Annotated in this window: 55 protein-coding genes and 1 pseudogene (1 of these 56 running past the window's edge); 31 read left to right on the plus strand and 25 right to left on the minus strand. The window is 42.0% G+C overall.

Features of this window, described 5'->3' with window-relative positions; translation table 11 throughout:
- Positions 1 to 23: 23 nt before the first annotated feature.
- The 8 genes and pseudogenes from JI65_RS03660 to JI65_RS03700 all read left to right on the plus strand — a co-directional run bounded on the left by JI65_RS03660 (position 24) and on the right by JI65_RS03700 (position 7,740).
- The gene (locus JI65_RS03660) at positions 24 to 884 is read left to right on the plus strand and encodes a hypothetical protein (RefSeq protein WP_191014026.1); all 861 of its coding nucleotides are present in this window, start codon (positions 24 to 26) and stop codon (positions 882 to 884) included.
- A 332-nt stretch (positions 885 to 1,216) separates the two neighbouring features.
- A pseudogene (locus JI65_RS03670) lies at positions 1,217 to 2,265 on the plus strand (AAA family ATPase).
- Positions 2,266 to 2,415: 150 nt separating this feature from the next.
- Positions 2,416 to 2,952 carry an RloB family protein gene (locus JI65_RS03675; protein WP_191014029.1) on the plus strand — a complete coding sequence of 179 codons (537 nt, stop codon included), beginning with the start codon at positions 2,416 to 2,418 and terminating at the stop codon, positions 2,950 to 2,952.
- Between the two features lie 452 nt (positions 2,953 to 3,404).
- Positions 3,405 to 4,616, plus strand: coding sequence for an ATP-binding protein (locus JI65_RS03680; RefSeq protein ID WP_191014030.1), 1,212 nt, complete (start codon positions 3,405 to 3,407; stop codon positions 4,614 to 4,616).
- Positions 4,617 to 4,715: 99 nt separating this feature from the next.
- Entirely contained in the window at positions 4,716 to 5,645 is a 930-nt protein-coding gene (locus tag JI65_RS03685) for a nucleotidyltransferase family protein (protein ID WP_191014031.1), read from the plus strand.
- A gap of 109 nt (positions 5,646 to 5,754) precedes the next feature.
- Complete coding sequence (glf, locus tag JI65_RS03690) at positions 5,755 to 6,882, plus strand: UDP-galactopyranose mutase (RefSeq protein ID WP_191014032.1); 1,128 nt, start codon at positions 5,755 to 5,757, stop codon at positions 6,880 to 6,882.
- Positions 6,883 to 6,923: 41 nt separating this feature from the next.
- Complete coding sequence (locus tag JI65_RS03695) at positions 6,924 to 7,100, plus strand: hypothetical protein (RefSeq protein WP_191014033.1); 177 nt, start codon at positions 6,924 to 6,926, stop codon at positions 7,098 to 7,100.
- Positions 7,093 to 7,740, plus strand: coding sequence for a Fic/DOC family protein (locus tag JI65_RS03700; protein ID WP_191014034.1), 648 nt, complete (start codon positions 7,093 to 7,095; stop codon positions 7,738 to 7,740). Before JI65_RS03695 ends, JI65_RS03700 begins: the two co-directional genes overlap by 8 nt.
- A 419-nt stretch (positions 7,741 to 8,159) precedes the next feature.
- Here JI65_RS03700 and ychF read toward each other — a convergent pair whose 3' ends face one another.
- Positions 8,160 to 9,296, minus strand: coding sequence for a redox-regulated ATPase YchF (gene ychF / locus JI65_RS03705; protein ID WP_191014035.1), 1,137 nt, complete (start codon positions 9,294 to 9,296; stop codon positions 8,160 to 8,162).
- Positions 9,297 to 9,442: 146 nt separating this feature from the next.
- Between ychF and JI65_RS03710 the strand changes: the two genes are divergently transcribed.
- Entirely contained in the window at positions 9,443 to 9,601 is a 159-nt protein-coding gene (locus tag JI65_RS03710) for a hypothetical protein (RefSeq protein WP_191014036.1), read from the plus strand.
- Positions 9,602 to 9,771: 170 nt separating this feature from the next.
- Positions 9,772 to 10,878, plus strand: coding sequence for an aminotransferase class IV (locus JI65_RS03715; RefSeq protein ID WP_191014037.1), 1,107 nt, complete (start codon positions 9,772 to 9,774; stop codon positions 10,876 to 10,878).
- A gap of 343 nt (positions 10,879 to 11,221) precedes the next feature.
- Here JI65_RS03715 and JI65_RS03720 read toward each other — a convergent pair whose 3' ends face one another.
- Positions 11,222 to 12,142, minus strand: a complete 921-nt coding sequence (locus JI65_RS03720) for a patatin-like phospholipase family protein (protein ID WP_191014038.1) — start codon at positions 12,140 to 12,142, stop codon at positions 11,222 to 11,224.
- Positions 12,139 to 12,813 (minus strand): hypothetical protein, encoded by a 675-nt coding sequence (locus JI65_RS03725; RefSeq protein WP_191014039.1) that lies wholly within the window; start codon positions 12,811 to 12,813, stop codon positions 12,139 to 12,141. Before JI65_RS03725 ends, JI65_RS03720 begins: the two co-directional genes overlap by 4 nt.
- Before the next feature lie 351 nt (positions 12,814 to 13,164).
- On the opposite strand from JI65_RS03725, the gene JI65_RS03730 reads away from it, so the two are divergent.
- Positions 13,165 to 14,640, plus strand: a complete 1,476-nt coding sequence (locus JI65_RS03730; protein ID WP_191014040.1) for a putative bifunctional diguanylate cyclase/phosphodiesterase — start codon at positions 13,165 to 13,167, stop codon at positions 14,638 to 14,640.
- 3 nt (positions 14,641 to 14,643) lie between these two features.
- On the opposite strand, the gene JI65_RS03735 is transcribed toward JI65_RS03730, so the two are convergent.
- The 7 genes from JI65_RS03735 to JI65_RS03765 form a co-directional block, all read right to left on the minus strand.
- On the minus strand, positions 14,644 to 14,979 hold the full coding sequence (locus JI65_RS03735) for a Holliday junction resolvase-like protein (RefSeq protein ID WP_242457155.1): 336 nt from the start codon (positions 14,977 to 14,979) through the stop codon (positions 14,644 to 14,646).
- Positions 14,980 to 15,140: 161 nt separating this feature from the next.
- Positions 15,141 to 15,431, minus strand: a complete 291-nt coding sequence (locus tag JI65_RS03740) for a type II toxin-antitoxin system YafQ family toxin (protein ID WP_191014042.1) — start codon at positions 15,429 to 15,431, stop codon at positions 15,141 to 15,143.
- A complete protein-coding gene (locus JI65_RS03745) occupies positions 15,421 to 15,645 on the minus strand; it encodes a hypothetical protein (RefSeq protein WP_191014043.1) in 225 nt (74 codons plus the stop codon). Before JI65_RS03745 ends, JI65_RS03740 begins: the two co-directional genes overlap by 11 nt.
- Complete coding sequence (locus JI65_RS03750; protein WP_191014044.1) at positions 15,620 to 15,841, minus strand: hypothetical protein; 222 nt, start codon at positions 15,839 to 15,841, stop codon at positions 15,620 to 15,622. Before JI65_RS03750 ends, JI65_RS03745 begins: the two co-directional genes overlap by 26 nt.
- Before the next feature lie 141 nt (positions 15,842 to 15,982).
- Positions 15,983 to 16,300 (minus strand): hypothetical protein, encoded by a 318-nt coding sequence (locus JI65_RS03755; RefSeq protein ID WP_191014045.1) that lies wholly within the window; start codon positions 16,298 to 16,300, stop codon positions 15,983 to 15,985.
- 60 nt (positions 16,301 to 16,360) lie between these two features.
- Positions 16,361 to 18,451 carry a hypothetical protein gene (locus JI65_RS03760; RefSeq protein WP_191014046.1) on the minus strand — a complete coding sequence of 697 codons (2,091 nt, stop codon included), beginning with the start codon at positions 18,449 to 18,451 and terminating at the stop codon, positions 16,361 to 16,363.
- Positions 18,452 to 18,589: 138 nt separating this feature from the next.
- Positions 18,590 to 19,312 carry a DNA-binding domain-containing protein gene (locus JI65_RS03765; RefSeq protein WP_191014047.1) on the minus strand — a complete coding sequence of 241 codons (723 nt, stop codon included), beginning with the start codon at positions 19,310 to 19,312 and terminating at the stop codon, positions 18,590 to 18,592.
- Positions 19,313 to 19,977: 665 nt separating this feature from the next.
- Here JI65_RS03765 and JI65_RS03770 point away from each other — a divergent pair.
- From JI65_RS03770 to JI65_RS03780, 3 genes are all read left to right on the plus strand, one after another.
- Positions 19,978 to 21,639 (plus strand): diphosphate--fructose-6-phosphate 1-phosphotransferase, encoded by a 1,662-nt coding sequence (locus JI65_RS03770; protein ID WP_191014048.1) that lies wholly within the window; start codon positions 19,978 to 19,980, stop codon positions 21,637 to 21,639.
- 154 nt (positions 21,640 to 21,793) lie between these two features.
- Positions 21,794 to 23,086 carry a S1C family serine protease gene (locus JI65_RS03775; RefSeq protein ID WP_191014049.1) on the plus strand — a complete coding sequence of 431 codons (1,293 nt, stop codon included), beginning with the start codon at positions 21,794 to 21,796 and terminating at the stop codon, positions 23,084 to 23,086.
- 380 nt (positions 23,087 to 23,466) lie between these two features.
- On the plus strand, positions 23,467 to 24,459 hold the full coding sequence (locus tag JI65_RS03780) for an endonuclease/exonuclease/phosphatase family protein (RefSeq protein ID WP_191014050.1): 993 nt from the start codon (positions 23,467 to 23,469) through the stop codon (positions 24,457 to 24,459).
- A 183-nt stretch (positions 24,460 to 24,642) separates the two neighbouring features.
- Here the strand turns inward: JI65_RS03780 and JI65_RS03785 are convergent, their stop codons facing one another.
- Genes JI65_RS03785 through JI65_RS03800 form a run of 4 tightly spaced genes read right to left on the minus strand, consistent with a single transcriptional unit; the run spans position 24,643 to position 27,549 of the window.
- Entirely contained in the window at positions 24,643 to 25,596 is a 954-nt protein-coding gene (locus tag JI65_RS03785) for a DNA-methyltransferase (RefSeq protein WP_191014051.1), read from the minus strand.
- 38 nt (positions 25,597 to 25,634) lie between these two features.
- Positions 25,635 to 26,327 (minus strand): type II toxin-antitoxin system RelB/DinJ family antitoxin, encoded by a 693-nt coding sequence (locus JI65_RS03790; RefSeq protein ID WP_191014052.1) that lies wholly within the window; start codon positions 26,325 to 26,327, stop codon positions 25,635 to 25,637.
- Positions 26,328 to 26,382: 55 nt separating this feature from the next.
- Positions 26,383 to 26,838 (minus strand): PEGA domain-containing protein, encoded by a 456-nt coding sequence (locus JI65_RS03795; protein ID WP_191014053.1) that lies wholly within the window; start codon positions 26,836 to 26,838, stop codon positions 26,383 to 26,385.
- A gap of 33 nt (positions 26,839 to 26,871) precedes the next feature.
- Complete coding sequence (locus JI65_RS03800; RefSeq protein WP_191014054.1) at positions 26,872 to 27,549, minus strand: JAB domain-containing protein; 678 nt, start codon at positions 27,547 to 27,549, stop codon at positions 26,872 to 26,874.
- 115 nt (positions 27,550 to 27,664) lie between these two features.
- Here JI65_RS03800 and JI65_RS03805 point away from each other — a divergent pair, with 115 nt between their 5' ends.
- Positions 27,665 to 28,246, plus strand: coding sequence for a glucosaminidase domain-containing protein (locus JI65_RS03805; RefSeq protein ID WP_191014055.1), 582 nt, complete (start codon positions 27,665 to 27,667; stop codon positions 28,244 to 28,246).
- 81 nt (positions 28,247 to 28,327) lie between these two features.
- On the opposite strand, the gene pyrH is transcribed toward JI65_RS03805, so the two are convergent.
- From pyrH to cysS, 5 genes are read right to left on the minus strand one after another with little or no spacing between them, the layout of a single operon-like run.
- Positions 28,328 to 29,023 carry a UMP kinase gene (gene pyrH / locus JI65_RS03810; RefSeq protein WP_191014056.1) on the minus strand — a complete coding sequence of 232 codons (696 nt, stop codon included), beginning with the start codon at positions 29,021 to 29,023 and terminating at the stop codon, positions 28,328 to 28,330.
- 38 nt (positions 29,024 to 29,061) lie between these two features.
- On the minus strand, positions 29,062 to 30,729 hold the full coding sequence (locus JI65_RS03815; RefSeq protein WP_191014057.1) for a transglutaminase domain-containing protein: 1,668 nt from the start codon (positions 30,727 to 30,729) through the stop codon (positions 29,062 to 29,064).
- A gap of 16 nt (positions 30,730 to 30,745) precedes the next feature.
- Complete coding sequence (locus JI65_RS03820; protein WP_191014058.1) at positions 30,746 to 31,555, minus strand: hypothetical protein; 810 nt, start codon at positions 31,553 to 31,555, stop codon at positions 30,746 to 30,748.
- Entirely contained in the window at positions 31,536 to 32,099 is a 564-nt protein-coding gene (locus tag JI65_RS03825) for an RNA polymerase sigma factor (protein WP_191014059.1), read from the minus strand. Before JI65_RS03825 ends, JI65_RS03820 begins: the two co-directional genes overlap by 20 nt.
- Before the next feature lie 36 nt (positions 32,100 to 32,135).
- On the minus strand, positions 32,136 to 33,665 hold the full coding sequence (gene cysS / locus JI65_RS03830; RefSeq protein ID WP_191014060.1) for a cysteine--tRNA ligase: 1,530 nt from the start codon (positions 33,663 to 33,665) through the stop codon (positions 32,136 to 32,138).
- A gap of 127 nt (positions 33,666 to 33,792) precedes the next feature.
- Here cysS and murB point away from each other — a divergent pair, with 127 nt between their 5' ends.
- The 4 genes from murB (at position 33,793) to JI65_RS03850 (ending at position 37,161) form a co-directional block, all read left to right on the plus strand.
- Complete coding sequence (murB, locus tag JI65_RS03835; RefSeq protein WP_191014061.1) at positions 33,793 to 34,863, plus strand: UDP-N-acetylmuramate dehydrogenase; 1,071 nt, start codon at positions 33,793 to 33,795, stop codon at positions 34,861 to 34,863.
- An 87-nt stretch (positions 34,864 to 34,950) separates the two neighbouring features.
- On the plus strand, positions 34,951 to 36,144 hold the full coding sequence (locus tag JI65_RS03840; RefSeq protein WP_191014062.1) for a Crp/Fnr family transcriptional regulator: 1,194 nt from the start codon (positions 34,951 to 34,953) through the stop codon (positions 36,142 to 36,144).
- A gap of 12 nt (positions 36,145 to 36,156) precedes the next feature.
- Entirely contained in the window at positions 36,157 to 36,690 is a 534-nt protein-coding gene (locus JI65_RS03845) for a hypothetical protein (protein WP_191014063.1), read from the plus strand.
- Between the two features lie 90 nt (positions 36,691 to 36,780).
- Entirely contained in the window at positions 36,781 to 37,161 is a 381-nt protein-coding gene (locus tag JI65_RS03850; RefSeq protein WP_340138428.1) for a DUF192 domain-containing protein, read from the plus strand.
- Positions 37,162 to 37,170: 9 nt separating this feature from the next.
- Here JI65_RS03850 and JI65_RS03855 read toward each other — a convergent pair whose 3' ends face one another.
- The 3 genes from JI65_RS03855 to JI65_RS03865 all read right to left on the minus strand — a co-directional run bounded on the left by JI65_RS03855 (position 37,171) and on the right by JI65_RS03865 (position 40,604).
- Positions 37,171 to 38,316, minus strand: a complete 1,146-nt coding sequence (locus JI65_RS03855) for a tetratricopeptide repeat protein (RefSeq protein WP_191014064.1) — start codon at positions 38,314 to 38,316, stop codon at positions 37,171 to 37,173.
- Between the two features lie 198 nt (positions 38,317 to 38,514).
- The gene (locus JI65_RS03860) at positions 38,515 to 39,417 is read right to left on the minus strand and encodes a PilZ domain-containing protein (protein WP_191014065.1); all 903 of its coding nucleotides are present in this window, start codon (positions 39,415 to 39,417) and stop codon (positions 38,515 to 38,517) included.
- A 107-nt stretch (positions 39,418 to 39,524) separates the two neighbouring features.
- Positions 39,525 to 40,604 carry a hypothetical protein gene (locus JI65_RS03865; RefSeq protein ID WP_191014066.1) on the minus strand — a complete coding sequence of 360 codons (1,080 nt, stop codon included), beginning with the start codon at positions 40,602 to 40,604 and terminating at the stop codon, positions 39,525 to 39,527.
- A 77-nt stretch (positions 40,605 to 40,681) separates the two neighbouring features.
- On the opposite strand from JI65_RS03865, the gene JI65_RS03870 reads away from it, so the two are divergent.
- Positions 40,682 to 41,884: a vWA domain-containing protein gene (locus JI65_RS03870; RefSeq protein ID WP_191014067.1), complete on the plus strand. Its 1,203-nt coding sequence runs from the start codon at positions 40,682 to 40,684 to the stop codon at positions 41,882 to 41,884.
- A 142-nt stretch (positions 41,885 to 42,026) separates the two neighbouring features.
- Here the strand turns inward: JI65_RS03870 and JI65_RS03875 are convergent, their stop codons facing one another.
- A complete protein-coding gene (locus tag JI65_RS03875; protein ID WP_191014068.1) occupies positions 42,027 to 42,320 on the minus strand; it encodes a tetratricopeptide repeat protein in 294 nt (97 codons plus the stop codon).
- 300 nt (positions 42,321 to 42,620) lie between these two features.
- On the opposite strand from JI65_RS03875, the gene argC reads away from it, so the two are divergent.
- Entirely contained in the window at positions 42,621 to 43,568 is a 948-nt protein-coding gene (gene argC / locus JI65_RS03880; RefSeq protein WP_191014069.1) for an N-acetyl-gamma-glutamyl-phosphate reductase, read from the plus strand.
- A gap of 418 nt (positions 43,569 to 43,986) precedes the next feature.
- Here argC and JI65_RS03885 read toward each other — a convergent pair whose 3' ends face one another.
- A complete protein-coding gene (locus tag JI65_RS03885) occupies positions 43,987 to 45,486 on the minus strand; it encodes a glycine hydroxymethyltransferase (protein ID WP_191014070.1) in 1,500 nt (499 codons plus the stop codon).
- A 289-nt stretch (positions 45,487 to 45,775) separates the two neighbouring features.
- On the opposite strand from JI65_RS03885, the gene JI65_RS03890 reads away from it, so the two are divergent.
- The 8 genes from JI65_RS03890 (at position 45,776) to JI65_RS03925 (ending at position 51,677) form a co-directional block, all read left to right on the plus strand.
- The gene (locus JI65_RS03890; RefSeq protein ID WP_191014071.1) at positions 45,776 to 46,450 is read left to right on the plus strand and encodes an HAD family hydrolase; all 675 of its coding nucleotides are present in this window, start codon (positions 45,776 to 45,778) and stop codon (positions 46,448 to 46,450) included.
- A gap of 35 nt (positions 46,451 to 46,485) precedes the next feature.
- The gene (locus tag JI65_RS03895; RefSeq protein ID WP_191014072.1) at positions 46,486 to 47,286 is read left to right on the plus strand and encodes a hypothetical protein; all 801 of its coding nucleotides are present in this window, start codon (positions 46,486 to 46,488) and stop codon (positions 47,284 to 47,286) included.
- A 20-nt stretch (positions 47,287 to 47,306) separates the two neighbouring features.
- Positions 47,307 to 47,621, plus strand: coding sequence for a DUF3969 family protein (locus tag JI65_RS03900; RefSeq protein ID WP_191014073.1), 315 nt, complete (start codon positions 47,307 to 47,309; stop codon positions 47,619 to 47,621).
- Between the two features lie 127 nt (positions 47,622 to 47,748).
- Entirely contained in the window at positions 47,749 to 48,093 is a 345-nt protein-coding gene (locus JI65_RS03905) for a hypothetical protein (RefSeq protein ID WP_191014074.1), read from the plus strand.
- A gap of 3 nt (positions 48,094 to 48,096) precedes the next feature.
- Positions 48,097 to 48,369 carry an HAD family hydrolase gene (locus JI65_RS03910; protein WP_191014075.1) on the plus strand — a complete coding sequence of 91 codons (273 nt, stop codon included), beginning with the start codon at positions 48,097 to 48,099 and terminating at the stop codon, positions 48,367 to 48,369.
- A gap of 441 nt (positions 48,370 to 48,810) precedes the next feature.
- Positions 48,811 to 49,791 (plus strand): ankyrin repeat domain-containing protein, encoded by a 981-nt coding sequence (locus JI65_RS03915; protein ID WP_191014076.1) that lies wholly within the window; start codon positions 48,811 to 48,813, stop codon positions 49,789 to 49,791.
- Positions 49,792 to 50,344: 553 nt separating this feature from the next.
- A complete protein-coding gene (locus JI65_RS03920; protein WP_191014077.1) occupies positions 50,345 to 50,758 on the plus strand; it encodes a hypothetical protein in 414 nt (137 codons plus the stop codon).
- Positions 50,759 to 51,092: 334 nt separating this feature from the next.
- A complete protein-coding gene (locus tag JI65_RS03925) occupies positions 51,093 to 51,677 on the plus strand; it encodes a type III toxin-antitoxin system ToxN/AbiQ family toxin (RefSeq protein WP_191014078.1) in 585 nt (194 codons plus the stop codon).
- 197 nt (positions 51,678 to 51,874) lie between these two features.
- On the opposite strand, the gene JI65_RS03930 is transcribed toward JI65_RS03925, so the two are convergent.
- Positions 51,875 to 52,720: a DUF368 domain-containing protein gene (locus JI65_RS03930; protein ID WP_242457156.1), complete on the minus strand. Its 846-nt coding sequence runs from the start codon at positions 52,718 to 52,720 to the stop codon at positions 51,875 to 51,877.
- A gap of 393 nt (positions 52,721 to 53,113) precedes the next feature.
- Between JI65_RS03930 and JI65_RS03935 the strand changes: the two genes are divergently transcribed.
- Both JI65_RS03935 and JI65_RS03940 read left to right on the plus strand, forming a co-directional pair.
- On the plus strand, positions 53,114 to 53,434 hold the full coding sequence (locus JI65_RS03935) for a hypothetical protein (RefSeq protein WP_191014080.1): 321 nt from the start codon (positions 53,114 to 53,116) through the stop codon (positions 53,432 to 53,434).
- A gap of 187 nt (positions 53,435 to 53,621) precedes the next feature.
- Positions 53,622 to 57,671 carry the 5' portion of a FlgD immunoglobulin-like domain containing protein gene (locus tag JI65_RS03940; protein ID WP_191014081.1) on the plus strand. The gene runs 3,297 nt beyond the window's last position, so the window shows 4,050 of its 7,347 coding nt (coding positions 1–4,050); the start codon lies at positions 53,622 to 53,624; its stop codon lies beyond the right edge, outside the window.

Here is a 57,671-nt window from a genome sequence, read left to right on the forward strand (position 1 = left end):
ATATACGAGGGAGATTAAATAATATGAGTGTAAAACAAAGAATCAAAAATCTGCTGAAAAAGTATTTACCTCTACCAGCAAGAAAACAGCGGGAGATTGAAAATCGGCTACTCACCGAATTGCAGCAGATTCACTCCGAGAATTCAAACTTGCGTAACGAAATTTCAAGTCTGAAAGAAACCCTTTCAGGAATTCAGACTATCATACTGAATACAAATTCAGTCGCTTATGAGAATGTCTACGCGAATGTATTCCACGACACGACAATCGAAAGTGATTGGCTAAAAGACAAGGTTTTCTGGCCTGGGCGAAGTGCACTTGGCTATCCGGCAATGTATGTTACTTACCGTATTTTGAATGAAATAAAGCCTGAACGAATTCTTGAACTTGGACTTGGACAAAGCACGAAACTTATAAGCCAGTATGCAGCTTCAAAACCGGCTATCGAGCATACCGTTGTCGAAAGCAATCAGGATTGGATTAATTTCTTTTCTAACTCTTATAACTTGCCGGAAAATACCAAAATTGAAAAACTGGACTATAAAATCATTCCGTACAAAAACAGCGATGTTAGAATTTTCGATGGCTTCGAGGAAAACTTTACCAGCAAAAAATTTGATTTTATTCTGATTGACGCACCATTGGGTGTTGATATGAAAGTATACTCAAGAATCGATGTCCTTAATATTTTGCCAGAATGTCTTGATGATAATTTTATTATCCTTGTAGACGATACAGAAAGGCTTGGGGAAACAAATACACTCGCAGAAATTCGTAAAGTGCTAGAAGCTAATTCTATTTCCTTTGCAGAAGGTTCATACGGCGGAATGAAAAAAAGCACTTTGATTTGTTCTGCGAATTTGAGTTTTCTGACGACACTGTGATTTCGTTTTCTACAGTCTCGGAAACGGCAACAATATTGACGCATTCCGAGATTGCAATTATTTGAAAAATATTGTTTTAATATTTCGCTAAAAATTGACGGATTTATAAAATAATTTTGCAAAAATGCGGAATTTTTTATTACATGTTGATTCAGTTTTCTGTTCGTAATTTTAAATCCTTTAAGGATTCATTTACTCTTGATTTGTTCACAAACAAATATGATACAGTTTGCCCTGTTTATGAGCAAGGTGGCAATAAAATCTATCCGTCTGCAGTTTTTTACGGTGCGAATGGTAGTGGCAAGTCAAATGTCTTGAAAGCATTTACCATGATGCGACGTCTTGTGCTTAATGAGGATAAAATCATTCAGTCTACAGACGAGCTCCCCATAAATAGATTCCGGCTTTCTTCTGAGACAGAAGATGACACGACTGCATTTGACATCATTTTTTTACCAATGGCAAAAAATACAAATACGGCTTTGAATATGATGAGAAATGTGTTTACTCTGAGTATCTTTATGTTTATGAAACAAATCGCCCTACAATCGTGTTTGAATATGATGTTGGTGAGAATAACGGCGAAATAAAAATCACAAAATATGATGACTTAAAACTTGTTAAGCATTTGAAAAATTCTCTTTTCATTGTGGAAGCTGACAGAAATGATAATGAAGAGGCGAAAACAGTTCTGAATTGGTTCAAGTCAGCTCACTATGTCGAATATGCTACACGACATTCTCTTACCCCTTCGTATTGGGACAATCTAAGTAAACCTGCCGTAAAAAAGATATTTCAAAAGTTCATTTCAGATGCTGATATTGGAATAAAAGATATTTTTCAAGATTCACATAGGGTAAAAGCTTCTGACAGAATGCAAGTGGTACCCAAGGAGGTAATTCTTGAAGAAGTCTCTGTTAAAACATTGCACCAAAAATTTAATTCTGAAAATGAATATTTGGAAGATGAAGAATTTAATCTTTTTGAGGATGAATCTTTAGGGACTCAAAAATATTTTTATGTAATTGGTCCTGTAATAGATACACTGCAAAAAGGTTCAGTTCTTTTTCTTGATGAGCTTGACGTAAGTTTGCACCCAATCCTAACTCAAAAGCTTCTTTCTTTGTTCAATAATAAAGTCTCAAATCCTAAGGGAGCACAGCTTATTTTTACTTCTCAGGATACAAATCTTTTAAATCAAGACTTATTCGATAAAGAACAAATTTGGTTTGTAGAAAAAGACAGATACGGCTCTTCTCACATAGCAAGTCTCAGTGAGTATAAGAATGTCCGTAAGGAACACAAGATAGAGCGAAATTATATCATGGGAAAATACGGTGCTATTCCTTATCTTGGCGATTTTAATTTTGAGGCACTGTAATGGCAAGAAAAAAGCACGCTTCATTTAAAACAACAGTTCCAGAAACTCGTAAAAACGAAAGTCTTGCTCAGAAAAAGGCATTTTTAATTGCCTACGAAGGAGAGTGTACCGAACTGAATTATATAAAAAACTTGGTGAGAATTGAAAAAATTGAACAAGAACATTGCAGAAGGTACAACCGTAAAAATTGCGCCTCATCAACATTCTGATCCTTGTGGTGTTCTTACGGATTTACTATCTACATCTAATAAAGAAGATTTTGACGAATGTTGGATTGTAATAGACAGAGATGCCGTGGAGTTTAAAGGTAAAGGCTTTGGTGGGCATACGGAAGAAAATTTTAATCAAGCAATAAGCGAAGCCGAGAAAAAGAATGTTAAAGTCGCTTTTTCTAATCCTTGTTTTGAATTATGGATTGTTCTTCATTTTGAATACAGAGATACGGAAAGTTCAAGAGATGATATTCAAAATAAGGCATTGGAAAAGATAAATTCTTTGCTTCCGCAAAAAGATAAATTGAAAAATGTTGATGAATTAAAGAATTTTGAAGAATTGTATTCGGTTCTGAAAGACAAAACTTCTTTAGCGATAAAGTTCGCAAAAAAACTGTCTGAAAATGAAGTAAAAAAGAAAAAACCTTCCACAACTGTGCATAAGCTTGTAAGTGCTCTTACTGAAAACACATAGTAAAATATCCCCATACGAAAATAATCGACAAGCGCACCGCTGTGGACATTGACGACGGACTTGATTTGGCGGTTGCACGTGCTTGGCTCGACATGGACGAGAGCGTGAGTCAGATTGTGCCGTACTCGGTGGATGAGGAGTATTGAGATATAATAGCAAATCGGCTCTAATTCACCTTTGCTTATTTTTTATTATAAATTTTTCTGCCAACCGGCAGTTTTTTTAAGGAGTTTTGCAACATGCAACCAACACTTTTTGTCCTTGCCGCTGGCATGGGAAGCCGAGTATAAATAACAATTTCGTTGCAGTGAACAATTTCCCTCAATGAAAATATATGCTTGCCGAACGGCGGGCAACCGTTCTTTGACATTTCTATTTTTTTACTTGTCGCCTTATTATTTTTTATGATAAAGTGGATTTACACTCCATTTTATCATAAAAAGGTCTGAAGTATGAAATACATCAAAAGGCACTCTGCAGGCACATTGAAAGAAATGCTCTCTCAATTTAAGGTTGTACTTGTAACTGGTCCAAGACAAGTTGGCAAAAGTACTTTGCTGAAAAATGAGCTTCCAGATTACGAATATGTTACACTTGATGACATTAGCGAGCTTGAGGTGGCGAAAGAATCTCCGGCTCTTTTTTTTAAAAATCATAGTCTGCCTCTCATAATCGATGAAGTTCAATATGCTCCGGAACTATTCCGTCATATAAAATTCATTCTTGACAAGTCTGATGCGCGCGGGCAAATTTGTCTTACAGGTTCACAAACTTACGAGCTGATGCAAAATGTGAGCGAGTCGCTCGCAGGACGAATCGGAATCCTTGAACTGGAAGGTTTTTCCCTACGAGAAATTTTAGGCACGGATTTTATGCCGCCGTTCTTGCCGGATACCTCTTATATTGCGGAGCGAAAGAGTTCTTTGACTACTTTTGATGACATTTGGCAGCATATCTTCAATGGGTCAATGCCAGAGATGCAGAATAAGGAATCGAACTGGGAATTTTTTTATCGCTCTTATATAAAGTCCTACATTGAGCGTGATGTGAGAAATCTTATGAACATAAAGGATGAAACCCTGTTCTACAAGTTTGTTGTTGCACTTGCGGCTCGTACAGGAGGACTTTTTAATGCTGCCGATATCGCGAACACCATCGGCGTAACGCTAAAGACCGTGCAAAGCTGGACATCAATTCTTGAAGCTTCAGGAATAATCTTTTTCCTACGGCCTTACGAGAACAATTTGCTCAAAAGAGTCGTAAAGACCCCTAAAATTTATTTTTATGATACAGGCCTCGTCTGTAATCTTGTGGGCTGGGACAATCCCAAAGTTGCCCAGAACGGTGCAATGTCGGGCGAGCTTTTTGAGACTTTCGTAATAAGTGAAATTATGAAGAGTTACCAGAATGCTGGAATAAGTACGAAAAGTCTCTATTTTTATAGGGACGGAAATCAAAAAGAAATCGACTTGCTTATACAAAAAGCTGGACTCTTGTATCCAGTTGAGATAAAAAAATCCGTGCAGCCGACAGTGTCAATGGCAAAAAACTTTCCGGTCCTAAAGCAACTTGATTCAATGCAATGCGGTACGATTCTATGCCAGTGCGAGAAACATCTTTATCTCAGCGACAATGTGCAATGTCTTCCATTGGAATATTTGTAGTATAAAAAAATAGAAATGCCATCGACCAAAACTTGATTTTTAATATTATGCCGATATGTGCATTTGCTCACAGGCAGTTTTTTTAAGGAGTTTTGCAACATGCAACCAACACTTTTGGTCCTGGCAGCTGGCATGGGAAGCCGCTACGGCGGAGTCAAGCAGATTGACTCGGTTGGAAAAAACGGAGAGTGCCTTCTGGACTTCTCCGCGTTCGACGCGAAACGGAGCGGGTTCGGAAAAGTCGTCTTCATAATAAGGAAAGATATTGAGAAGGACTTCCGCGAGCGGCTGTTTGACAGAGTGGCGCGCAACATGAACGCCGAATATGTCTTCCAGACGCCGGATGCGCTTCTCACGGCGGAAGAGCAGAAAATTGCGCAGGAAGCGAACCGCGCAAAGCCGTGGGGAACGGTCCATGCGGTTTTATGCGCGAAGGACAGAATCAACGAGCCTTTCGCGGTCATCAACGCGGACGACTACTACGGCAGGAGCGCGTTCGAGACGCTCGGAAGCTATCTTTCTTCTATTAATAATGACTCTGCCGAGCACGCCATGGTCGGCTATATTCTCGGAAACACGATGAGCAGGAACGGTTCGGTGAGCCGCGGAGTGTGCGAGGTTTCAGGAGGTTGTCTTAAATCAATCACTGAGAACACGAAAATCTACTACACTGGGGAGAATTTCAGCGGCAACGAAATCGAGTCAAATCTTGACGGAAAAATCATCAAGATGACGGGAAAAGAGACCGTGAGCATGAACCTGTTCGGATTCTCGCCAAAAGCTTTCGGGAGCTTCGAGGAATACTGGGCGAATTTCAAAAAAACTTCGCTCTCACTTCCGAAAGCCGAGGCACTTCTTCCAATAGCCGCAAGCGAAATGATTGAGAAGGGGGAAGGCAGAATCAAAATGTTCACTTCGGCGGAAAGCTGGTTCGGAATGACTTACCCGGAGGACAAGCAACTCGTGAAGGACGAGATTGCCAAGAAAATCGAATCGGGATATTATCCAGAAAAATTGTGGGAGAAATAATATTTAGAATGCAGATTCTGAAACAAGTTCAGAATGACTGTTATGTCGAAATACGTTCAGAATGACTGTCATGCCGAACTTGTTTCGGCATCTTTGAAGGAGACAAATTATGAAAAAATATGATTATCTTATCGTTGGCTCAGGGCTTTTCGGAGCCACTTTCGCATATCTTGCAAACAAGGCTGGAAAAAAATGTCTCGTAATCGACAAGCGCTCTCACCTGGGCGGAAACGTGTACTGCGAGGATGACGAGGGAATCCACGTGCACAAGTACGGGGCGCACATCTTCCACACTTCGAACAAGGAAGTCTGGGATTTTGTGAACTCCTTCGTGCCGTTCAACCGCTACACGAATTCGCCGGTCGCAAATTACAAGGGAAAACTCTACAACCTTCCGTTCAACATGAACACTTTCTACGAGATGTGGGGCGTTACCAGCCCGAAAGAGGCTGAGGCAAAAATCGCGGAACAGAAGGCTGAAGCCGTCAAGGCATTGGGCGGTCGCGAGCCGCAGAATCTTGAGGAGCAGGCTCTTTCTCTCGTGGGACGTGATATTTACGAAAAACTTATCAAGGGCTACACCGAAAAGCAGTGGGGGCGAAAATGCACCGAGCTTCCGGCCTTCATCATCAAGCGGCTTCCGGTCCGGCTCACTTTTGACAACAATTACTTCAACGACTCGTACCAGGGAATCCCGATTGGCGGCTACAACAGGCTCGTCGAGGGGCTGCTTGAAGGAATCGAGACGAAAACTGACGCGGATTTCTTTGCCGACCGCGAGTCCTACGAGAATCTTGCCGAAAAAATCGTGTTCACGGGAAAAATCGACGAGTTCTACGGATTCAAATTCGGAAAGCTTGAATACCGCACTGTTCGCTTTGAGACTGAAAAAATCAACGTGCAGAACTTTCAGGGAAACGCGGTAATCAACTACACCGAGGCGGAAGTTCCGTACACGAGAATCATCGAGCACAAGCACTTTGAGCCAGAGAATCCTGCCTGGAACAAGGACGTTACGGTAATCTCGCGTGAATACTCAACCGAGTGGAAAGACGGCATGGAGAGTTTTTATCCTGTGAACGACGAGAAGAATTCCGAACTTTACAAGAAATACAAGGCACTTGCCGACTGCGAAGAAAATGTGATTTTTGGCGGAAGGCTCGCGGAGTACAAGTATTACGACATGGACGACGTGATTGCCGAGGTGCTAAAAAAATCGCACGAATTCTTTTGTTAAAGGATTCATACTCGATGCGCTTTGTGCTATAATATCGTGATATGCGGTCAGAACAAATTGAATTTTTAATAAAAAATGTTAACTCAACAATGGCAATGGAAGACATGCCTCTCACACAAGAAGATAAGAATCGTATAAGCGACTGCCTTAAAGGAAAGTCGTCGTTTAATCAGGCTGTGAACGAGCTTGTACGAAAATATCAGAGATTGTATGCGTAATTCTGATTCAAAAGGCGTACCCGCAAAAAAATATAATTTTGGCGAGTATGCCTATGAATATGAATTCGACACTTTTTACTGCTATCCAGAGTCATCTGTACTTAGGAATAAGTTGAACATTACCAATGCGGAGGTTTTTTTTAAGGCCGAACGCGAAATCACTTCGCTCCGCACTGCTCAGGCTTTGTCTGAGTCGATTATTGGTAATTTTGATTTTGCGCACCTTCAAAAAATCCACAAATTCCTTTTTGGCGATATTTACGACTGGGCTGGAAAAATCCGCACTGTGAATATTTCAAAAGGAAATCTTTTTTGTCAGACTGAATTTATAATGCAGGAACTTGACAGAATCTTCGTTGAATTAAAAAAAGAAAAATATTTAAAAGGTATTGCTGAATTGCCAAAAATGGCTGAAAGGCTTTCTTACTATCTTGGCGAGTTGAATGCGGTGCATCCTTTTAGGGAAGGAAACGGGCGCACTCAGCGGCTGTTCGTCACTTTTCTTGCTCAAAAAAATGGTTTTTCGCTGGATTTTTCGCTCGTCACAAAAGACGAAATGATTTCCGCAAGCGATGAGTCGTTCTGCGGTCACTACGAAAAAATGAATGCGCTAATTTTAAAATCACTCCGCAAGAATTAGCGAAACGTTTCCGTCAACTTGTAGCGTTCCCCAACTTCGCATCCTAAAAGTGCGAGCCGATGTGGCGAGCACAAAACAGACCGTCACAAAAGGCGGCATTTCTTGTCGCCGCGTTTTTCGAACACCTGTAAGCTCGCCCACCAAAGCGTTAGTTTTTCGTAAGAAAAAGTAACTGGAAACGCAAAAGTGAATTTAAAGTTGGAAAGTTAGCTTGTAGCGTTCCCCAACTTCGCATCCTAAAAGTAGCGAGCCGATGTGGCGAGCACAAAACAAGCCATCACAAAAGGCGGCATTTCTTGTCGCTACGTTTTTCGAACACCTGTAAGCCCGCCCACCAAAGCGTTAGTTTTTCGTAAGAAAAAGTAACGGGAAACGCACAAGTGAATTTAAAATTTCAAAATAGACTTGTAGCGTTTCCTTTACTTTGTTACGTTGAACTTAAAGAACATGCAGTCACCGTCCTGAACCACGTATTCTTTTCCTTCCTGTCGGTATTTTCCTGCGGCTTTGATTTCGGCTTCGGAACCGTATTTTCTCAAATCTTCGATTGAATAAACTTCGGCTTTAATAAATCCCTTTTCAAAGTCCGTGTGGATAACGCCTGCGGCCTGAGGAGCTTTGTCTCCGTTTCGGATTGTCCATGCGCGGCACTCGTCAGCTCCGCCCGTAAAGAATGTGCGGAGTCCCATCAAATGATAAGCGGCGCGTGCTAGAACTGTAAGTCCTGATTCTTTGAGTCCTACGCTCTCCATAAAATCCTTGCGGTCGTTCTCGTCGGTAATGTCCGCCAAGTCTGCCTCGAATTTTCCGCAGATTACGACGACTTCTGAGTTTTCCTCGTTCGCGATTTTTCTTACGGCCTCAACGTATTTGTTCGTTCCGCTGGAAATTGTGTCTTCGTCAATGTTGCAAACGAAAAGCTGCGGTTTAATCGTAAGAAGGTGCAAGTCGTAGATTCCTGCCTTTTCCTCGTCGGTAAGCTCAGCCTGTCGGGCACATTTTCCTTCCTGAAGGAGCGGAAGAATCTTGTTTACGGCACTTCTGTAGCCAGCGAATTTTTTCTCTTCTTCTTTTCCCAAAGCGCGAATCTGTCGGGTAACTTTGTCCTCTCGCTTTGTGATTGTGTCAATGTCGGCCTGGCAAAGCTCGTAATTGATTGTAAGAATATCGCTTTCCGGGTCAATCGGCGCGTCTGTCTTTGCGTCTTCGCGAACGTGCTGAATGTCTGGATTGTCAAAGCAGCGTACAACGTGCGCGATTACGGAAGTTTCACGGATGTTCGCAAGGAACTGGTTTCCGAGACCTTCTCCTTTGCTCGCGCCTTTGATGAGTCCCGCAATGTCTACAAAGTCAACGGTAGCCGCAATTTTCTTTTTTGGCTGGAAAACGCTTGCCAAAAAATCGAGTCTTTCGTCTGGCAATTCAACTACGCCAACGTTCGGGTCAATCGTACAGAACGGATAATTTTCTGCAGGGGCAGGGGATTTTGTTAAAGCTGAAAAAATAGTGGACTTTCCAACGTTCGGGAGTCCGACAATACCACAATTCAATTTCATTAAAGTAACTCCATATATTAGGTCATCTCAAAGACTGAAGCTCTTAGAGTCTTCTATTATATAGAAAGAACTTTACTCCTATTTTGATTTTTAATCTAGGGAGAGGATTGAAGTATGAAGTATGAAGTATGAAGTATGAAGTATGAATGATGAATAATGAACAGGGATTTCGCATTATGGGCAAACTGACTAAAAAATTGTCGGAACGAGAGCGAAAAAATGGCTTTTATGAACGTTTGCAAAGTGAAGCTCAAGTTTTCATTGAAAACTTGAGGGAAACGTATAAGCCAAGCTTTTTGTTTTAGTTTGACATGTACGTTTCCTTTTGCATCTGTAAGTTTATAATGTGGAATCCATAGGAATAACAGTTTTGCCTAATGACAAGGTTTGACGAAAGTTATAATATTTTTATGTTTATTTTTGGAAAGCTTAAAATTGGATTTTAGGGTTTCCTGTAAAAAAAGGAGAATAAAAAATGGCATTTGCGTTGAATTTGTATCCTGTTACTTATATCGCCCGCTACAATCCAGAGACGACAAAGTGGGACGAGGAATGGTTTCAGTCTGACAGCGTGACTTATGATGAACTTATGAAAATGAGCGAATCTGACCGAAAAGAGATTTTGGACAAGCGCAACCAGATGGGAATTCCTACAGTTTCTTATACTTCTCAGTATGCTTACGGTGTCTTTGAGGGAATGAAGGGCTTCCCTACAAAAGATGGCGGAGTCGCTATTTTTAGACCGGAAGAAAACGGAAAACGATTCAACAACTCAATGAAGGGGCTTTATTGTCCGGCTTTCCCTGTTGAGCAGTTCGTGGCTGCTTCTGTGGAATTCGTAAAGAGAAATGCCGCCCTCGGATATGTTCCAAAGTACAATCCTGATTGGGAAAAAACAGGCTATGCAGATGCAGACTCAATTTATATGCGTCCGTTTATGAACTCTGAAGGCGCGATTGGTGTTGGATGCGCAAAACAGCCTTATGTTGTTATTTGTGCTACGACTGTTTCTGCATACTTCAAGAAGGGCTTGGACGGTGCTGTGATTACAGACCGAATCCGTGCAACTCCACGCGGAACCGGATATATCAAATGTGCTTCAAACTATGTAATTTCGGCAATCGCAAAACACGAAGCGGAGATGAAGGGATTCGTAGAGTGTGTTTATCTCGATGCCGTTGAGCATAAATATTTCCAGGAAGGTTCAAGCTGCAACATCTTCTTTGTTTTGAAAGACGGAACTCTTGTAACTCCAGAACTTGGCGACACGATTCTTCCGGGAATCACACGCAAGTCTGTTATTGCTTTGGCTCAGGAATCTGGAATCAAAGTTGAAGAACGAAAGATTTCTTTGAAGGAAGTTCAGAAGGATGCTGTGGAGATGTTCGTTACAGGAACTGCCGCTGGTATTAGCCCGATGTCTTCTTTGACAGACCTTGAAGGCAAAAAGACTGAATTCAAGGACGGAACTCAGGAAGGCACTGTTGCTTACAAACTTCAGCGTCTTCTTAAAGGCCGCCAGTACGGTCTTCTCGAAGATCCGAACAACTGGAATACGGTTGTAATCCAAGGAAACGCGTAGAGTTGGCTTTTAGAGTCTAGATTTAGCTTGTGCGTTTCCCGTTAGTTTTTCTTACGAAAAACTAACGCTTCATCGTGCACTTTGCAGGTGTTTCAGACTCGCCGCGACAAGCACGGCGGCGAGTCTGATGTTGAGTTTTGTGCTCGCCGCATCGGCTCGTACTAAAGGAAACGAATGCTGTGAAAAGGTAAGTTGACAAAAAAATTGTCGGAACGAGAGTAAAAAAACGTTTTTTTACGGTAGTGCAGACAATTTTTTATGCCTACAAGTTTATAGTGTGTAAGTTTTGTATTTGCGAACAATCTGTGCCAATCTGTATTTATCTGCGTTAGAAATCTGAAACCTACTCCTCATACCAAAAATCGTTGAATTTGCTTTTCTTTAGTCCTGATTTTTCTAGAATCCTGATTGTGTCGTTGTAGCCCAAATCTATGAGCGAAGTGATTTTTTCTTTTGAAAAATTAAGCGTGCCGTTAAAAATGCCGCCCAAATCTTCGCTGGGAATGATTTCCAGAATCTTTTTGCGGTCAAAACTTTTTGCGACTTTTGCGCGGTTCGAAACTTTTTTTGGATGGTTGTCCAAATACACGGTGATTATAAAATCTACTTTCGGCTTGTATTTGTCCAGAATCGGGGTGATTGGCGTGTTGTCGCCGCCGCGGTATTCGTCGCCGCCGTCAACGTAAAATTCTCCGTCGCTCAAAAGTACTTTTTTTGTGGCAATCGGAAAGGCTGATGTGGCGAGAAGTTTTTGCTTTATTTCGTTCACGGATTTTTCTTCGTTCAGCAAAAAACTCCGGGCGTTTACGCCCGGCTCAAAAATCCAGCTCGTCGCAATTTTTGCAATCACATTTTTTGCGGGTACGCTCGTAATAAAGACTTTCGGAAAAAAATGCGCTGATTGAAGCGTTTCAAGCGTAACCTGATTCAAAACCCGCATCAAGCCGCTCTGGCTTATCAATTCTTCTTCGTTCTGCAATTCTTCCGGAACCATGCTCTTCCAAAGTTCTTCTGCTTGCTCTGTGCTCACGCAGGAAAAAAGTGCCGCGTTCAAACCGCCTACGCTGGAGCCAGAAATCACGGTGATTTTTTTTGAAAGACCGTATTCTTCAAGTGCTTTCCAGACGCCAACCTCGTAAGCGCCTTTTCCGCCGCCGCCCGCGAGAACCATTCCGTATTCCTGGGCGAAAATTTTAGGCAAAAAAGAAAGAAAAAAAATGAAAAAAATCAGAAAAAACTTTATCCTTTTTTGAATCTTGCTCATAACTTTTTATCCGCCTTTTTAAAAATCCTGTCGTCAAAATATCCGTCTTCGTTCAGACTGATTACCGAAAAGACTTCTGAATTCAAATAGAGCGTTCCAGAAACACGCAAAGAACCGAGGGAGGAAAGTTCAAAAAAAGAAAGCGAGGACTTTACGAGCGATTCCGGAATCAGAAAATTTCTGGAGCACTCGATTTCTTTTTTGCGTGACAGGCGAAGCCCGAATTCAACTCCGTTTTCTGCGATGATTGGCGAGGAAATTTTGTAAATGTTTTTTATGTAGGAAAAACGCTTTGACCATAAATCTTCAAAACTCATTTTGTTCATTGCGGCATAGGCCGCCCAAAGCTGGCTGTCGGTGGTCACTTCAAAAGTGACTCTCAAAAAACGCTCGCCGCCGGATTCGAGGACTGTTCCGTTGGAAAGTTTTGCCGGAAATTCAAAAACGTCTTTTTCTTCGCTCTGCCAGAGGCCCAAAAGTTGTTCTACCGAAGAAATTGCCGCCCAAGTTTCGGTCTGTTCTTCTTCAGTCTGTTTTTTTGGGGATTCAGTTTCCTCTTCTTCAATGACTTTTGTGGTTTTGCAGGAAACAAGGACGCTTGCGCAAAGCAAAATAAAAAAGGTGGTGCGCAAGAGATTTTTCATCATAAAAACGGATTTTGAGAGATTCATGCTGAAATTGTACGATATATTACAAAAAGATTATGTAGTTTTTTTAAGAAAAACCGTATAAAATGAAAAAAGCGTTTTAAAATCTCCAAAAACTCTTCTTTTGGGCTTTGAAAATGCTGAATTCGAAAGCAGGTTTTAAGTAATGACAAAACAAAATTTTGAGCAGATTTTGAATAAAATTTCTACGCCGATTTTTATGGCAAAAAAAAATTGAGAATGGCTTGGATTTTGAGTTTATTTTTCAAAATGACGCATTTTTAGAAAAATTCGGTAACAAAAAATCAACGTCGCTTCTTTCGGAAATAAAACTTTATCAGGCTCCTGCTTTTCAAAATGTCGTTCAGAAAACTTTTGAAACCAAAAAAACGACAAAACGAAATTTTTTATTCTGAAGAATTCAAATGCTGGCTAAAACTGATTTTTGATGTTGTGGAAGATTCAAAAAATCATGACGAATTCTTGATGGGAAATATTGTTGATGTGTCGAGGGAAGTTGAGCGGGACAAGCAGATTGAATTTTTTGCGTTCCACGATGCTCTGACCGGGCTTTCTTCTCGAAGCAAGTTTGAGGATGATTTTGAGATTTGGGCAAAAAATTCAAAAGATACTGACAACAAATTCGGAATTCTTTTTATTGACATTGACAACATGAAATACGTGAACGACGCGCACGGGCACTCGAAGGGCGATGAGCTGATTTGCCGCGTGGCCGAGATTTTAAAAAGGTTTGAGCGCGACACGATTCACGTGTACCGTTTTGGAGGCGACGAGTTTATCGTTATGGTGAATCACGTTGACTCGCACAACACTGTCGTGAATATTGGCGACATGCTCCGTGAGCTTTGCAATGCGGAAGGCGTTGAGTTTTCGGGCGGAATCTCGATGTACCCGGAGGATTCCGAAAACCTTGAGGAACTTTTGAAGTACGCAGACATGGCAATGTACGATGTTAAGCGCACCACCAAAAATAATGTGGGATATTTTCAGGCGGTGATGCGCGACCGCTTTATGAATAAAATCATAATCAAAAATAAGTTGACGGCAGCCTTTTCAAAAGGGGAGGGGGAAGCTCACCGCGATTTTGAGCTTCACTATCAGCCTCAGTTTGACGTTTCGAGCAACATGCTGCGCGGTTTTGAGGCGTTGCTCCGCTGGCACGACGACGATTTGGGCTGGATTTCGCCTGAAAAATTCATTCCGATTGCGGAGGAAAGCAAACTCGTGATTCCGATTGGCGACTGGGTTTTGCGTGAGGCCGTGGAGACGCTTGCAAAGTGGCAGAAAGAATTTGATTTTAAGGGAATTATGAGCGTGAACGTTTCGCCGGTTCAACTCAAAAAAGATAACTTTTTGTTCAATTTGGAATCAATCGTCCGTGAATTTAAGATTCCGCCGGAAAGTCTTGAAATAGAAATTACGGAAGGCGTTTTTATTGAGAATAAAGAGGAGATTCTTGGGATTCTGAATTGCGTCCGTCAGCTCGGAATCGGAATTTCGCTCGATGATTTTGGAACTGGCTATTCTTCTTTGAGTTATTTGCAGCTTCTTCCGATTACGACGCTAAAAATCGACAAATCGTTCATTGCGAATATTACCGAAAAAACTGGTGTTGAGGCGAACATTACGGACTCAATCGTGAATATGGTCACAAAAATGGGCTTGGACACGATTGCGGAGGGCGTTGAGAATTCGGCTCAGCTCGACGTTCTGAAAAACATAAAATGCAAGACTGTTCAAGGTTTCTTAAAAGGCAAGCCGATGAACAAAAGCCGCTGCGAGCAAATCCTGAACGGCGACTACGATTTGGCTGACAGGATTCTTGAATAGCTTTTATTCCGCGCGGTAGACGACGTAACGGACGCGACCTGATTCCACGGCGGCTTTTATTTGCTTTTCGCGTTCCGAGAGTTTTGAAGTGCCGGTTTTGACTTCAATAAAAAGCACTTCTTGAATGCTGTCGCTCTGTGCCGCCCCAGGAAAAGCCACAAAATCAATCGGCTTACCAACAAAACGCACGTCTGCCGGGTTGCACGGAAAGTTCGGCAAAAAAGGCGCGACTTGCTCCGTCATCTGTCCGCCTAAAACGGCCCTCGAACGGTTCACGGCATCTTTTCGCTCGCTCCTGATTTTTTCTCTTTGAGAAATCCGCTCAAAAATCTTTCCCAAAAAAAACGCCGTTGCGGCAAGCAAAAAAAAGAACAGCAATATTGCGGAAAGAAGAATCCAAAGATAAACTCTGTCGCTTGCAGAGAGACCTGAAAAAAACGCGGAAAGTTCAGTAAAAAAATTGTGCATGAGATTATTGTCGGCAGAAGGGGCGGGAGAGGTTACAATCCTAGTTCGCTGTGAGAATTTACTCGGTACGCAGTTATGATTAAAATTGTTTCTTTTTTTTCTTCGTTTATCTCTTTTGTATAAATAAGCACAAGGTCTGGCTTTACATGACAATCTCTAAAATCTTTTAGATTTCCTTTTAAGGAATGGTCACGGTATTTTGGTGGAAGGGCTTTTCCTGCTAGGAGCATTTCGACAACAAAATCAACAAGTTTTTTGTCATCATTACTAAGGCTTGCGTATTCTTTTTTGAATTTATTTGTTGTGGCAAAGTTAGAGCGCATTGATTCTTCGGAATTCCTCCATGCTAGAATATGTTTGAAGGGTGCCTGTCTTGATTTGTTCTCGAATCTCTTCGCGGTCTTCCAAAAGACTTTTTTCTAAAGGTGAAAGTTCATCCATAGAAAATGAAACTTTTGGAAAATGAGTTAGAATAAAGTCTTTTATAGATTCTATAATGCTGGAATCTGCATTATTCAATGTCATATTTATAGTCATTTTTAGTTCCTCCGAGTTTTATTATAACACATGCCTGATAAAAAACTCTATGCATTACCCAAGTTTGTTCACGAAAAAATCCATGCACTCCCAGACGGTTGTTCGTCTCGTCGATGAGAAGAGTTTTGTCTACGTAAATGCCGGTGTTCAAGGCGTCAATAAAATTGTCGTTGCCCGGATTAGGATAGATTCCCATAGGCTCGATTATAGCACATTTTGTGCATTTTGTGCGGGGAGTTTGCGGAAAGAGAAAAGCCGTACCAATTGCTGATACGGCTTTGAAGAATACGGCAGCTGTTCCTTGTGGGAATGACTGCCGGTATCATGTATTTGAAAGTTATTCAAAAAAGTGTAGGAACCAATTTAAAAATGGCTCCGAATTCTCATCGAACCAGTGATTGCAAAGGTAGAGGTTGTTTTCAAAAAATGTCTCCTGTGCATAGTAGCGAGAATGTGATTCGTCAGTACGGAATGCTGCAAAATCGCTTGAAAGCAATGGATAATGCAAATTAAAAGTTTGTCTGCAATAGTCACTGTCTTGCAGGTGAGTCATTTCATCTGCTGAAATGGCATTTGCCCGCATAAGTAATTTCATTGCGTGTATAACAAAGTTCTGCAACTGATGTTGTTGCCCATTTATTGTAATCTGAGCCATAAAATATCTCCTAAAAATTTCCCGCACCGCATTTCGCTACGGCACGGAGAAAATGAAAACTTACTTTTTCTTTGCTACACGGAAAGAACAGTTAGCCATCTTTTTAAAGAGAAAATTATAATCATGTCTGTCCCAATAATCATAGAGCCCCGCAAGACCAAAATCATCTAATTTTGTAATTTTATAACATTCACTTGAACCATCGTCATGCTTACAAATACTGTATCCGTCTGCCTTTTTGTTTTTCTTATATTTTTCCCACTTTTTGTCTTTTTCAGTCGGAATAGCACCCCAGTCATCGGGATTTGCTGATTTATTTATGATGTACACAGGAGTAAGACCTGCGGCAATACTAAGACGGTTGCAGAACACCATTATTTCATAAAAATTTATGTTATTAACAGGCAGCAAAGGATTTTTGATAGTACTTGGATTATAGCCCACAAGTTTTTCAAACAAATACTGCGTTACTTCGTAGTTGCCGATTTTATAATCCAAGTAATACGGGGATTCACTATCAACCAGTATGGAAGCGTAGTCCTTTGGCTCTGGGCTGATTTTTGCAAGCATATCAGAAATTTTCTTTGCCTCAGCGTCAGCCTTTGCTTTTGCCTCTGCTGCCTGTTTTTCTGCAAGGGCTTTTTTTTCGGCTTCTGTCGCAGGACGGTAGAATCGTTTACCAATAGAAAATTTCCAGTCTTCTCGGGTTCTGGAAAATTCTCCGATTGAGAATGTGCCACATCCCAAGCTATTCAGTATTGATAAAGCATATTTATCATCAACTCCTGAATTTTGCTGATTTGAATAGAAATACCATTTGTCATTGCTTCTTTCAAAAGGCAAAACAAAAATATATTCTTCACTTTCATTTAACCATAAAGAATCATCGTTGGATTTTGTTATTTTACCATTTGAGATAGCTTCTTTTATTTTATATGCTATTTGTGAATCAGCAATCACATCAATATTTGCGAAACCTGCGTTGCCTTTAAGGTAGTCAATTGTAGGACTTACAGTCTTGTATTTTACATTGGTAAGCTTAGTACCTTGATTGAAACCTCCACCTGAGTTTTCAGCCTTTGCTGTAGCTTCACGTGGAGTCAGAACAAATGAATCTATGCTGTATGTCCATTTTCCGCTGTCCAAAACTTTTATATCAGAGGCAGAAATTCCGGAGATTGTAAAAGCAGAAGAAAATTTTCCCCTTCGATAATCATTTTTACCACCAACATGTGGAAAAGTTCCAAAAGGGGCAGGCTTTCCCATTGAAGCAATTGTTCGTCCGTTCTCATCTTTTATGGAAACTTTTATCGACATATTTTTGTAAGGAACACTGACATCATCTTCCCAAAGCCCCAGTTTATCAGACGGCTCAATCGCTATAAAATTATTCCATGCCGCAACATAGGCTTCCGTTGTTTTTCCGTCATTAAAGCTGAGGCTATTACCATATACCAGCCCCTCACAATAAGATTTTGCTATCGTATACGGATCCAAATCTAAATAACTTTCTTTGTTACTTGTAGTATGAAATTCGCATGGGGCACTAATGAATTTCACTACAGGAATAGTCTTTGAATCTTTAAAAATCGACACCGCAGGCCATTGTTTTGGAATATCAGGCCAGTCAGAACCGTATTTTTTATAAGCCTGTCTGAAAACATAGCAAATCTTAGTACCCATGCGCAAGAATTTTTCACTGTAGACTGCAACCAGTGTAAAATTATAAGAAGCCGTACGGCTTTTCATATCTAAATCGCCTTTCGTGCATTCTAAATTTGTTGTGAAGATTTCTCCAGGGTGTTCGTTCCAATAAATCTCAAAATCTTTGCAAAGTTCAATCCAGCCGTCATAGCGGGAAAAATCATCGTATTCGCCAGGACCTGGATTTGGAATATCATGACCAACATATCCATACTCTCCAAAAATATTATAAATTCTGTCAAATCTTTCCTGTGCTTCTTTTGCATCTCCAAGATTTGTTCCAATTGCATCCCAGTAAGCACCCATTGCGTGTACCCACTGACCTTTTTCCTCATAGGCTTTGCCTTCTGCAAGAAGCTTGTCATACTGAGCCTCGTCCGCAAATGCGAGCGAGGTTCCCAGAACCAGCACAGCAAGAGCCGCAGCTGCCTTCAAAATTCGCTTCATATTTTCCTCCAATGAAAATCTTTTCCTTTCTATTCCATACACTACCGTGTATGACCGTCATACAGCGTAGTGCATTGATGTCATACACGGTAGTGTATGGGTGGCATACAGCATAGTGTATTGCTCCCATACAGGCACTTATGCGCCTACTGCGGTAAGAGTCTTGTTGTAGCCGCCTTTTTTGAGCGTTTTTCCGCTTGTTCCGCGCGTTCCGGTGAGTTTTGTGCGCACTTCCACGGTGAACTCGCCTGCCGTAATGCTGGCTGGGAGAAGCACGAGAAGGCGTGCCGGCTTGTTCTCGATGACGGTGGCACAGTGGATTTCGCCCGAAGAAGTGAGCGCGAAAACTCCCTGCTCCTCGTCCGCCGCGTTGAATTTGAGACGGCTTCCTGTCAACTCCATCACGCTTCCTGCCTTGATTGCACTGCTGTCGCCCGTAACCTTGTCGGTAACGCTCGTGATGTACGGGTCGGTCGAGCTGGTCTCAACCTTCTGCGTGGTCGCCTTGCTTGCCGCTTCGCGCAACGCCGTTCCCGCATTCACGTTCAGCTTGATTGCGTGTCGGGCTTTGTCAAAGCTGTCGGTCTGGTTGGTGAACACGCCTGTGATTGAAAAACTTGTGCTGATGATTGGAGTTGAGATGTTTCCGCCGTTTTCGATTATGTCCGCATAGACTTCGGCTTCGAGCTTCTGGTATGCAGCAATGTCAGCTGCGGTGAGGGAAGAGCCTCGCTTTATCATCTCGTTCGCGATGTCCTCCTGCGAATAGGTTCGTGCGTCCACAACCTGCGCCAGGCAGTCGTCCGGGGCTGCGGTGAGAAGATTCTCGCGTAGAGCGTACTTGATTGAGTTTGTTGCCATCGATTTTGTTCTCCTTGTGATTTTTATATATTGGGCACCTCGAAACCCCTGTTGGTTTTCTGCGGTGCCCGTCGTCTAGCCTACGCTAGACGAGATTTTAAAGGTGAGAACTTCAAAAAACTGAAGTTTTTCGAAGTTCCCATATAAAAAGCACTGCGGGCGCTGCGGGCAAAAACGCACGCCGGCAATGGCATTTTTGAGGAATTGGAAAATTATAACATTTTTTTTCCTGATTGGCATATAACAAAGTGGAACGGCAATACCAACTTTTCTCTTCTCAACATTTGGTTTCGCCGTTCCTCTCAATTTTTGCAGTGCAAAAATTGAATAGTTGGTTTGGGGCAATTTTCCCCGATTGCGGTTGTTGAGCGAAGTCGAAACACAACCACCGCGAGAATATCCGTGTCCGTGGAACGGCAATACCAACTTTTCTCTTCTCAACATTTGGTTTCGCCGTTCCTCTCAATTTTTGCAGTGCAAAAATTGAATAGTTGGTTTTGGGCAATTTTCCCCAACAGTGCGAGCCGCCGCGTTTTGTGAAGCCCCTGCAAGCGCACCCACCAGAGCGACAGTTTTGCTCCGCAAAACTGTCGGGAAACGCACAAGTGAACTCAAATTCTCAAAGACAACTTGTAGCGTTTTCGTAAATTTCGCATAATTTAGCTATGAAAAACATATCTCCGCTACAAAAAGCACGCTATGCTTACAAACCGGTCATACCGCAATTGTTGATGAAAAATCCCTCGCTGATTGAATTAAAAAAAGAAGAACTTTTAAAAAACGAAGTTGATGAGCGGATTAAAAATGAATTTGCTTTTACGCACACAACCCAGGCAGTCACTTTTAAGGACGGAAAAAATCCACAGGCCTTAAAACCGAGGAACGTCGGCGTTCTGCTCTCAGGCGGGCAGGCTCCCGGCGGTCACAACGTCGTGGCAGGACTTTTCGACGCGATTTGTGAGTCCAACCCTGAGTCAAAGCTGATTGGCTTTCATTTGGGGCCGTCAGGTCTTGTGAACGGCGACTACGAAATCCTTACAAAAGAAATCGTGGATTCTGTTCGGAATACCGGCGGATTCGACATTATTGGCTGCGGACGGACAAAAATCGAAACGGACGAGCAGATAGAAAAGGCTGTGAGCGTCATAAAATCGCTCAATCTCGATTCACTCGTAATAATCGGGGGCGACGACTCAAACACGAACGCTGCGATTCTTGCCGAAGTCTTTAAGAAAAAAGAAGTTCCCTGCCAGGTCATCGGAATCCCAAAGACCATTGACGGGGACCTAAAAAACGAATACATCGAGGCGTCGTTTGGATTCGACACGGCCACAAAGTTTTATTCGAGCGTAATCGGAAGCCTTGCCCGCGACACGATGTCTTCAAAAAAATACTGGAATTTCGTAAAACTCATGGGCCGCTCCGCAAGTCACATTGCTCTTGAATGTGCTTTGCAGATTCAGCCGAACGTGTGCCTGATTGGAGAGGAGATTAAACAAAAAGGCGCGAGCCTTGCCCAAGTAATTGACCACATTTGCGACGTGATTTCAAAGCGCGCTTTGAACGGCGAAAATTACGGCTTGGTTCTGATTCCTGAAGGAATCGTGGAATTTATTCCTGAGACCGCGAATTTGATTCTTGAGCTGAACATAAACTGGCAGGAATTTGAAAAAGTTTATGAATCGCTAAAAAATCTTACCGAAAAAAAAGCTTGGCTCAAAGACAGACTCACTTTGAATGCGTTTGCAACTCTCTGCGAACTTCCTGACGAGATTGCGGAGCAGTTTTTGGCTTTGCGTGACCCTCACGGAAATATCATCGTTTCAAAAATTGAGACCGAAAAGCTTTTTATCGGAATGATTCAGTCGCGGCTTTTAAAAATGCGCGCAAACGGTGAGTACAGCGGGCATTTTTCGCCGATGGCGTTCTTTTACGGCTACGAGGGACGCTGCGTAATGCCTTCGAATTTTGACTCGAATTACTGCTACGCGCTTGGCCGCACGGCATTCTTGCTGATTGCGAACGGGCTTACGGGCTACATCGCCACGGTGCGTAACTTGGAGCAGAATGCGGAGAACTGGATTTGTGGCGGAATCCCGCTCACGATGATGATGAACGTGGAAATCCGAAAAGGAGTGCCGAAGCCTGTCATTGAAAAATCTCTCGTCGATTTGAACGGAAAACCGTTCCTGGAATTCGCTCAGAAGCGCGATGAATGGGCGTTCAACACGGAATATGTTTTTACGGGGCCGATTCAGTATTTTGGTCCTTCCGAATGTTGCGACCGCATAACGCGCACTTTGCAACTAGAAAAAGCGCGGGGATAAAAGTAGAATATTTATAGATTAATTTATGGTTTAGGCTTAATGTCGAGTTTTGAAAGTAGACACTGACTTATACCCGACATTCGGCCTGTCATTCCGAACTTGATTCGGAATCTATAAATATTATTTGCAACACTAGTATTTTTACGGAGTTAAAATGAAGCTTTATTCAAAATTTCAAATGATTCGGAACGTTTCGTTTGGCGTGATTGCAGGAGTTTTTATTGCTGCCGCCGGATATATGATTTTGCAGGGAAAATCTGATGACTCAGAGCGCACCAACGTTGGGGAAAACTCCGAAGTTTCCCTAAAAAAAACTGCTGACGGCGAGTCGGGGGAGGCGGAATCTACTGCCAATGCCGAAAAAACGCTTGCGGAAGTTCGGGGCGAGTCCACGAACGGCGTTGAGCAGATTCAGGGAACTACGGTGGCAAGCACGAAGACTGAATACACTCAGGACGAGCTGCAGAATATTTCTGTTTACGAAAAGTGCAACGAGGCTGTCGTGAACATCACCACGCAGGAAATGGCATACAACTGGTTCTTTGAGCCTGTCTTGCAGGACGGAGGAACTGGTTCCGGCTCGATAATCGACAAGCGCGGTTACGTCGTTACGAATGTTCACGTAATCAGCAATGCAACAAAAATCAGCATCTCGCTTGCCGACGGCTCAACTTACGAGGGCGTTGTGGTCGGCAAGGACGTTGAGAGCGATATTGCCGTTTTAAAGTTTGACCCGCCTGCCGGAAAAGAACTTAAAACAATCGGGTTCGGTGACAGCGAGAGCCTAAAAGTCGGTCAGAAAGTGATTGCAATCGGTAATCCGTTTGCCCTTGAGCGCACGATGACCACCGGAATCATCTCCGGTCTTGGCCGCCCGATTCAGGAAAGCACGAACGTTATCATCCGAAATATGATTCAGACTGATGCTGCAATCAATCCGGGCAATTCCGGCGGTCCGCTTTTGGACACTCAGGGCCGAATGATTGGAATCAATACGATGATTATTTCAAATTCTGGAAGTTCTGCCGGAATCGGATTTGCAGTGCCTGTTTCTACGGCAAGACGTGTCGTAAATGATTTGATTCAGTACGGCAAAGTGAACCGCGGTAAACTTGCCATCGCTCCGGTGCAAATGACTTCAAGAATCGCTCAGTATCTCGGAATAAAAATCGGTTACGGAATCCTTGTAAGCGAAGTTCAGTCTGGCTCGAACACGGCTCAGGCTGGCATTAAGGGCGGAACGCGCGCCGTTCAGTACGGAAGCCGATTCAATCCAAAAACTTTCTATGTTGACGGTGATATAATCACAAAAATCGACAGCGTTGACATTCAGACTTACGCGGATTACACGAGCGCGCTGGAGGCAAAGCGACCTGGCGACGTCGTTACCGTGACTGTTTTCCGCGACGGAAAGTTCGTTGTCCTAAAAGTAAAACTCGACAGCTAGTTGAGCGAATGTCAGTGTGCTTCCATTTATAGGCTTGCAGGTGTAAAAAATTGTCTGCACTACCGCGAAAAAATGTTTTTGTTCACGCGGTGCAAGGTGTAAGGAAAATTATTAACGCCGCAAAGCGGCTCACCTTGCAAACGTTCACAAAAGCCATTTTTTCGCTCTCGTTCCGACAATTTTTTTAGTCACTTTGCCCATAATGTGGAGACCCTGATACAGAATCTCTGAAGTCTGCCATTCCCGTGCTGGTTGCTGAGCGTCGTCGAAGCATGTCACGGGAATCTTGCAGTGAGATAAATAACTGTTATTTTAGATTTTTTTCCAAAATTTTTAGGAATTCTTTGTTCAAAAACGGAAGTAACTATATAGAGGTTTTTATGAAAAAAATTGTTTCTATATGTTTTTCCGTTTTTGTTTTTTTGGCGATTTTCGGGGCTTGTGCCATTTCGAGTTCATGCAGCGAATCTTCCAAAAATGAAAAAGAGGTTTCTATTTTGAATTGGAATCTTGAGACTTTTTTTGATGCCCAATTTGACGGCAACGAGTACAAAGAATTCAAGAATTCAAAATCTGGTTGGTCAAAAGAAAAATATTGCGCGCGCCTTGAACGGCTTTGCGAAGTCATAAAGGCGATGGATTGCGATATTGTTGTAATGGAGGAACTTGAAAAAAAGGAGCAGCTTTATGATATTTCAAACAGGCTGTCCGGCTCCTTTTCGCGTTCGGATTTGTATTCCTACGGTTGTTTTTCCGCGGCAAAAAATGCTTCAATCGGTTCGGGGATTATTTCGCGTTATCCGATTTTAAATGTGTCGGTTCACGAACTTTCCATTTCTTCGGAAGATTCTTCACAGCCTTCAATGCGTCCGATTATTCAGGCTGATTTTTTGATTGACGGAAAACCGCTCACAGTTTTTGTAAATCACTGGAAAAGCAAGAGTGGAGGCGAAGCTGAAAGCGAAGTTTGGCGCGATTATCAGGAAAAGCAACTTTCCCGCCTTATACGTTCTTCCCAAAAATCGGATTACGCGGTGATTGCCTGCGGAGATTTTAATCGTGACATCAGCGAGTTTGCTTTTAGGCAGGGGGAAAAACTTAATATTTCGCTAAAAGGCGAAGAAGAAACTTTCGTCCACTCACCGTGGTTCAATCAGACTGGCGAGCTTATTGAGCCGGGAAGTTATTGGTTCAGGGACGAGTGGGAACGGATTGACAATTTTTTTGCTGCCGAAAATGCTACAATCACGTATTTTGCTCCTCAGATCGGCGGCGCGTGGGCAGATGCCGAAGGGCATCCGCAGTCATACAAACTTTACAACGGTTCGGGGTATTCAGACCATTTGCCAATAAAATGTACCGTGGCTTTTTAAACTGATTCCGGCGTGGAAAATTCGGTGGTTGTGTTTCGACAAACTCAACAACCAAGCTAAGTCGAAAGCATCTTAAATATAGATGCTGAACTTGTTTTGGAATCTGTAATTTTCTGACACTGATAAACACGGATTTTTTATCTGTGCCTCATCACTGTTCATCTGCGTTCATCTGTGTCAAATTTAGTCGTTCGGGGCGGTGTTTCTTTCGTAAAAAATACCGTCTTTGTATCCTTGAATGTTTTTGTTTTCGTTTGCCATTTCGAGTCGGTATTCTGTAAATTCGCAGTATCGCTTCTCTTTTTCGATTCCGCACCAATGCCTGCCGAGTTTTTTTGCCGTCACGGATGTGCTTCCGCTTCCGCAAAACGGGTCAAAAACCGTATCGCCGGCGTTTGAAGAGGCTAGAATCAGCTTTGCGAGCAACTTTTCGGCTTTTTGCGTTGGATGAGCTGTGTTTTCTGCCATCGACCAAAACGGAATCGAAATGTCGCTCCAAAAATTTGAAGGGCAGGTGTCCCTAAAATTTCCTTGCTCGCTTTCTGACCAATCTTTTGGTTTTCCGTCTTGTTTGTACGGTGCAATGACTTTTCGGCGCATTTTTACTGCATCGAGGTTAAAAGTGTATTCATTTGATTTTGTGACGAACCAAATGTCTTCGTGGCAGTTCTTCCAGTTCGCTTTTGCACCCCGGCCTTTTTCTCGTTCCCAAGTGATTCGGTTCTGGATTACGAGTTTTTTTTCGGCTTCAAGCGTGCAGAGAACGTCTGCAATCGTAATGCTGGATTTCCAGTCGCAGCAAATGTACATCGTTCCGTTTGATTTTAGAATCGGAAGGCAAAGCGCCACCCAATTTTTTGTGTATTCAAAATATTCTTGCGACGTTCTTTCTTTGAATTTTGTTGAATCGTAAGTTTTTTCAAGATTGTAGGGCGGGTCAGCGATTATCAATTCTGCAAAGTTTCGCGGCATATTCTCAAGGATTTTAAAAGAATCGCCGCAAAGCGTTTTATCGAGAATTTCTTCGGAGGCAAGAGTTTTGTTTTCTGCCGGAAAAAAACATCTTTCGAGATATTTTTGCCCTTCTGCCTCCGAAAAGTCGATGGTTTTATTTCTGCTTGATTTGTTTTCAGGCATTTTGATTTCTTTTCCTTTTGCGCACCTACGTTTTTATCCTATTCCCAGCAGTCAAAAATATTGTCTGGAAGATTTTGGTCTTCTTCCTCATCTTCGTCAACAGTATCAGCGTTCTCGCTGTTTTGTTCAGTTGCATCTGCAGGAATGTTTTCGTTTTTGCTTTCAGTTTCTTTTGTTGGTTTTGCCTCTGTTTTAGGGGTATTTCCCGCAATTTCCTGTTTTTTGGCAAGCTCCGCTTCTTCGTTTTCTTCAAATTCTGGTGTGCAGTCCGAAGATTCAAGGCTTCCTCGCATTTCTGCCACTAAGGTTTCATTTGCTGCCACGCGAGCCGCAATTTCAGGCGTTACGAACGAAACTTCCGCCGTGCTTGGCTGCTCATTTTCTTTTGCGCTGCAAGTTGGCTCTTCTGCCTGTGCGGATTCAGTTTTGGCTACGCAAGTTTCTTCTGTTTTTTCTGCTTCCTTGGCTTCCTCGCATTCATTAGATTCCGTTGTAGTTTCGTCAGCTTGTGAGTTTTCTTTTGGTTCTTCTGGTTTTGCTTCTTTAATTTCCGTCTTTTCGTCAGCATTTTCTGGCATGACAATCTGGAACGGAAGTCCGCGTCTCAAAACTGCCTGTGAAATAAAAATATTAACAGCAGAATCCAAAGTCATTCCGAGCTGTTCAAAAAGTTCTGTCGCTTTGTTTGCGAGTCGTTCATCGATTGAAAAAGTAAATTCCTTTTTAGACATAGAATAATTATATCGAAAAGCAGAAACATGAAAAATATGGGTTGCTCTAAAAAATTCAGTTTTTTGAATCAAGTTTGAAAAGCTGAACGTAAAAAGTTTTTGATTTTCCGTATTCAACTTCAATCAACGCGGATTCTGTTTTGTAACCTGATTTTTCAAGGCGCAAAAAGTACGTGCCTTCAACGAGTCCCGTCAATTTTAGAGTCGTGTATCCCTGAAACTGATTGTTCACGAAAACTTTCGTCTTTTTTTCATTCGATTTGATTATGATTTGTGTTTCCCGCTCAGCAATCGAAGAAATTTCCTCCGCATTTAGTTCTGGGATTTCTTCCGCCAAAAGATTTTTCGAAAAAATTGCGCTGAGCAGCAGCTGAATTAAAACGAGCACAAAAAAACGATAAAAGTTTGAGTGCATAAAATTTGGGCAAGTTGATTTTTGCATTGTTCCTTCTTTTGTGGAAGCCCCAAAAAAATCTGTAGTTTTCTGCACTGTATACAGAATAGATGTCATCTGTTTTGGAGCTTTCCGCTGATTTTAATTCTATCAGTCTTCCGTTAGCATGTCATTTTCCAAAAACGAAAAATAACCGTTTCTGGTGATGATTACGTGGTCGAGCAGCGCGATTCCGAGCAGTTTTGAGGCTTTTAAGATTTCGTGCGTAGTCTGAATGTCCGCAGAACTTGGAAAAGCCGCCCCTCCGGGATGGTTGTGCGCGATGATTATTGCCGAGGCACGTTCTTTTACCGGTTCCGAGAAGATTTCTGCCGAGCGGAGCACGGCCATGTTCCCCGAACCGACGCAAACGACTCTAATCGACAAAATCTCCTTTGAGCCGTTCATGCTTATGCACAAAAAATGTTCCGTCGGCTGCATTGCGTAGCTTTTTATGAACGGAATCACGTCCGTAGGGCTGCTCAGAACCGCTTGCGGGTTTCTGTTCATTCGCCTGCCGAATTCCAGTGCCGCCGCCACCGCCAGAGCCTTGTTTTTCCCGATTCCATCGATTTTTTGCAGGTTCTGAATCAGGTTGTCGCTATTGCTTGCCAGAACAACGTCCAGCACATCTTTTGAAAGCATTTCGATTTTCTTTTTTCGGGTTCCGCTCCCAAGAATCAGCATTATTAATTCAAAATCGGAAGGAAAATCCAGTCCGTTTGCCAACGTAAGCTCCCTTATTTGGAGTCTGTCCTCATTATTATCATTGAAAAAATATTTTTTCACATAAATATAACTTCCCTTTTTTGACACAAAATTTCGATTTTTTAGAATAATCTTTTGTTATAGTTCATTTTTTTATTTTCCTAAGAATTCTATTTTGATTTCCGAAATTTTAAGAATGAAAAGATTTTGCTATTTTTTGATTGTCACTTTTTTATCGTTTCTTTTATTTTCTTGTGTTTCAAGCCGTGCTTCTGAGGAATGTTCGCGAGTGCTTTCCGAGCCGGGCATAAAATCTGCCGACCAATTGACTAATTTTTTTCTCGCAAAAAATCCAGATGCGGACAAAAAACAAGTTTTCCGCCTTGCAAAATATTATGTTGCTGAATGCAAAACTGAAGGAATCAATTCGGATTGTGCGTTCGTTCAGATGTGTTTGGAAACAGGCTTTTTGACTTACGGGAATCTCGTAACTCCTGATATGAATAACTTTTGCGGTTTAGGTGCGATTGATGCAGAGCATCGCGGTGAGTATTTTGCGACCGAGGAACTTGGTGTTCGCGCCCACGTGCAGCATTTGCACGCATATTCCACTACGGAGGAGAGCGTTCTTCACAACGATTTGATTGACCGACGCTACAAATATGTTAAGCCTCGTGGAAAAGCCCCTACGGTGTTCGAACTTGCCGGCACTTGGGCTGGTGATAAAGAATACGGCAGCAAACTTGATTCATTGCTGAGCCAGCTTGCCGCCTATTAATAGACTTGTTCGGAAAACTGAAGTTTTAGAACACCTCTAATTTAGGGAACTTTGAAAAGCTTCAGTTTTTCAAGGTAACTTTTATTTTATCGTTGTTCCGACGTAATTTTTGCCTTCAAGAATTGCCTTTGTATTTTCGATATTTTTTCCGCCGGCACAAATAACTTTAAGCCCCATGCTTTCTGCTTTTTTGCTTGCGATTGGGTCGAACGGGCAGTTCTTTCCAGGAACCCATTCGTCACCGACCATCTTTCTAAAATCTGCCCAAGAGATTTCGTCCAGCGGTTTTGCCTCCGGATTTTTTCTTGGGTCGTCGGTGTAAACTTTTTCGATGTTGCTTAAATTTACAACTGTGTCTGCACTGAATTTTTCAGCGAGAAGAACTGCATCATTGTCTGTCGAAAATCCTGGTTTCCAGCCTGCCGCAACAAGAATTTTTCCTGTAAATTCGTTCGCCGCTGTTGGATCCGTAACTACGCTTTCTTTGCACAAGTCGCCAAAGCTTGCTTTTACGAACTGCGCGTTAAGTCTGGTCGCCATAATTCCAATCCAGTCCGCCGCATCTGTGCCTGCGTTTTCCGCTGTATTTGTCACTTCTCTGAATGCTTTCTGGTAGATTCTTGCTGGACCGCCGCCGCCGACTACGAGAATGAGCCGGTCATTTGGATTGGCTTCAAGAAAATCTTTTACCATTTTTACAAATTTGCCAACGAATTCTGTGTCTGGATATTCTGGGGCTACGATTGAGCCGCCTACAGATAAAACTTTTGTGTTCATAAAATCCTCCGTCTTCAAAATCTAAAAAGTGCCTGCCGTCAGTTTATTTCGCTAACAACAGGATTGCTCCAATGTGAAGTGTAATTTACGTTCTCGTCGCTGGATTCTTCCCAAACCGATTGCAATGCAAATGTTTTTTGCATTCTCGTGACTTTGCTTTTTTCCTGCGACATTGATTTCATTTCGTTCCAGCCAATCGAAAAAATTATGTGCTGGTTGTCGAGATTTCCAAAATAATAATTTTTTGAGTCTGAGATTCGGTCAAAAGCCTTTAATTCCCGTCCGAGTCCCATTGCAACGTCAACAGGAACCCAGCCGAAATTTTCAATGTAGAATTCCGTCCACCAGTGAATTTTTGAAGACTTGTCCGAGTTTACGATAATTCCGCTCACAGGATTTGCGATGATTCCGAGGGAACGTAAAAGTTCTGTGTAAAAAATCGCAAAATCGTAAGCGTCGCCGTGGCTGATTTTTACAAGCTCTTCCGGTGCCGCCGTATTTTCGCGCAATTTTTCAGAAAGCGTGTAATATGAAACGATGTAGTCGTAGACTTTTCGTGCCTGATTGTAAATGTTCGTTTCGTTCTGCACGATTTTTTTTGCAAAAGCAATGATTTGCTCTGAATCGCTTTTTATGATTTTGTCAGCCTGCAAAGCCGTGCTGTAAAACTTTTTTGTCTCTTCGCTGTAAGGCTGCACGTTTTTTGGCGCAATTTGAGTCGAAACCTTGTAAGTGCCGACTCTGTAAATCTGATTCAGAAGAATTTTTTTGCCTTGATTCATTTTTGTAAGGTCAACTTGATTTACAATTGTGTTTTTGTAGTTAAAAATTACCGGGTCTGGCATGTAATCCGCAAGTTCCACGAACGGCTGCTGCGCGCTTGTTTGCGGGCGAGGAACTCTCATTGTCACAGTTGTAAGATTTTTTGGCTCGTTGCATTCAACGTCTTCAATCAGCTGGACCACATATTTTTTTCTTGCGGTAAATGATTTTGTTCCGACTGGACTTGAAATCTCGATTGAATAACCGTTGCTCGTGCCTTCGTCAGTTTTTACGCACACAACTCCACTTTTTGCTCCGTCCGGAACGATTACATGAATCTCGTTTTCGCTCCAGTAGGCATAGCCTTCGTTCTTTACGGCAATAAATTTTTTTTCTTCGTCCGCATCGTCCCTGTTCGCGGTGAACAAAACTTGGTTTTTGCCACGCACAGAGCCAAAGTTATTGCCGGCAATCGTAATTGTTTCGCCAAAAACAGCTTTGTCTTTTGTTGAAGAAATGACTGGGAGAAGAATTTTTTTATCTGTTTGTGCGGGTACTGGAAGTGAAGGGGCGTTCACGAAAAATCCCGGTTCGGATTTGCCGGATTGAGTTGTTACGAAAACTAAACCGTCCTGAACGTTTGACGGTAAAACCAATTTTATTTGGCTGTCTGTCCAAGAAGTGTATCCGCTGGCAGTGATTCTGCTGCCGCCAATCTCAACATAGCCGAGACCTCTCGTGCTCCCAAAGTTAACACCCTTGATTACGAGCATGTCTCCAGCGGAGCCTACCGGCGGATTAATCGACTCGATAATCGGAATTTTCTTCGTTTTTATTGAGATGAATGAAATTGCAAAAACCGCAATTCCAATAAAAAACAAATACGATACAACTCTAAAAATTGCCGACTTACGAAAAAGAAGAGAAATATTTCCAGATTTCAAAATTTATTCCTGAATATTAGTTTTCCGAAATATTTGGTGCGCTGAAATTCGGAATCTCACCAATATATTCGTTATAACCATTATATTGATTATATCCGTTTATTTCATCAGGTAATTCATGGAATTTTGGAACTGAAAATCTTCTTGTTGAGCCTCGCATTGAGTCTGGTATGAACACATCAACAGAACGCAAGTTATTCCTGAGTGATTTTGATGCAAGAGAGCTTGAGGCAAGCGAAGTTGCCGGCACAGTTTTTTGCGAGGTTATTACTGTTGCCGGAACGTCAAGCTGGTCTTCTGAATAATCGTTTACAGCTCCGAATACCGAGGCAAGTGCGTCCGAACGAATGTCTCCGTCAATGATAACGTTGTTTTCCGCAAGCGGCGTGATATTTCCGGTATTTGCGTTCGCAAGGCTGATTGTTTTTAGTTCCCCGTTAAGCGGTGAAAGCCCTGAACGGGCCGTCATAAACGTTGGCGCAACGATTACAGCAAAAACTGCCGCTGCCGCAAAAGGAACTGTCCAACGCGCTATGTTTGAGAAGGCAAACGGAGATTTTTCAGTTGACTGTTGAATGACTTTGCTGTACTTCATTTTTGTCATCAGTCTGTCAAAACTTGCGTCAATGAATTCCTGAGTGATTTCTTTGTCTTTCTTCTCGGAATCTTCTTTTAGCAATTCATGAATTTTCTGCATTTTTTTTAGTTCTGCAGAACTTTTTTCTGAGGATTTTACGAGAGTTTCGTATTTTTCAACGAAATCGTCAGGCAATTCGCCGTCGAGGTAAACAGAATGTAAATCTTTTTCAGGATAAGTAGACATCATTGCTCCCTATAAGTTTTTCAAGCTGTGCACGTGCGCGGAACATTCGGACTTTTACGTTGCCCTCGGTAATTCCGAGCACCTTACCGATTTCGCGGTAGTTCAAGTCACCGTATTCGCGGAGCACAAGCACTTCCCGCAAACTTTTTGGAAGCTTGTTCAATGCTTCCAAAACTTTTTCTTTTGATTCTTCTTTTAATAAATCTATTTCGCCGGAGGTGGCCTGTCTGTGATCCTCGTAAAAAGCCTTGTGATAAGCCTTGCTTTCGCGGGTTTTGCGTTTTGCGTAGTTCAGGGAGGCGTTTTTTACGACGCGTATGAGCCAGAACTTTGCATCGTCCAAACTCGGAAAAACAAGCGCTTTTTCGTTGGCCTTGATATAAGAATCATGTACAAGATCTTCGGCTGCTTCTTCGTCATTTACGACGCGCCAAGCGATTTTGTAGAGAATAGCAAAAGTTTCATTATATAAAGTTCTGAAATCCGCAGGATTTGCCGCATTCAGTGGTTTTGCCTGCGAATTTCCTTTTATCAAATTCGAAAACACAATAATTCCTAAAAGTTACATTAAAAATCAAAAAAATTATCCACGCTTCCAGATTGGTCCTGTCGGCGTGTCAATGATTGTGATTCCTCTGGCTAAAAGCAGATTACGAATCTCATCTGATTTGGCAAAATCCTTTGCTTTTTTTGCGGATGTTCTTTCCGCAACGAGTGCGTTGATTTCTTCAGCTTCAGGATCTCCTGCATGGTCATCGGAACTAGCTTTTTCTTCATTTTCGGCATTTTTGATTAGTTCAAAAGCATTTTCGATAACGCTCAGGCTGAGAACTTTGTCCATTTTGTAAATTGCGGACAGAGCCTCGGAGGCTTTTCGGCCCTTTCCGTTTGATTCTTTTTGCATAGCCGAGAGTGCAATCGGGGTTGCAAGGTCATTTTCAAGTCCTTCCCTGAATCTCTTTTCGTTTTCCGATTCAAAATTGATTTTTGAAAGAATCTCTGCGAAATTTTCAGGCGTAAGTCCCAGATTTTCGGTCGTGTTGGCTTTTTGAATCAGTTTTGCCACACGCTGATTCAATGCGTTTCTGCCGTCCCGTGCGCCGTTCATTGCGTCCCAAGAAAAATAAATCTGTTTGCGGTAATGTCCGCCCAACAGGAAGAATCTGTAGTCAAGCGCGCTGTAGCCTTTGTCGAGCAGTGTCTGGAGCCGCAAGAAATTTCCTGACGACTTTGACATTTTGTTTCCGCCCTCAATTACAAGGAATTCATTGTGAAGCCAGTATTTTACCCACGGACCTTCTTTTGCTTCTTCTTCCGTGAACGAACCTTCGGACTGTGCGATTTCGTTCGTGTGGTGAACCGGCACGTGGTCGATTCCGCCTGTGTGAATGTCGATGTGTTTTCCGAGGTACTTCATGCTCATTGCAGAGCACTCAATGTGCCAGCCCGGATAGCCTGCTCCCCACGGAGAGTCCCAAATCATCGCCTGATTTTCGAATTTTGATTTTGTGAACCAAAGTACGAAGTCAGAAGGATTTCGTTTGTTTTCATCTATAATAGAAAGTTTTCTGCGTCCGGCACCGGCTTTCAATTCGTCAAGATTCAAATTTGCGAGTTTTCCGTAATTCGGATAAGTCGAAACGTCAAAGTAAAGGTTTCCGCCTGCCATATAGGTGTGTCCGTTCGCTTCGAGTTTTTTGATAAGCTCGATCATTTCTGGAATATGTTCGGTGGCCTTGCAGATTACGTCTGGGTGACGGATATTGAGCGCGTCAATGTCTTTCATGAATGCGTCGGTATAGAATTTAGCGATTTCAAGAACCGACTGATGGCGTTCAGCGGCGCTCTTTAGCATTTTGTCCTCGCCGTCGTCGTTGTCGCCCGTAAGGTGTCCTACATCCGTAATGTTCATTACGTGAGTTATGTCGTAGCCAAGATAAGTTAAAGTCTTGTCAAGAATATCCAAAAAAATGTATGCGCGTAGATTTCCGATATGAGCGTAATTATAAACCGTAGGTCCGCATCCGTAAAATCCGACGTGTTTTCCGTTAGGATCTACCGGCACGAATTCTTCCATTTTTTTTCCCATTGTGTTGAAAAGTTTTAAAGCCATAGTTTTAACCTCGTTTAACTTCCAAATTTATATGAGAACGCCAGAATTTTTTAATAATTTGCGGAATTTTCAATTTATTAACAAACAAAGAATGACGTTCTTTTTTTATTGATATATAATTTAGTCTATGATTTTAAGCGAATTTATTCATCTGTTCAACGAACAGAATCAAGACGATATAAATGATTTTAGCAAATTTGATTTTTATTCTGAATTCAAATCGAAATTTAAAGGCAGCATAAAAAATGGCGAGTTGATGAAAAATCATACTACCATGCGCGTTGGCGGACTTGCTCCGATTTTCTTTGAGCCTGCAAACGAGGAAAGTTTGGTTTGCGCAGTTGAGTTGTGCAAAAAAGCCGGCGTAAGATTTTTTGTTTTGGGCGGCGGAAGCAACACTATTTTGCCTGAGGAAATCGATTTTGCAATTATTTCCACAAAATATTGCGGAAATTGTGATTCTGAGGAAAAAATAAAATTCAGCTCGTTCAAGAAAAACAACGAGGAATATTCTGTTTTGAGTTGCTCCGCAGGTGCAACTTGGGGACAAATTTGTAATTTTTGCCGCGAACAGAAAATCCTTGATTTTGCGCCGTTTTCGGGGCTTCCAGGAACTGTTGGCGGGGCGATTTTTATGAACGCGTCCTGCTTTGGCTTTAGCACGGACGAAAACCTGATTTGCGTGCGATATTTTGATTTGGACGACTTTAAGATTCATAGTTACGTTATGAGCAAATATCAGGGAATCTATGATTCCGTTCAGAATGTGCGCAATGGCAAAGATGATGATTGGGGGTACAAAAAGTCTCCTTTCCAGTCAAAAAGCAATTTTTTGATTCTTTCTGCGGATTTCCTTGTTCTTAATAAAAATACCGAATCTCAGGATGTTGTAAATTCTTTGTATTCAAAATATACGCAGGAGCGGAATGCAAAAGGGCAGTTTGCGGCTCCAAGTGCTGGCAGCGTTTTTAAGAACAATTTGGAAAAAGGTATTATTGCCGGCAAAGTGATTGATGAGTGCGGGCTAAAAGGAACTGCCGTTGGCGGTGCAAAAATTGCTGACTGGCATGGAAATTTCATTATAAATCCTGAGCGAAATGCTACTTCAAAGGATATTCGGGAACTAGTGGATTTTATAAGGAAAGATGTTAAAAAGAAAAAGAATATTGATTTGGAATGTGAAATTCTTTTTGTGTGATAATTAAATTTGAATTAAAATTAAGGCTGGTCATACCGATATAAAGTTGTGGGTAATTTGGATTTAGACAAACATGGGTGGTCATAAGTGTTACAGTTATCATTTGTAAGTTTTAAAAAAGGAAGTTTCGTAATTGTTGAAGGTAAAGCGAATGCCGATCGTTTTTATATAATTCAGAATGGTCGGGTAATGGTTTCTCGTTCGAACGAGCTTCCTGGTTCAACACCGGAAGTTCTGGGGCCTGGCGACTTCGTAGGTGTAGTTTCGTGCATGTCAGGAAATTCTCAGATTGAAAGTGCGGTGGCAATGACCGATGTTGTTTGCATCGCAGTTCGACGTGACCAATATTCTGAACTTATAAATAAAAACAGCGCTGTTGCTATGAAGATTATTCGAACATTCGCAAACAGAATGCGCACTTTGAACGAAACTTTGATGCAGCAGACTTTGAACAATTCTGCGGTTGATACTCCTGAGCAGATTTATCAGGTTGCAAAATACTATGACGAGGACGGCAGCGATTCCATTGCTTGTTTTGCCTACTATCAGTATTTGAAGGCTGACAGAAACGGCCAGTTTGCAAAAGACGCGACCGTTCGTCTCGCAAAACTCAAGCCAAATTCTGAGGCCGTATACTTTGAGCCGACCTCCGATCTTATGAGAAAATATCCTATGAACACGATGATTTTTTCTGAGTCGCAGACTGGAGCTGATATGTTCATTATCCAGAGCGGTTCTGTAAAAATCTCAAAAGTCGTTGACGGTACGGAAGTAATTCTTGCTATTTTGAAAAAAGGTGATATGTTCGGAGAGATGGCGCTTCTGGAAAATAAGCCTCGTTCGGCTTCTGCTATTGCTGCTTCTGACTGTCAGCTTATGACCGTAAACAAGCAGAACTTCAACAACATGGTAGCCACTCAGCCACAGTTGATTGCAAGGCTTACAACCACTTTCTCTGAGCGCCTTTGGAGTCTTAACAGACAGCTTACGAATTCACTTTTGCATGCCGACCCTGTTGCACAGATGATTGACATGCTGGTTTTACAGCTTGAAAAAACTAATTTTGATTTTGATGCAAGGGCTTCATACGAGACGCAGTTCTCGCCGAATGATATTGCGACGATGTGCGGTCTTTCCAAGCAAGAACAGGCAAAATGCTTGTATAAGTTTATGACATTCCCGCTTATTTCCGTTCAAAAGAATAAGATTGTCGTAAAACAGCGTGATGAATTGTTGAAGCAGTCACTCTTTTATAGAAAGAAGATTTCCAAAGGCATGTAAAGTATGAAAGATATGAATAGATTGAAAATCCTTTTTTTCTTGCTGATTTTTTTTCTTTCTGCTTTTGCATACTCGCTTCCGAATGGATTTGGAAAAGTTCAGCTTGGAATGAGCGTGGATGCTGTAAAAGAAGCCTTGAAAAATGACCGTCAGTTTGGTTACCGTGGCGACAGGGACGTTTCTCTTTCTCCGTCAGACGGGCAAACTTTAATCGAGACGGATGCGACGTATTCTTCTTTTTCTTATCTTGACCGGTGCTGGTTTCAGTTTGCGGACGGAAAACTTTATGTAATCACGATAAATCTTGATTCTTCAAAGATTGACCACTATTCTGTTTTTTCAAAGCTCTGCGAAAAGTACGGAAATCCAAACGATATAAATCCTAAAAAATCGCTTTGGAAAGATGGCAACGTGATGATGTCGCTGGAAAAGCCTCTTACTCTCAAATATGTTGACCAGAAGGTTTTTGACAGTCGTCAGGAGTCTTCCAGCATCGAAAAAACTTACGGTGAAAAAAATCGAGAGACATTTTTGGAAGGACTTTGATAATGATTTTTAAAATCAGATTTTCTGCTTTTTTGTTTTTGTCTTTTATCTGTTTTTTGTTTTTCTTGCAGTTCTTCATCTCAAAAAAAATTGCCTTCCAAACAGTTTTCGATTACTTGTGCAGACGGAAAAAATGTGCTCGTAAATGCCGAAATCGCCGACACTTACGAGACCCGGCAGCACGGGTTTATGGAACGCAAGTCGATTCCTGACGGAACGGGAATGATTTTTGTTTTTGATCGTGATCAGATTCTTTCGTTTTGGATGAAAAACACTCCAACGCCTCTTTCGATAGCTTACATTGATTATACCGGAAAGATTCGCAATATTTTTGATATGACTCCGTTCAGTCTTTCTAGCGTTGTGAGTACCGTGAGCGTCCGTTATGCCCTTGAAGTTCCGCAGGGCTGGTTTGAGCGCGCGGGGGTAAAAATCGGCGATGTCGTCAGTCTTTCCCCGCTTTCAAATTAATTGTTAAACCTAAACGTCCAGTTGAGCAAGCTCTGCGGCTGCAATTTTGTCGTCCGGATTGTATTCGAGTACGGTCTGGAAGTATGCTGCGGCTTGTGCCGGATTCCCTTCTTTTAATGCAAGATAACCCAAATTCGAAATGATTTTTGTGTTTTCAGGCTCACTTTTAAGAGCCGTATTCAGACAGTTGCGCGCGCCTTCAAGGTCGTTAAGCTCGATGAGACAGATTGCAAGTTCGTTGTAAGTGTCGCTGGTCTTGCCGCCTTCAAGCGTCAGGGCTTTTTCAAATGCCTGTTTTGCTGCTTCGAAGTTTTCTAGCCGTCTCATTCCCCATCCGAGCATGAACCAGGCGTTCCATACGTTTGGATTCTTTGAAATGAATTTTCTGATTTCCTGAAGTCCTTTTTCTTCTTCACCTCTGGAAATCAAATCGTATGCGGCTACAAAATGGTCGTCTTCCATGTTTCTGTTGGAAATATTGTTGACCATTTCTTGAGCGCGGTTTTTCTTGTAAATTCCGTTTTCGCCCAAATCTTCGTCTTTCATGTCGCAGGTAAGGGCGATATAAGTTTCAAAATTGCTTTTGGCTTCGCGGTAATTGTGCTTTTTGAGGAAATAGAATCCTGCGTTAAAAAATGCGTCCGGGAGCGGCGGCTCTGCGTCCAAAGCGTCCCTGTAATAAACTAGGGCATCTTCGTCGTAAGCGTCTGCATCGTCTGTTAAGCCCTGACGGCGGTAAGCATCTGCTCGCTGATCAAAAAACAACGCCGTGTTGAGCACCGTAACCATGTCTTCCGGGTCATATCCACGCAAAGCACTGAAAATTTCTTCTGCCAAATCAAAATCTTCGTTTTTTGCTTTTAAGATTGCTGCTTCCGTAAGCTCTTTTTGAAGGTTAGGGCGTGCTTCTTTTAGGAGCGTTCTGTAATATAGAATGTGCTCGTTTTTCGGGTCGTAAGCCATGATTGTGAGCAAGCCTGACAAAATCTGTTCGGGCGTGAGTTCTTTTGGATCGAACGTTCCTGGCGCGTCACTGTCTTTTTGCTGAACTGGAAGCGGAATTGTCGGGTCGATGTGCATTGCGTTTTTTGAAAGACTGAAATTCTCTGGCAAGTTGATGTAATAAATCGTGTCGAGAGGGCTTGTAGGATTCATATTTTGTTCCTTAAAAATAAAAATGTAGGATAAAAGATAAAAAAAGGAGCTGCCTAAAAAATTCTAGTATTCATCATTCGGCAAAATCTTTTTCTATCTTCCTTAGGCTGTTTCGCACCTTTATAAAATAATAAAAAAAATACCTGAATGACAAATTTAAAACTTTTTAGGAAGCTCCAATTTGCAAATCAAAAACGTTTATTGAGCGGCTCCATTTATAGGCGCTGCTTTTTGCTGAGCTGCCAACGCCTCTTGCTGGGCAGCCTTCTGCATTGCAATTTGATCTGTTGCCGAAAGTTGTGTTTTTCGGACGGAAGTAAGGTAATTGTTGATGTGCAACTTGAAGGAAAGCGGAATTACGTTCTCGTCAAATTTGATGCTTGCCGAGCAAATGTCTTTTCGCCCTTCGATAAGGTCTGCAGAAACAACGACACCTCTAATAGAAAGTGTTTCGGCCGGCTCCTCAAAATCCATTCTGATTACGGCTTCCTTGTTTGCAAGGTACTGCGAGAGACCGATAAGAATTACTTTTGCACCAGAGAAAGAAACGTCTCGGAGAATACAATGGCGCGGAACGCCTTGAACGATTACAACACATTCTTCCTTTGACAAACCGAGTTTTCGCTTGCTATCTTCGTTGATTACGATTCGTTCCTCACGGCGACGGATTGCGTTTGCGTTCGCTTCCAAAAGACGACCTGTAATTTCGATAAAGTCATCCGGCGGACGCTGTGTATATGTGATGGTCACTACCGCCAAATCTTTTGAGTTCATGTACGGTGTGATTTTTGTAACTTTGCCTGCAATGAAGAAATTTACGGCCTGTCCGTCATCATGAAAAAAACAAAGCTTTAAGTTGACTGTCGGCGGGTCTTTTATTGCCAAAGCTGCAAAAGCCCCACTTTTTACTCCAATGATAATCTTTGCTAATTGGAAAGAAGTTGAATTTATGATACAAGGCCACTGTCCGCTATTGCATTTTACGTAGACCTGACGGGGGTCAAGTTTTAATGTTCGTATAATATCTTTTGTGAAAGTTATTTCAGTATCACGGTATTGGTCGTAATACTTTGTTAACTGTTGGCTTGTTGCAATACCCATATTTAGAAATATTATCTGATAATGGCTTAATCGTCAATTAAATTTAAGGATTTAGACATGACAACCGAAGTATGAATTTTGCAAAGTTTGCCTTCAACAATTCATTATCAGTGATTTATCAATGAATCTGCGTCTTTTTTCTGTTTTTCAATGTTCCTTTCCATGATGTAGCTTATGAAGTGGTCTTCCAGCGTGTTGTGCGGACCTGGAATGTGCAGTCTTCTTCGTGCCCTGGCATTGTCCCGTCGCACGGAATATTGCTGGAAAAAGTCCCGGTAATCTTCACTAACGTCTGTTGTGACCGCTTCGCCCAAAAATGAAGAAACTTCGTCACGTCCGATGGCAGAAATCTTTTTTTCGCGCAAAATCGATTTTAATTTTGAAATCTGCTCGTAAGAAAGCCCGAAAAGAAATTCTTCCATTGCCTGATTCACGTCCGGCTCGCTGAGTTTTGTCTTTATAAAATCACTCCAGTTTTCGTCGAGCTGAAACGAAATCATAATCAGTTCGCTTGTTCCCATCATCGTGCCGAATGCAGGAGCTAACCGCGTGCGGGCTGTCCAGACTGATTGCAGGACTGGCGAAATGTCAGAGATGTTCTGATCTGCGCGGTGTTCCCAAAGAAGGAGCAGCGAGAGCGCAAGCTGTCGCCTTAAATCAACAGGGATATTTGAATCTTTTATGAGATTCAGGTACACATCTTCTGCAAGCAACAAAAACATCATAGAAATTGTTTCATTGTGAAGAGCGTTTGAAAGTTTTGAGTTTTCATCCGCCTGTTTTGAAAGACGCTCAAGACTTGCGAATGTGTGAAGTTTTGCGACGAGAAATCCCTTGCCCAAAGTTGCTTTTGACGGCAATTGCAAAGTTGTGTCACCGTCCCGCTTGCTGTTTATGAGAGAATCGATGAGTGAGTTAGGGGTTCTGGAACCGCCTGTAAGGTCTGCCCGCTCAAGGAGCGACGGAAATTTAGCTATTGCTGCCGCAAGGTTTTTTAAATCTTGTATACGTTTTTCAAATTTGTCAAAACGAGTATAATTTATTCCCCCGAGTTTTTCTCTGAGTTCTTGTACCAGCTGTTGCTGCCTTTCTGAAAAAACAACAATCCCTGTATCCTGGGAATCCTCGGTTTGTGTCTCTTCTCCAAAGAATTCTTTTATGTCTACTGGAGTAAATTCTGTGTCCATTTTATTTTCGCTCACGAAAGACGATTATAGCACAGTTTGACCTAATTTCAACTATTGAAATAGCCGATTGAAATAGCATGAAAAGAATTTTCCGAATAATTTTTATGATTTTTCTCAGCAGTGCTCAAATTTTTGCTGCCGAAAACATTTTGCTTCACAGCGAGGATGTTCGAGTCAGCCGTGACATTGATGAAAAAACTGGCTCGGTGAAAGGGTATCATCTTTTTATCCGAAAAAAAACTGGAATTGAATCAGTTTTGCTGACTGAGACTACGAAAGATCCTAACGGAAAGGAAGACAGTTATGCTTTTCGCGCGCTGGAATTCAATGAAATAAACGGAAATGAGAAGCGTATGCTGAACGGGAAATTTCTTGATTCGCCGGGAGCGCGTTACAGCCTGATTGATTCGACTGCGGAGGCTGACAGTGTTTTTGGCGAGGCTTTTCATATTTATATTCCGAACGAAATCGCTTTTGGCTATGCTTGGACTCGTAACGGCAGCGTAAAAATCGGTCGGGGAACTTTTATAAATATTCGTTCCTTCCAAAAAAAATATGCAGATTATAACGGCGACTTTGCGGACAACCCGTTCATGTTTGATTTTGAAAAATCTGTTGAGAGTGACGAAGTGTCTGTGCCGTCACTTTTGCGTGACGACTACAATCCTGTTGCCGCCGACAGTTTTAAAAGAATTGCCGAAAGCGGGGAAGGGGACTTTACTGTTTCGGACGGCCCTGACTCGCTTGTTGACGATTTGATGAATTCAATAGAAAAAATCAACTCTCGCGGGAACGTGGATATTGTTTTTGTACTTGATGCTACTGGCAGCATGAAAGATGATGTTGAAAAACTCCGAGCGGATTGGATTCCGCGTCTTGAGTCGGCTATGAAAAAGTTTAAGGATTTTCGTGTGGCACTTTTGCTCTACCGGGACTACGAGGATTTGTACAACACTAAAGGGCTTCCGGTAAAAAAATACGAATTTACTGGCGATTTGAAGGTGTTCCGAAAATGCCTGTTCAATTTTGGAATAAAAGGAGATGAGGGCGGAGACGTGCCAGAAGCCGTTTACGAGGGCTTGTACGCTGCATTGGATTTTTATGACTGGCGCGACGACGCTGAGCGCAAAGTGATTCTCGTGGGCGACGCTGAGCCTCATCCAGAGCCGCGCGGAACCGGAAAATATACGAAAGCCCTAGTTGAAGAAACTGCAAGAAAAAAGAATATAAAAATCGATACGATTATTGTTCCAGACAACAAAGAAGACCGCGGAAGATAGATAAGTGCGAGCCGCGGCGGCGAGCACAAAAGTGCACCTCTTGTTTGCAAACTTCACTATGAATCGAGAGTTTTCGTTAGAAAACTCTCGGGAAACGCTAAAGTAAAATTTGTAGATAAAAAGTTTGGTTTTAGCGTTTCCGTTAGCGTTTCTCTATTTTTTCCATTTCGATTTGTGCGAGTTTTTGGTATGCCGGAGGAAGTTCTCCAGGGAGCGTGTTTGCGTACAAGTCGAGAAGTTCCTGAAAAATCGGTTTTGCCGCTTCATATTTTTTTTGCTTCATATAAAGGTGCCCGATTTCATATTTTGATTCTATGCAGACAGCCCTGTCGTCTGGAAAGCGTTCGAGAACGGCATTGTAGTAACGGAGAGAGAGTTTGTAGTCCGAATGTTCAAAAGCCGTCTGTCCTTGCTGGATAAGTTGTTGTGCCGTCAAGTCATTTGGGATTGGTTCGTTTGAGGCACAGCCAAAACATGCGAGTGACAAAAAAAGTCAAAATTGTGATGTTTTTTATAATTGAATGTTTCATAACGTTAGATTAACATTTTGATTCTAAAAAAGATACAGGATATGTACATTTAAAAGTCAACTTGTAGAATCTGTTAATACTTCCTCTACGGTGGAAGGGATTCTAAAAGATAGCTTTTTTGTATGAAAAGGCAAAGCAACGCATAATGCAAATCTTGCCACTGAAAATTTTATTATGTGCTTGAAGTGTCTAGAAAGGGGGCTAGTATGGCAGTAAAGGTTTTTATTGACGGAAAAGAGGGAACGACCGGACTCAAGATTTTTGAGCGTTTTTCGAAGCGAAATGACATTGAGATTTTGCAGATTGACGAGGACAAAAGAAAAGATCCTGAAGAAAAGCGAAAGCTGATTGATTCATCGGATTTTACGTTCTTGTGTTTGCCTGACGCAGCGGCGATTGAAAGCGCAAATCTCTGTACGAATCCAAAGACAAAGATTATTGACGCTTCCACCGCTCACCGAACGAATCCTGATTGGGCTTACGGCTTTCCTGAGCTGTCTCCTGACTTCAGAAAGAGAATCGAAACCTCAAACAGAATTGCAGTTCCTGGCTGCTATGCCAGCGGATTTATTGCTTTGGGCTACCCTTTGGTTCAGTCTGGAATCATGCCAAAAGACTATCCTGTGGTGATTCATGCGGTTTCGGGGTATTCTGGAGCCGGAAAAAAGGCGATTGCGCTGTACGAGGCTGAAGGTCGAAATCCTGAACTTGACTCGCCTCGTCTTTATGCGCTTACCCAAAGCCACAAGCATCTTCCTGAGATGAAGAAAATCACCGGGCTTGATTTTGAGCCGATTTTTAATCCTTACGTGTGCGACTATTTTGAGGGAATGACCGTTACTGTTGGATTGCACGCGCGACTTCTCGCAAAAAAAGTGACTGCGAAAGACGTTTGGGAAATGATGGCTTCTCATTACGAAGGCTCTAATTTTATAAAAGTGGCTCCGTTCATGGGCGAGGGCGTTTTGAGCGAGCCGTTCATCCCTGCGAACACGCTTGCCGGCACGAACAACATGGAAATCTTTGTTTACGGAAATGACGAGCGTATTTGTCTTACGAGCCGGTTCGACAACCTCGGAAAAGGTGCGAGCGGAGCGGCGGTTCAGTGCCTTAACATTGCGATGGGAATTGATGAAACGACAAGTTTGATATAAAAACAACGCATTATAGACTTGTAAGTATAAAAAAAATAGACGTCCACTACAAAAAAGCGACGTCTGCCCAGCCAAGCTGAAGGTAATAGGAATCCGACTTCGCTCATTTCACTCGCTTGCGAACCTTCAGAATGGCTCCACAGCCGCTTGCTTTTTTTCTCGTTACCGCATTTTTTTTGTCTGGTTTTAAAGCTCAAAATCTAGTGTAAAGGTCATAAACAAAACAACAGTAAGCAGCCTGCAATTTACAAACTGCCCACAGTGCCATGTTCAGTTTTGCTTGCAAAACTGATAGGAACAACAAAATTGTTCTAGCAATTTACAAAGTGCCCCACAGTGCATATTCAGTTTTGCCTTGCAAAACTGATAGGAACAACAAAATTATTCTATGTAATTTACAAAGTGCCTAATGTTGTTCCTATTTTACAAATTCTTTTTTGAGGAAGTCCAAATCCAATTCCGGATAGAGGACGAATTTGCTCAAAAGTGCCTGAACGCGTTTTGAAGCGGCTTCTTTTACGGCCGGGTCAAGATTGATTTTTCCTTTTGCAGGTTTTCCTTCTTTTGTAAGTCCCGGTTTTGTTCCTTTGAGAACGAAGTCGATTATTGAGGCAACTTCCTTCATTTCATCTTCTTTCATTCCCAATGTGGTGAGGGCCGGTGTTCCGAGGCGGAGACCAGAAGTCCACCATGCGCCGTTTTTATCGTATGGAAGTGCGTTTGCGTTTACTGTTACGCCACACTCGAACATTGCGGCTTCTGCCTGCTTTCCGGTCAAGCCGTAAGAAGTAACGTCTGCGAGCATAAGGTGATTGTCAGTTCCGTCGGTCTGCAAGCGGACTCCCAAATCCTGCAAGGCCTTTGCGAGTGCCTGTGCGTTTTTAACGACCTGATGAGCGTATTCCTGATATTCTTTTGTGTTTGCTTCTTTGAATGCGAGCGCTTTTGCGGCCATTACGTGTGGGAGCGGGCCTCCGAGAACTGTAGGACATCCCTTGTTCACGTAGTCTGCGAATTCTTTTTTACAGAGAATCATAGCACCGCGAGGTCCGCGGAGTGTCTTGTGCGTTGTTGTTGTAACAACGTCAGCCCATTTTACAGGGTCGTAGTCACCGGTGAAGACTTTACCGGCAACCAAGCCTGCAAAGTGCGCCATATCTACCATCAATACTGCTCCGCATTTGTCTGCAATCTCGCGGAATCGTTTGAAGTTAATTTTTCGCGGGTAAGCTGAATATCCGGTCAAGAGGATGAGTGGTTTTACTTCCATTGCCTGCTTTTCGATTGCGTCGTAGTCGAGAAGTCCTGTTTCTTTGTCAACGCCGTATGGGTGTGACTCGAACATTCGTGCTGAGACGTTCATTTTGTATCCGTGGGTGAGGTGTCCGCCGCAAGAGTAGTCCAAGCCCATGAGACGCTGGTTTCCGAGGCGTTTTCTCAAAGCGTCGAACTGTTCGGCTGTAAGGTCGTTGAGTGATTTTACGCCAAGCTCTTCGAGGGCAGGGGCTTCAACTTTTGCAGAGAGAATTGCCCAATAAGCTACAAGGTTTGTGTCTGCGCCTGAATGTGGCTGAACGTAGGCATAGTCTGCACCAAAAAGGTTTTCCGCTTCTCTTGCCGCGGTCGATTCAACAGCGTCAACGTTTACGCAGCCGCCGTAGTATCTGTGTTCCGGGTAGCCTTCTGCGTATTTGTCGGTAAGAATGTTTCCCATTGCTGCCTGAACTGCAAGAGAACTGTAATTCTCTGAGGCGATGAGCTTCAAGTGGCTTCGCTGATTGTCGATTTCATTAACGATGTCAGCGGCAATTGATGGATTTACAGATGCAACCTGCTGGAGGTTTGCAACGTAAGCTGTCATTGCAACGTTCGGTTTGCCGTTACAAGCGGAAAGATAGTTTTCCAATGGTGTAGCCATGTCTTTATCTCCGTAAAGAAAAATTTTTTATATCTCTTCAAATTTTTTACAGCTTTGAAGATGCGACTATTCTATAGAAAATCAAGACGTGATTCAAATGGAAGTGTGAATTATGAATTATGAATTATGAATTATGAATTATGAATTATGAATTATGAATTATGAATTATGAATTATGAAGTGTGAGTTTTTTGATTCTTGATGCTGATGAGTGGCGGGGAAAATTCAAGTGATTTTAGTAAAAAGAAAACTGATTTTCTGCTTTGCAAAATTGTTGTAGAATACCGCCATGAATTTACGGATAGATGATTTTAAGTGTGCGATTTTCGATTTGGACGGAACTCTTTTGAACTCAATGCCGTTCTGGCACACTGTTTCGGACGACTATCTTCGTCGCCACGGAAAAACTTTTTCGCCGGCACTTTGGGACGAAGTTAAGCGGCTCACTCTTACGGAGACCGCGGAGCATTTTGTAAAAAATTACGGAATCACGGACTCCATCGAAAAAATCTGCGAGGAAATTCGCCTTATGATTTTTGAGGCATATTCGAAGACTCTTTTGCTGAAAGACGGGGCCAGGGAACTGCTCGAAAAACTGAATTCGCTCGGAGTCCCGTGCGTGCTTGCCACCGCTACAGAAAGGAGCTGTGTTCTTGCCTGTTTTGAGCGGCTTGATTTGCTAAAATATTTTAAGCACATTTTTACGTGCCTTGATTTGAACACGAACAAACGCGAGCCGTTGATTTTTTTGAAGAGCGCGGAAGTTTGCGGGGCAAAGAGCGAAGAAAGCCTTGTTTTTGAAGACGCGCTCCACTGTATTCGAACGGCAAAAAAAGCCCGGTTCAACGTGTGCGCAGTTTACGACGAAAGTAGCGAGGAAGTGACCGAGCCTCCAGAAAGTGACTGGAAACGAATCCTTTCCATTAGCGATTATTCCGTAAAAAGCCTAAAAGAACTGCTTTAACTTTTCTTTCTGCAAAGCAGGCTTAGTAAATAAAGATGAAAATCACTGACCTAACAAACGAAAAATACAATGAAAAACTTTTCCTCGTAATCTTACTAGGAGCTGTTGAAACTCTCATAAACGGGCTGATTGACGTGGGGGAATGTAAGTGCATTCTGCCGTTGGAGACACTTGAAAGTAAGCATTTTAATTCAAGACTCCTGCATGTGATTTATGACCTTCAGAATCTTGAAAAACAAAAATCCATTGAATCGGTTGATTTTATGCAAAATCTAAAAGAGCTCAAAGAAAGAATTTTGTCTCTAATGGCGGAATATGATGACTATAGTAATGAAAAGTGGCTTAGGGTCAAAAATGATGTCCAGGCGTTTGAACTTATTGATTCCTGCCAGCATACCAACTATGGATTTGTTCATTACGCAACTGTCAGCGACTTGTATAACTTGGCGAAGAGGCTGAAATCAATTCAGTCAATTCCTAAATATATATTAATCACACCTCATTTTGCTTTCCAGGAAAAGCTGATTCCGTTTGATGAATATGTGTTCAATATCGTGGCACATACAAGAGTAACTGAATCAGACAGAAGAAAATATTATGAAGCGTTTGAAAATTCTTCCAGTTCCGAAATGAATTATGCGATTGATTGCGTTAGGAAGAGAAGGTTTATTATTGAGCGTGGAGATTTTGCAAGCTATATTAATTGCCTTGAAATGATTCCTGAGTATTTAAAAAATTTAATTGACCGCATTCTGCCAATATTAAAATCAGAACATAATTTTCAGGAGAAAGATTTACTGTATGGAAATGTATGTTTTGAAATTTTTTGCGAATGATTTTTAATAGGAACTGGAAAATGACAGTAAAAGAATTTACAAACGAAAAATACAACGAAAAATGCTTTTTGATAATTCTTCTCGGCACAATCGAAGCTCTCATAAAAAAATCAATAACGGTTGATGAATGTCAGAGCATTCTTCCGCTGTCCGCCGCAGAAGAAAATCATTTTGATTCAAGAATACAAAACATAATTGAACGCTGCTACGAACTTGAAGACTTTGATGGCTCACAGCGAAATGAATATGAAAACAGTCTTATTGAATTAAAGGAAAGTACAATGGCATTGCTTTCGGAATACGCAGACTACAGCAAAATAAACTGGATGCAATAGTAAATTGTAGTATACGCAACCGAATATAGTTTTATTAAGTTGTTCGAATGCCAGAGCGGTATGAAATTTGAGCGTCTATTGCAAACCTGCCGGATGCATAAAATATAAAAGTTTTAGGTGATAAATAATGAAAAGTATGTCTGATTTTCGTGATGTCTTACAGATTTCTAAAGTAACTCTTGAAGCGTGTTTGTTAGAATATCCAATTCATTCGTACAATAAGGACGTTCTAGTTGATACTGACAATTGCTATAGGGGTGTTGTTGAATGGAAAAATTGTTTAGGGGAAATGCTTGTAGAACAAGCCGATTATGCTCCATATAGATATCTTACATTCAATATCTTGCCAACTGATATAGATGAAGTTATTCCAATATTTGCTTGGAATGATTCCGATACAGACTCTTTAGAGTCGATAAAGGATAAAATAAAAGAGGGAGTCTGTTGTGCATTTGATTATAATCAAGAATAAGATTTGAACACGAACAAACGCGAGCCGTTGATTTTTTTGAAGAGCGCAGAAGTTTGCGGGGCAAAGAGCGAAGAAAGCCTTGTTTTTGAAGACGCGCTCCACTGCATTCGAACGGCAAAAAAAGCCCGGTTCAACGTGTGCGCAGTTTACGATGAAAGTAGCGAGGAAGTGACCGAGCCTCCAGAAAGTGACTGGAAACGAATCCTTTCTATTAGCGATTATTCCGTAAAAAGCCTAAAAGAAATTACGAGCGATATGGTAAGGGGCAACGGGTAATCCTTAAATTCTCCCGGAAACGGCGCTTTTTGTGGCGGGCTTTCCGGGGAAAATTAAGGATTGCGCTACATATAGCGTAGTTTTTGCTGTTCTAAAACCGCTCTGAATCAACTGACGAGTGTTTTTAGAATTTTTCAAAGGCGGAAGTTTTCCGCCGATAAAATTTTTTATGGAGGAGTTTAAATCCTGAGCAATTTGAAAAAGCTGCTGATGAATTAGGAGACTTTCAGTCTAAATTTGCTGACTTAGTAGAGCAAGAATATAAATTATCATCTGATGATATTCATATAGATACTTTTAATAGAACTATAATAAGATCTGATGGATCCAAGACTCTTTATGATTATGAAACAAAAGTTAATGTCTTTGCACATCTTTCAAATCCGAAAACTGGAGACGAGGTATTTATTTCAAATGTTTTCAAAATTACAGGAGATAAAAATGAATAAAAAATTTTATTTCGTTTTTTTAATAATTGGGTTCTTTTTTTGTTCATGTAGTCACAGACAGATGTTAATATTAAAAGCAGAAAAGAATTCTATAAATTTATTTAAGAATGAAGTAGAAAAAAAACTGGCTGATGCTGTAATAAAAGAAGATGTAAAAAGAATTCAGAAAATTATTGGCAAAAATCAATCTATAGTAAGAGACAGCTATAGTAAAGAATATTATTCTGTTCTGCATTTAGCTTCGTATTATGGAAAGGTAAAATCTGTTGAAGCGCTTCTTGAGCTTGGTTTTAATCCGGATGTAAAAAATATACAAGGAGAAACTCCTTTGTTTGAAGCTTCTGGCGTCGGGTTTATATTTTATGCCTATGATGAATCGCGAGATAATTTGGAACAAGTTATAAAGTTATTAATTAAACATGGAGCAGATGTAAATTGTCAGATAGAAAAATCAAACAATGGAACAGCTGTTTTGTCAGGAAGGACTCCTTTAATGAGATGCCTAGATACACTTTATCAGCCGAGACAATTGAATAAAATAAAAATCCTTTGTGATGAAGGAAATGCAGATATAAATATTAAAGCTGAAAATGGAGAAACAGCAGCCGCTATAGCTCTTGAAGAATGTTATCGTGATTTAATAGATTGGTATTTATTTGATCTTGATTATCTAAAAGATAAGAGTCTTACTTCGGCATATTATTTAATTGTTCAAAAACATGCTGACATAAGTGGAAGTTATTATTCCCGTTTGCATTATTCAGATAAACTTTTTGAAGTATCTCCTGTTTATATGCTCAGACTTCTTGTTTATCCGTTAGATTCAGAAATGCATAAAATTAAAATGGAAATAGTCAAAGAATTTAAACGACAAGGAATTGATTATTTTTCAGAACCTATTCCAGAACAAAGTTTAAAATTAGTAAAAAAGCTTTACCCGGATAATTGGGAAGAATATTTGAAGTTGTATTGATTTTAGATTATTTATTTTAAACAATAAAAACAAAAGAAATTCACTAGATTTTGCGTAAAACAGTATATATTTATAAAATGGGGTGCAAAATGCTAGCGACTGCAAAAGGACATTATAATGGTTCTCTCTTACAAGAGTTTCGATTAGAGGCTTGAATTCATCAAGTTTACTTTTTCTGACTGGCTTTTTTTGTTCCCGTGGCATTTGATTTAACCACGTTCTGATCATTCTGTCCGTTCTTCCTAATTGCTCAGCAATTTGCTTCTGAGTAAATCCCTGGGCTTGCAATTCATGCGCCTTTAGCATAAATTTCTCCATGAGGCTTGCTTCTCCTTTTTGTGTTGTTGTGCTAACAAACATTTTAAGGATTACAAGCCTCTTTTTATATGCCTAAAAGCGGAAATTTCTCGCCGGCATTTTTAGGAAGTTTAACACCGGCAACGACAACAGTTAAAACATTCTAATACATTATCATTTGAAGGTACTGAGCAAGGTCTAAAGAATGGCACTAAGGAAGAACAGGATATTTTGAAATATATAGAGGAGGTTCTTTATGGAAAATAAGAAGTTATTATATATATTTTTATGTTTGGCAGTTTCTTTTTGCTTTCTTTCATGTAACTACAAGGAAAGTTTTCAGAATAAGATTTTTGTTTATACTTGTAATTACACGGATTTACAACTTGAATTGCAAGTTGCATGGAAAAATGAAAAGTCTAGAACGATAATTGTTCCTGAAAAGAAACTGAAATGTGTGGGTTGTAAGTTTGGGAGTAAAGAGTTGCCTGATTCTGGTCAGGTAATGTTATTGCACAAAGGAAAATCTGTTGCAACTCGGTCGATAAAATTTCCTGGTGAAGGTCTATATTCGTATTGTGCTTACGGGGGACTTTATACTAGAGTAAATATTTTTCTGGATGAGAATGGTAATCCGTTTATGGAATTATGTTATGATTTGGAGCCGTGAGCAAGGGGAAAACTAATTTTGCACTTCATTTGCAAAAGATATGTTCAATACTTATGATAGGAAAATTTTTTCTTCAGAAGCAGTTGCTCTTTCCTAATGGTTAATAACAACTTTTATGAAATTTTGAACTATGAGCATGAAAATTTAATCTTGTTTTTTGCAAAACTGATTGGCGATGACGTAGAGAGCTAACACGCGTATTGACAGCAACGGTGGTTTGTTTTATATTCAAGTCAGAAGGTCTCCATTAACCTGCGGTTTGAATCCGTGAAGAGATGAAGATTAAAGAAAGGCTGCTTGTTCTTCAGGCAGCCTTAGTTTTTTTGAGGTAAAAATGTTCTCGCTGAAAAAGAATCTGAAATTCATCACCATTGACCAAAAATATTTGAAAACACTACACGATTCTTGCAGTGAGGTTTATTACAAGCCGTTCAGCTATGAGACAAAACCTTATATTGGAATACTTGTTGAGGAGAATGGTATTGAATATGTGATACCACTTTCTTCCGCAAAGGAAAAACACAAGGCATGGAAAAATGTGGATGCAGACCGTTTTCTGATATTCGAAAACTGTAAAAATGCGGTGGTTGGCACAAACGATATTTATGTAAAAAATGAGGATGGAACTTTCAAACATATTCTTTCAGTGTTGGACTTGAAGAAAATGATTCCTATAAAATCAGGGCTTTATTCTGAGGTTGATTTGAATCCGTCAAACAAAGATTCTGAGCTAGAGAAAAAGTATAAAGTTCTTTTGAATATTGAATATACATTTTGCTTGAAAATTATCGATTCAGTGGTTCAAAAAGCAACTAAGCTTTACGAAAAGCAGATTTCTACAGGAAAAATCTTAAAATTCTGTTGTGACTTCAAACAGCTCGAAGCAAAATGCAAAGCCTATGAACTAAAATCGGTGTAATTTCAACTTTTTAGAACTTCCCCAAAATCGCGATTTGTCGGAAGCCCCAAAAATCCACTTTTCCCTGGAAAGCCCGCCACAAAAAGCGCCTTTTCTTATGAATATGGATGGCCGAATCGTAATTATTTCATTCCGAGCGAGTTTCGGAATCTCAGATTTAGAACTTCGTTCGGAATGTAAGCCTGAATATTTTTAGCTCACTCGCCGCGGGAAGAAAAATATGCCGCGGCAAAGCCTAGTACGAGCGTTGCTGCAGAAATCAAAATGACGGTGAGCGAGGCAAAACCCGGATAGATTAAGACGACCGAGCCTGCAATCAGACCGAGAATTGCCGCGTAGGTGTACGACGGAATCTTCGCCATCAAAAAACGGACGAGAGCTGCCCCAAAAATCAGCCCTGCAACAACCCCCAGACCGAACGGAATTAAAAGCGGAATGTTCAGCGTGCTGATTGCAAGCATAATCGTTCCGTACATGCCGAGCGCCAAAAGAAGGAAAGAGCCTGAAATCCCTGGAATTATCATAGCGACCGCGGCGGCGGCGCCTGCCAAAAACAGGAGCGAGCAAGTCTTAAAATCAAGCGAAATCTGCGTGGTCTGTGCGAGGGATTTTGCGCTTTCTTTTGCCGAATCCATGTCTGCGGAGCCAAAAATCATCATGCAGAGAACCATTGCAAGGCCAATAAAAAAACTCAGTGCAAGAAAGAACCAATATTTTGCGGGCGCGCTGTTTTTTGATTCAGATTTTGATGAACGGATTTTTCTGATTATTAGCGGAATGCTTCCCAAAATCAGGCCGATAAAAAAATACTTCGTTGGAACAGGAAATTTACCGAGAAGTGCGGTGATTATTTTGCTGAACGCCAGCACTCCTACGGCCATGCCAAGTACGAGCGGGAACCAGAATGCCCACGAGCGTATGATTTTCTTGATATCCGGCGAAATTAAACCAATAATCCTGTCATAAACATTGAATACGACAGCCATCGTGCCGCCCGAAACGCCGGGAATTACGTTGGCAATGCCAAGTACAATGCCTTTCATAAATAGTTTGATGTATTCCATTCCGAAAATATATCATTTTAAGGCTCGTCTAAAAAGACCCGCTTGTATTTTGCATAATAAGGTTCACTGTCGAGTTTTTACAAAGCCTGTCATTCCGAACTTGATTCGGAATCTTTTCCGGCATTGCGGGGGGCGTAGATACTGAAGCAAGGCGACCGCGAAAACGACACTGTGTTCTCCTCTCATGGAGAAAACTCGACATTCGATCTAAACAGCACTTTTCTGAACGTATTGCGTCTTATCTGCGTCAAAAATTGTTCGCGTGATATTTTTGGAGAGTTTTTTGTGGTCGCCAAATAAAAATAATGAAAAATGTCTTAAAAAAAAGGTTAGGCTCTTAAAAAAAATTTAATTTTATCCGAAAATAGGGATATGAATAAAAGTTTGGATTTGTCAGAATTGTTTAAAAAGGTTTATGATGTTGTCCTTGAGGCAACAAAAGGCTCATTAGCTCCGATTGCCTATATTAGTGTTCGTCTTGGAAACGGCTTCCCTTTTTCTGATAATGAAATCCATTCTCATTTTAAAGAACTCAAATGGAATTCATTGATTTCTGCCGCTGATTTAACTATCGTGCATGATTCCGGGCTGACTTCTGATGTTATAAAAATCGAGGAAATTTCCGAATTTATGGACGATGAAGGAAATTGCAAAGTTTATAGAGATTTTCCAAATAGCTCCATCAAATTCTAAAAATTTATGCTAAACTCTAATAAAACCGATATCTAAAAGATAGGGATATATTCGGAATCTTTGAAGAGCTTGGTTTTTCGAAGTGACTCTGAAAAAAGCGATGTTTTTAGGTGCCCATTTTTTATTCCGACTGCAACATATCGGGAAAACTCTATCTTTCCGGAATGCAGGGCCCGGAGGGCGTTCATTGGAGTTTAATACGAAAACTTTTAACAAATTAGAAACACAAAAAATCATTCGAAATCGTTTTGATTCTCTTTTTAAGCCAGCCTTTATTTTTTTGCTCGCAATTTATTTTTGTTTTAAAGCTGCAATTCCACTTTCGGCTGCTACGTTCTACTGGGTCGGCGGCGCCAGTGGCGAGTGGGGGACTGCGAGTAACTGGTCAACCACGGAAGGTGGAGCTGGGGGAAGTGTAGTGCCTGGGGGAAGTGACACGGTTGTGTTCACGAAGGATGTTACGATTGAGGATGCCGTGCAAGATGGTGGTGGCAAATCTGGTGTCGGGCAGATTGAAGCAGAAAACGCAAATCTTATATTTTCATCAGATATTTATGTTCGCGGGCGAACCTTAAAAGTAAATTCTTTGCAGGTTGCTGGTGATTGCCAATATCTTTCCAATGCTGCGAATGTCGAAACGTCGGGAAATCAAGTTTATTCGAGTAATGTTAGTGTTCGCGGATATTCTGCGTCTGGCAATGATTCTGATAGAAAACTGACTTTTAAATCAACGGCTGGAACCATAACTTTTGCGAGTACGGTAGCAAGTTGGAATGACGTGCATATTCCAAACGTTGAGATAGATGGAAACGTTGTTTTTGAAGGGGCTGTTGGTGGAACTTCTGGATTTGGTTCACTGTCGGTTTCTGGTGTTGCCGTTATAAAAACTTCCGTAAAAACTGTTTCTTCGTATGGCTCGGAAACTGGCACTGGTGCCCAAACTTACTCAGGTGCGCTCACTCTTGCGGGAGACGTTTCGATTACGGCGGACACTGTTTCTTTTGGAAGCACCGTGGACAGCGACAGCGATACGACGGCAAGGTCACTTGCAATAACCGGAAATGCTGAATTTTCCGGCGCGGTTGGCGGAACGAATCTTCTTTCTTCACTTTCGGTTACAGGCACGACGACGACATCCACTGATGTTTCTTTTAATGCTGGTAGCGGAACTCTCACTTTTACAGGGGCTTTTTCGGGAAGCGCAACGATAAATTCTCCGGCTGTGTTCAGCGCGGGAAATACCTTTACAAACTTGACTGTCGGTAGCGGAACGCAGACTTTCGACATAACAATTACCTTTGCCGGCGGAACGACGCAGACGGTAAGCGGCACGCTTTCCTGCAAAGGAACTTCCGCACATTACGTGACGCTCACTTCGGGCGGAACGTGGACGTATTCAGGAGCGGCGAGCGCGGGCAATTTTGACTACACATATATAGAAAATTCCGCCGCTTCCATGGCTTTGAGCATTACGCCGTCAACAAAACATCTTTCAGAAAAAACGGCTGCTTCCACAACGAACTGGTTCGCTTTCAAATATTATTGGATTGGCGCGGCAAGCACTTCCTGGAGCGAGCCGACGAACTGGGCGATTGACGAAGACGGGACGATTCCTTTGGAGAGCGACGAGAACGCCCCGAGCAGCACTGACGGAATGAGCGAGATTACGATTCTAAAAGGTGTGTCGAAAACGGCAAGCCCTTACATGCTGACTTTTTCGGCGGACGCGAGCATAAAATCCCTTACCGTGAACGAGAATGCGACCGTGGATTTTGCGGACAAAAACCTGACTTGCAGCGAAACTATCCATAATTCCGGAACCATTCGAATTTCTGGACATATCCTGCTGAATTTCAGTTCCTATCCGGATAATTCGGCTGACTCGACGATTGAATATTACAAAGGTTCTGTTGATGAATTTGATGCAATTTACGGCGTAGCCGGATACAACAATCTTTCCGTGACCGGCGTCAAGGTAAAATTCTTGCAGTCTTCCGGCGGGGCTAGCCAAAGTGTTGCTGTCGGTACGAATCTTACAGTCTCTGAAGGCGGAAGCATAGATTCCGCTGAACTTTCCGTTACTGGAACGACTTCATTTTCAGGCGATTCTTCCGTTACGACGACCGGAGCACAAAACTATGCCGGAAACGTAGATTTTGGTTCTGGCGAAGTGACTCTTACTGCCGAAGATTCTTTGTCAACTTTTTCTGAAATCAAATTTGGAAATTCCGTAACAGGCTCTGGAAAACTGAAGTTGAACGGCATTGCAGCTTCTTCTGGCGGTACGCTTTCATTCTCAACATCATCGTCTGCTTCTTCGGCGGCGGAGGTCGATTTTGAGCAGGGCTTTGCGAGCGGCGTGGACGTGGCGTTTCAATGCTCGGCGACAATAAAATCCTCAAACTCTTTCGCTTCGCTTTCGGTGGGAGACGGAAGCCAGAATTTTCCGATAGAAGTCCAGTTCGAGGCGGGCAAGACGCAGACGATTGGCTCGATTTCCTCAAGCGGAGCCAGCTCGACGAACACCGTTCAGCTCAAATCCACGACGGACGGCTCTGAATGGAAAGCCTGCTTTTCTTCGATTCCGTCTGATTCTGATTTTTCATACACGATTGTGCGCGACTCCCATTCCGTCGATTCAAGCGGCACTGACAATGATTTGAATTTGATTCCCTCGGCGACGACTGTACTCGACTGGCAGCCGAGCAATTTGACGTGCGCATGCTGGTTTTCATACAAATATTATTGGACCGGCGCGGTAGATTCGAACTGGGAGAATGCAGCAAACTGGTCTTGCAGCGACGCAGACGGAGCCGCGGCGGCTCCGGGCTATCCTGCGTTCACCGGCGGAACGAGCGAAATTACGGTTCTGAAGGGCAGCTCAACGACGGCAAGCCCGTACATCCTTACGCTTACGGACAATGTGAACATAAAATCTTTTACGGTGAACGAGAATGCGACCGTGGATTTTGCGACCTATGATTTTACGGCGACTTCCACCGGCACAAATCCTCTTGTAAATAATGGGACTGTCCGTATCGGCGGTAATGTGACCGTAACTGCGGCTTCCGTAGAAAACGGGGATGATTCTGCGGTCGAATATTACGGTTCTTCCTTGACGCAGCTTGGCTGGGGAAGTTCTTACCAGAATCTTGAATTTAGCGCCGGCGCGAGTTGCGCTTCTTCTACGGCAATGACAGTTTCCGGCACGCTGAAAATTTATAACGGCGACGGAAACGAGATTTCCCTTGCCGGCGCGAACGTCTTTTCGAATCCTGTGGAGATTGGCTCTTCGGTAGATTCGCTCGTACAAGCCGGAAACGTCACTTTGAACGCGGCTTCGGGCTTGGAAATCGCTTCCGGGGCAAATTGCACTTCGCTTGACGTAAAATGCGGTGCGACATTGGGCAGCGTGGAGTCAACTGGAACTGGCACAAGCCAGCTTTACGAAGGGGCGGTCACTCTTTCTGAAAACTCAAGTTTTACAGGCGTGAACGGAACTCTCGTGCATTTTAAGAAACCTGTTACCGGCGGAAGCAAATCCCTTACCGTGAGCGGGTCGAATGTCGAGTTTGACGCTGACGTTTCGGGCACTTCTACGATTTTGGTTGAAAACGGAACGACGACGCTTGCAAAGTCCGCTGGAACGCAGAATATTTCTTCGAGCGGGGCGCAGGTTTATGGCGGTGCGGTGCTCTTGAGCGGAGCGGGAGAAAAATCTCTTTCGGCGAGCAACGGCGATGTGGCTCTTCATGGCGTTACCGACTCCGGCACGAACAAGTTTACGGTGACGGCGGTGAGCTTTATCAACTTGTACGCGGAAAATTACACGACGAATGGAATACAGACGTACAAGAGCGACGTAAAGCTGCTTGCTGATTCATCATCATCTTCTGGAACATGGTCTGCTGGCGGCACTGTAATTACCTGCTCTAAAAATCTTTACATGGATTTCGGCTCTGTCTCAATGATTTTAGACTCCAACCTGTCCGCTAAAAATATTTACTTTTACTGCGGAAATCTTACAGTTTCGTCGGGAAAAACTCTTTCGACAACGGACGACTTTGCCGTTTGGGGCTCGAATTACAATGCTACAGACCCGCGTTTCTCGACTTCGAACACGCGATTTGCTTTTTACGGGGCTGATTCACTTTCGTATCTAAAGACTTCTGGATTTTCAGCTTCGTTTTCGGCTACAGGCGCAACGCTCTCGGCCGGACAGAATTTTTATTTGAAC

It is taken from the genome of Treponema zioleckii (genome assembly GCF_014737315.1).
GTDB classification, from domain to species: domain Bacteria; phylum Spirochaetota; class Spirochaetia; order Treponematales; family Treponemataceae; genus Treponema_D; species Treponema_D zioleckii.

What these genes read in the sequence shown, in the direction of transcription:
- JI65_RS03710 (WP_191014036.1), top strand. Translation starts at nt 9,443, where the DNA reads ATGATGAATAATGAACAGGGATTTCGCATTATGGGCAAACTGACTAAA.
- JI65_RS03820 (WP_191014058.1), bottom strand. Translation starts at nt 31,555, where the DNA reads ATGATGTCTACTTATCCTGAAAAAGATTTACATTCTGTTTACCTCGAC.
- JI65_RS03870 (WP_191014067.1), top strand. Translation starts at nt 40,682, where the DNA reads ATGAAAAGAATTTTCCGAATAATTTTTATGATTTTTCTCAGCAGTGCT.
- JI65_RS03845 (WP_191014063.1), top strand. Translation starts at nt 36,157, where the DNA reads ATGAATAGATTGAAAATCCTTTTTTTCTTGCTGATTTTTTTTCTTTCT.
- JI65_RS03680 (WP_191014030.1), top strand. Translation starts at nt 3,405, where the DNA reads ATGAAATACATCAAAAGGCACTCTGCAGGCACATTGAAAGAAATGCTC.
- cysS (WP_191014060.1), bottom strand. Translation starts at nt 33,665, where the DNA reads ATGGCTTTAAAACTTTTCAACACAATGGGAAAAAAAATGGAAGAATTC.
- JI65_RS03780 (WP_191014050.1), top strand. Translation starts at nt 23,467, where the DNA reads ATGAAAAAAATTGTTTCTATATGTTTTTCCGTTTTTGTTTTTTTGGCG.
- JI65_RS03660 (WP_191014026.1), top strand. Translation starts at nt 24, where the DNA reads ATGAGTGTAAAACAAAGAATCAAAAATCTGCTGAAAAAGTATTTACCT.
- murB (WP_191014061.1), top strand. Translation starts at nt 33,793, where the DNA reads ATGATTTTAAGCGAATTTATTCATCTGTTCAACGAACAGAATCAAGAC.
- JI65_RS03695 (WP_191014033.1), top strand. Translation starts at nt 6,924, where the DNA reads ATGCGGTCAGAACAAATTGAATTTTTAATAAAAAATGTTAACTCAACA.
- JI65_RS03920 (WP_191014077.1), top strand. Translation starts at nt 50,345, where the DNA reads ATGGAAAATAAGAAGTTATTATATATATTTTTATGTTTGGCAGTTTCT.
- JI65_RS03935 (WP_191014080.1), top strand. Translation starts at nt 53,114, where the DNA reads ATGAATAAAAGTTTGGATTTGTCAGAATTGTTTAAAAAGGTTTATGAT.
- JI65_RS03895 (WP_191014072.1), top strand. Translation starts at nt 46,486, where the DNA reads ATGAAAATCACTGACCTAACAAACGAAAAATACAATGAAAAACTTTTC.
- JI65_RS03765 (WP_191014047.1), bottom strand. Translation starts at nt 19,312, where the DNA reads ATGGCAACAAACTCAATCAAGTACGCTCTACGCGAGAATCTTCTCACC.
- JI65_RS03715 (WP_191014037.1), top strand. Translation starts at nt 9,772, where the DNA reads ATGGCATTTGCGTTGAATTTGTATCCTGTTACTTATATCGCCCGCTAC.
- JI65_RS03885 (WP_191014070.1), bottom strand. Translation starts at nt 45,486, where the DNA reads ATGGCTACACCATTGGAAAACTATCTTTCCGCTTGTAACGGCAAACCG.
- JI65_RS03900 (WP_191014073.1), top strand. Translation starts at nt 47,307, where the DNA reads ATGACAGTAAAAGAATTTACAAACGAAAAATACAACGAAAAATGCTTT.
- JI65_RS03775 (WP_191014049.1), top strand. Translation starts at nt 21,794, where the DNA reads ATGAAGCTTTATTCAAAATTTCAAATGATTCGGAACGTTTCGTTTGGC.
- JI65_RS03685 (WP_191014031.1), top strand. Translation starts at nt 4,716, where the DNA reads ATGCAACCAACACTTTTGGTCCTGGCAGCTGGCATGGGAAGCCGCTAC.
- JI65_RS03760 (WP_191014046.1), bottom strand. Translation starts at nt 18,451, where the DNA reads ATGAAGCGAATTTTGAAGGCAGCTGCGGCTCTTGCTGTGCTGGTTCTG.
- JI65_RS03860 (WP_191014065.1), bottom strand. Translation starts at nt 39,417, where the DNA reads ATGGGTATTGCAACAAGCCAACAGTTAACAAAGTATTACGACCAATAC.
- JI65_RS03755 (WP_191014045.1), bottom strand. Translation starts at nt 16,300, where the DNA reads ATGGCTCAGATTACAATAAATGGGCAACAACATCAGTTGCAGAACTTT.
- JI65_RS03750 (WP_191014044.1), bottom strand. Translation starts at nt 15,841, where the DNA reads ATGGGAATCTATCCTAATCCGGGCAACGACAATTTTATTGACGCCTTG.
- JI65_RS03770 (WP_191014048.1), top strand. Translation starts at nt 19,978, where the DNA reads ATGAAAAACATATCTCCGCTACAAAAAGCACGCTATGCTTACAAACCG.
- JI65_RS03740 (WP_191014042.1), bottom strand. Translation starts at nt 15,431, where the DNA reads ATGCGCTCTAACTTTGCCACAACAAATAAATTCAAAAAAGAATACGCA.
- JI65_RS03790 (WP_191014052.1), bottom strand. Translation starts at nt 26,327, where the DNA reads ATGTCTAAAAAGGAATTTACTTTTTCAATCGATGAACGACTCGCAAAC.
- JI65_RS03805 (WP_191014055.1), top strand. Translation starts at nt 27,665, where the DNA reads ATGAAAAGATTTTGCTATTTTTTGATTGTCACTTTTTTATCGTTTCTT.
- JI65_RS03855 (WP_191014064.1), bottom strand. Translation starts at nt 38,316, where the DNA reads ATGAATCCTACAAGCCCTCTCGACACGATTTATTACATCAACTTGCCA.
- argC (WP_191014069.1), top strand. Translation starts at nt 42,621, where the DNA reads ATGGCAGTAAAGGTTTTTATTGACGGAAAAGAGGGAACGACCGGACTC.
- JI65_RS03925 (WP_191014078.1), top strand. Translation starts at nt 51,093, where the DNA reads ATGTTCTCGCTGAAAAAGAATCTGAAATTCATCACCATTGACCAAAAA.
- JI65_RS03720 (WP_191014038.1), bottom strand. Translation starts at nt 12,142, where the DNA reads ATGAGCAAGATTCAAAAAAGGATAAAGTTTTTTCTGATTTTTTTCATT.
- JI65_RS03905 (WP_191014074.1), top strand. Translation starts at nt 47,749, where the DNA reads ATGAAAAGTATGTCTGATTTTCGTGATGTCTTACAGATTTCTAAAGTA.
- JI65_RS03725 (WP_191014039.1), bottom strand. Translation starts at nt 12,813, where the DNA reads ATGAATCTCTCAAAATCCGTTTTTATGATGAAAAATCTCTTGCGCACC.
- JI65_RS03865 (WP_191014066.1), bottom strand. Translation starts at nt 40,604, where the DNA reads ATGGACACAGAATTTACTCCAGTAGACATAAAAGAATTCTTTGGAGAA.
- JI65_RS03700 (WP_191014034.1), top strand. Translation starts at nt 7,093, where the DNA reads ATGCGTAATTCTGATTCAAAAGGCGTACCCGCAAAAAAATATAATTTT.
- JI65_RS03930 (WP_242457156.1), bottom strand. Translation starts at nt 52,720, where the DNA reads ATGAAAGGCATTGTACTTGGCATTGCCAACGTAATTCCCGGCGTTTCG.
- pyrH (WP_191014056.1), bottom strand. Translation starts at nt 29,023, where the DNA reads ATGAACACAAAAGTTTTATCTGTAGGCGGCTCAATCGTAGCCCCAGAA.
- glf (WP_191014032.1), top strand. Translation starts at nt 5,755, where the DNA reads ATGAAAAAATATGATTATCTTATCGTTGGCTCAGGGCTTTTCGGAGCC.
- JI65_RS03785 (WP_191014051.1), bottom strand. Translation starts at nt 25,596, where the DNA reads ATGCCTGAAAACAAATCAAGCAGAAATAAAACCATCGACTTTTCGGAG.
- JI65_RS03745 (WP_191014043.1), bottom strand. Translation starts at nt 15,645, where the DNA reads ATGACTATAAATATGACATTGAATAATGCAGATTCCAGCATTATAGAA.
- ychF (WP_191014035.1), bottom strand. Translation starts at nt 9,296, where the DNA reads ATGAAATTGAATTGTGGTATTGTCGGACTCCCGAACGTTGGAAAGTCC.
- JI65_RS03890 (WP_191014071.1), top strand. Translation starts at nt 45,776, where the DNA reads ATGAATTTACGGATAGATGATTTTAAGTGTGCGATTTTCGATTTGGAC.
- JI65_RS03915 (WP_191014076.1), top strand. Translation starts at nt 48,811, where the DNA reads ATGAATAAAAAATTTTATTTCGTTTTTTTAATAATTGGGTTCTTTTTT.
- JI65_RS03795 (WP_191014053.1), bottom strand. Translation starts at nt 26,838, where the DNA reads ATGACATCTATTCTGTATACAGTGCAGAAAACTACAGATTTTTTTGGG.